The organism is Shewanella sp. Isolate13, from assembly GCF_022398325.1.
Lineage (GTDB): Bacteria > Pseudomonadota > Gammaproteobacteria > Enterobacterales > Shewanellaceae > Shewanella.
This window is the reverse complement of the sequence record NZ_JAKEVD010000004.1, coordinates 57,672-115,342: the sequence shown is the minus strand read 5'-3', so window position 1 is coordinate 115,342 and position 57,671 is coordinate 57,672. Positions and strand designations below refer to the sequence as shown.

The following is a 57,671-nucleotide window of genomic DNA, read 5'->3' as shown; positions in this document are numbered from 1 at the left end:
GATCACCGGCCAGCGAGATTGTCGTGCCGATAACGTAGAAGAGTTTGGTTGCAGTAACTATGGCAACCAGATGGCGGGCTACGATATCCGCTTTAGCGACACTTGGTACAATGTACCATTCGGCGTTTATTACGAGAGAACCTGTGAAGATGCTAAGAGCTCGGCGCCATGGGATATCGTGGATTGTGGCTCGATGTTTGGTGCCGATACCCGTTTTAACCTAGATGGTCAGCAGTATAAGGTGTTCCTCGAGTACACAGACACTATGGTGTTCTGCGGCGAAAACGAGAACTATTTTAACTGTTTCTATGAGCACTCGACCTACCGCAGTGGTTCCCGTTACTACGGTCGCGCCTTAGGCAGCACCTATGACAGTGACGCCAATGTGTATGTGCTTGGCTTGATTGGCCAGTTTGCTAACAGTAAAGGTTTTACCTCCTTGCTGCGCTACGCACAGCTTAATAAAGACGGTAAAAGTCCGACCCATGGCTGGGCACCTCAGCCTGTTAAAGAAGATCTGTTGATGTTGGAGCTGAGCTATCGTATGCCAATTTGGAAGGGCATGATAAGTGTTGGCGGAACCGTATCTCAATCTGAATTTGAGGTGCAAGAAAACGAGACCAATGCCACGGTGTTTGGCACTTATGAGTACAAGTTTTAAGAGAGCTTTATAAGATAGCCAACGCCTAAGAAGCGTTGGCTTTTTTATTTCGGTAGATTTTGGGCTCGAGGATTGCGACTTAAGCAAGTCTAGAACTCAATTCACGCCCATTGACTAAAAATAACATAATCATGGGCTAAGTTAAGTTAGTGTTTTTTTATATTTTTATCTTTGTTTATCTGTACGTTACAGCAGAAGTGTGAGTCGTTCTGTATTAAGAGAGTTGATGGTGTAAATTAGAGGAAAGCCTGAACTTCCCTGTATCCATCGACAACGAATTTATCTCTTTGTAATGGATTCAGTCAAAGATTGCACAGGGTCGAACTTCGGCTCTAACAACTTTTTTGGAGTAAGTATTTTGATTTCAGTCGTAATCCCAGCAAAAGACGAGCAAGCTAATATTGGTCCTTTAGTGGAAGAGATCCATCGAGCGCTAAAAGATAAGACGCCCTTCGAAGTGATCGTTGTGGATGATGGCAGCAACGACGATACCTTCGGTGAGTTGCTGCGCACGGGTGAACGACTCGGTTGCTCGACTAAGGCGATTCGCCATGAAAAAAGTACCGGACAAAGTACCGCGCTGCATACCGGTGTTCAACATGCTAGCGGTGATATTATCGCGACACTCGATGCCGATGGTCAAAATGATCCGGCAGATATTCCAGCCATGCTAGATCTTATTCCAACCATGACCCATAGCGACTTTTGCATCGCGGGCTATCGTAAAAACCGTAAAGATACTGCCTGGAAGCGTTTCCAGTCTCGTGTGGCCAATAAGGTGCGCGATGGCCTACTCGGCGATGGCGTACCCGATACTGGCTGTGGCTTAAAGGTGTTCCCGAAGGCCAGCTTCTTGAAGCTACCCTATTTCGATCATATGCATCGCTATATTCCTGCACTGATTCGTCGTCTCGGTGGAGAGGTTAAGGTCTCAATCGTTAACCATAGAGATCGCATGGAAGGTGAGTCTAAGTACACCGCTTGGAACCGCGTCTGGGTAGGGATTGTCGATATCCTAGGGGTGATGTGGCTAAACCGTAGAACTCGTTTACCCAATGTGGTTAAGACCGAGACTACACAGGTTCAATAGCTATGAAACGCTTAGCTAAAACATTATTGGTCATCACAGTACTGCTACTGTTGATGTTTGCAGTCCAGCAAGGTCTATTTGAGCACCTGACCGATAGCAACTGGGTAGGCAACTACGTCGAAAAGAACGGTAACAGTGCCTTAGTGGTGCTATTTCTTATGGGGGCGGCATTTACCAGTGTTGGTGGACCTCGCCAAGTTATCGCCGTTGTTTTTGGTTTCGCCTTAGGTGGCGTCTACGGGGCATTACTGGGCACTGCATCGGCACTGCTTGGCTGTGCGGTCACCTTTTACTTTGCCAGACTGACCTTCAGAAGCAGTCTTAAAAAGCGTTTTAAAGATAAGCTATTTCGTTTTGAGAGACTGATAATTCATCGTACTTTTTTAAAGGTATTGATGATCCGGTTACTGCCAATTGGTAGTAACGCCTTAACTAACTTATTCGCAGGCTCTACTCATGTGAGTGCGTGGAAGTTTTTTTTAGGCAGCGGAGTAGGTTACATCCCGCAGATGCTTATCTTTAGCTTTGCTGGTGCAGGCATTGGCTTGTCGGATCACAACAGCTTGATCATCAGCATAGTGCTGTTTATTTTCTCATCTCTGATTGGCGCTTACCTGTATAAGACTCGGTTGCGTAAACAGGTGGGCGAGATAGTTACCGATGAATAATAAGGTTAATTAAAAAATGATATTGAAATCGATGCAACAACGATTCAATAGCGATGACTATTATCAAGTGTTGAGTATGTTGCTGCTATTTGCGGCAGTCATTTTGCTGGTGGGAATAGGTTGGCGTTCGCCTTGGCCTGCCGATGAGCCGCGTTTCGCCGAAGTCGCCAGAGAGATGGTGGACTCGGGGCAGTGGTTCTTCCCTCAGCGTGGTGGTGAGTTCTATCCCGATAAGCCGCCAGTATTCATGTGGGCCATCGCACTGTTTTATGGATTGACCGGCAGTTTAAAGGTGGCCTTTTTACTGCCTAATGCCTTAGCGGGCTTCTTAACGCTCTTTCTGGTTTATGATCTAGGCTCAAGGCTGTGGAATGTGCGTGTTGGCCGCAATGCCGCACTGCTGTTGATGTTAGCGCCTCAGTTCTTAATTCAGAGTAAGAACGCCCAAATTGATGCCATGGTGATGTGTTGGATCACCCTTGGCTGTTACGGTTTACTGCGTCACTTTATGACGGGGCCTCACTGGCGCTGGTACTTTGCTGGCTGGGCATTTATGGGGCTTGGGGTGATCACCAAGGGGGTGGGCTTCCTGCCTCTGTTGATGCTGATTCCGATCATTGGTTATGCCCTGATCCAAAAAGATCTGTTTAAGGGGCGCCTACAGTGGTGGTGCCTTGCGGGGCCTCTGGCGATGTTAGCCGTGATCGCCTGCTGGTTGGTGCCTATGGTGTTGATAGTGCAGAGCCAAGGCACACCAGAGCTTATTCAATATCAAAATAATATCTTGTTTAAACAGACGGGAGAGCGCTACGTCAACGCATGGCACCATATCAAGCCTTGGTACTATTTCTTAGTCAGTGTTGTGCCAGTGATGTGGTTCCCGTTGCCGCTATTGTTAATTGCGCATTGGCAACGAGTTATGGCTAAGGTCAAAGCCGAACCTGTGATTACGATACTGCTGATCTGGGTGGTATTGGTGCTGGTATTCTTCAGCATTAGCCCGGGCAAACGCGGGGTGTATATCCTGCCTGCTCTGCCTATGTTGGCCTTAGCACTGTCGGCAATTATTACGGGGGCCGATACCAAGCGTTGGTTTGAGTGGGGCCTCACGGCTCTGTTGTGGTTACTGGGTCTAGTGTTTACAACAGCAGGTGTATTGGCGCTGATTCATCACCCTGCTATCGTTAAGGCGATGGCAGATTATGCTGCAGATCTGACTCATATGGGCTACCTGTTGCTGACGGTGGGGCTTATCTGGTTTGCGATCTTGCTGACCCTGCGACATTCTCAAGCCATGGTGAGAATGGGAGTGAGTCTTGCACTAACTTGGGTTGTGATGGGCACTTGGGGCTACAGTATTTTAGAGCCTATGCGAACGCCACAGGCATTGATGGCAAATGCCGCAAAGGCGATAGGCCCGAATGGTCAACTTGGCCTCGTTAAATTCAAAGAGCAGTTTATCTTGTTTTCTCCGGTGGATATCACTCACTTTAGCTATCTCGCGCCCCTTGAGCAGCAAGAGCGTAATGCCTGGCAGTGGATGCATGAAGGAGATAACCGCTATATCTTAGTCGGCGATCATCAAAAGCTGAGCTGCTTTGACTTTACTGGCGCTAAAAGCATGGGCGTGGCACATCGCGATGATTGGGTATTGTTAACTAAAGCCAATATGCTGCCGACCTGCGCCGAGCCAGATAGACGTTATCAGTACTTCACCCCAACCCCAGGGCGCTGGATGGAGTGATTATTGAGAGAAGGCCCTAGGAAAAACAGGCCCTAGGAAGAGCTAAGGCGGTTAAAGCTGAGACGGAAAAGCAGGTCCTAGGCTCTAGGAAAAACAGCCCCTAGGAAGAGCAAAGACGGTACAAGCTAAGGCGGTTAAAGCTGAGACGGAAAAGCTGGTCCTAGGCCCTAGGAAAAGCAGGCCCTAGGAAGAGCAAAGACGGTACAAGCTAAGGCGGTTCAAGCTGAGACGGAAAAGCTGGTCCTAGGCTCTAGAAAAAACAGGCCCTAGGAAGAGCAAAGGCGGTTAAAGCTGAGACGGAAAAGCAGGTCCTAGGCTCTAGGAAAAACAGCCCCTAGGAAGAGCAAAGACGGTACAAGCTAAGGCGGTTAAAGCTGAGACGGAAAAGCTGGTCCTAGGCCCTAGGAAAAGCAGGCCCTAGGAAGAGCAAAGACGGTACAAGCTAAGGCGGTTAAAGCTGAGACGGAAAAGCTGGTCCTAGGCTCTAGAAAAAACAGGCCCTAGGAAGAGCAAAGGCGGTTAAAGCTTAGATGGAAAAGCAAATCAAGGACAAAGGTAGGTTTTTGGCATTTGCTTTTCCTAGCAGGACGTAGTCCGCCCTAGAACCTAGAGCCTAGGTCCTAGAAGTGAGCTCGCGAACGCCCTTGTACCTTCTTCTAAAGCTTTTGGCAGAGGCTACAGAACACCGTTGCCCGTTGACCCAGTTTTATCTCACTAAGTAGATGGCCGCAATGGCTGCAGGTCTCGCCGCCACGGCCATAGACATGCAGCTTCTGGGCAAAGTAGCCCGGCTTACCATCGGCATTGGTAAAGTCTTTTAGTGTGGTGCCGCCCTGCTTTATGGCGCCCGCTAAGATCTGTTTTACCTCAGCGACCAAAACCTCGATACGTTCGGCATCGACCTTGCCCGCTTCAGCTTGTGGATGAATACCCGCGGCGAACAGCGCCTCGTTGGCGTAAATATTCCCTACACCCACAACGATATGATTGTCCATCAAACATAGCTTTATCGCCTTCTTCTTGTTAGCTAAGCACTCGAGCAAGTAATCGGCATTAAAGGCGTCAGTGAGCGGCTCGGGGCCAAGTTTCGACAGTAACGGATGCGCCTGTTCGGGCAGCTCGCACCACAGCCAAGCGCCAAAGCGTCGTGGATCATTAAAGCGCAGAGCCTTACCGCTCGCGAGCACCAGATCGATATGGTCATGTTTCTCCGCAGGCGTAGAGGCAGGCAGAATCCGTAAGCTGCCAGACATCCCCAAGTGCACTATGCTGGTGCCCGCATCGGTATCGATAAGCAGGTACTTGGCGCGGCGACGTACGTTTCTAATTGTCTGACCGATAATCTGCTTGGCAATTTCGGGAACAGGCCATCGTAGCGATGGATTGCGGATGATTAAATCCGTCACTTGATTATCAATTAGATAGGGGGATACACCTTGTCTAGTGACTTCAACTTCGGGGAGTTCCGGCATTTATTCTCTCTCTTTTTTATCGTGTTATTTGACAGCCTATGACTCCTTTAGCCTGTCGCTAGCGCTCGTTTACCAGCCCCCGAACAATCGGTTTTAAGCTCTCTCGTAAGCTCGGTGGGATCTGATACCAATTTCCTGAAGGCGACTTAAGCAAACCTTGCTCACTAAACATAATCCACAGCTGCGCATCGATAAGATCATCCACTTGGATCACCAGTTCTATAGGCTCACCAGAAGTTTCAGGTTTATCTGTCAGGGCGGAGATATGCACCTGTTGCCACGCATTGGCCCACTCTAAACAGTTGAGTACCCGCGAGCTGCACTGCCAGCCAGACTGACGTTTTTGCAGCCAAAGCTCGCCATATTGCAGCTGTGATAGAGGCGCAGATTTGTCGAATAGCGCCTGAGTTTGCATCGGTGTTTGCTGGCTATTCCTTTCGATGACAGTCAGGACTGAGATCATCAAAATAGATGCGAGGATGATGATGGTATTCCACTTCTTGCGGGATAAAGCCATGATTGCTACTTCAGCTTTTTGTTTGATATTGGGTATTTAATAAGTGTATCTGTTAGGTGGTGATTTCACAAATTTGGCAACGGTTGGGTGACCGTTGAACGCTTTTTGATCAAACTTCGTTTGATAAATTTATCAGGCTACGCCTGACCAAAGTCGTAGGATTCCATCCCACACCCGGGCAAGGAAGACTGCTCGTACTTATTCGAAATAGTCTAACGCTTCCGATGGGGCATCTGATGTGAATGGATTCACAAATGCCGTGAAGGCATGGATGCCTAAGAACGGTCTGCCCCGCGAAAGCTATGCCCACGTCCGTGTGGGCATTACGACTATTTTTTTAACGTACTTCGGCAATTTCGATGGGGATTTGGTGTTTTCTGTAATCTCTGAGTAGATGTTGATTTAGCTCTTTCTATGACTAACGCTGAAAGCTGGGAATTGTGCTTTTCTAACCCAGTGCAGATGCGGCTGAGGCCGTCGAAAACATGGATGTTTTCGTTGAGCGGTCAGGGATGGCGAAAAGCGAGCCTCAGAAGTGTCTGCACATGCGCTGGCCGCAGGCCATTGGAACTACAGATGTAGGAAGGTACATCAACAGTTGCCTAAGCATTGATAAAGCAAAGGTTCACTGTTTTGGGTGAACTTTTAGGTTCTGCACATGCGCTGGCCGCAGGCCATTGGAACCACAGATGTAGGAAGGTACATCAACAGTTGCCTAAGCATTGATAAAGCAAAGGTTCACTGCTTTGGGTGAACTTCTAGGTTCTGCACATGCGCTGGCCGCAGGCCATTGGAACCACAGATGTAAGAAGATACATCAACAGTTGCCTAAGCATTGATGAAGCAAAAGTTCGCTGCTTTGAGGGAGCATAACCTCTGTACATACGCTGGCCGCAGGTCATTGGAACCACAGATGTTGGAAGATACATTAACGGCTGCCTAAGCATTGATGAAGCAAAGGTTCACCACCTAGGCTAAATCAAACCGCCAACAGCGATGATTTCTACGAGAGGGACTGTTCAAGTCGCAGTTATCCAGCTGTGGTTTGATGGCTCGTAGGAGCTGAGCTTGAGCGCCTAGAATCAAGAGGCTGATACTCTGCTGTTTATCAAAATAAAATGTGAAATATTGCGGATATTCACCTATACCTATTGAGTGCTTCATTTTTATACACCTTGTATACACCTAAGCTTTATATGGAGATAGATATGGTGTCCTTCAATAGAATAATTGCTCTTGTCTTTTTAAGTTTCGTATTAACAGCTTGCGGTGGGGATGATGGGGATGGCCCTGTTTGTCCTAACAATGTTCCCTGCGAGTTAATCAACGATAACGCCGCACCTACGGCGACTGTTACCTATGAGGTTTCTCTAAGCGTTACCGATGCCGAAGGCAATGAAATCTCATCTATCTCTTCGGTTAATCCAGGAAAGTTAGTGGCTAATGTCAGTGGCATCACTGAGCCCGTTATTGTCACCTTTGGCAGTACTCTGGGAGAGTTACCCATCACAACGGCAGTGACTGATGATGAGGGCAATGCCAGCGTGGTTATCTATGCGGGTAGTGAGCTAGGAGCTGGCTCGGTAACCGCGAGCCTAGTCTCGGGTGAGCAGGACACGGCGATTATCGTCATTGGTGCCACCAACTTAGAGATGGGTAGCGGTGACCCACTGCAGAGCGGTGTTGCCGAGGTGAGTACCGACTCGCTATCGGCGGGCGGCACCGCCAGTGTGTCGGTGATGATTGTCGATGAACAAGGGCAGCCTTTTATGGAGGCGATAGATGTTTTCTTTAGCTCTGGTTGCTCGTTACTGTCTACACCGTTAGCTGAGATGAGCTCGCCCGTGATGCTAGTCAAAGGCGTTGCTACCAGTACATATCTAGCAAAGGGCTGTGTTGGTGACGATACCATCAATATCAGTGCCAATGCCGGAGGAATAAACCTGTTCGCAACCGGAAGCATTAATGTTTTGGCCGCAGAAAAGGGCAGTATTGTATTCGTCTCGGCGACGCCGACTAATATTGGTATTTTAGGTTCGGGTAGGGATGAATCATCAACAGTGCTGTTTAAGGTGCTGGATACCAATGGTAACCCAGTCAGTAATGCGGCGGTGAACTTTGCTTTGAATACCGAAGTTGGTGGTCTAAAGATACAGCCTACGCAGGCGAGCACAAACGGCAGCGGTATCGTCCAAACGATAGTGACCTCTGGTACCGTGGCGACTCCGGTAAGGGTAACGGCAACTATCGACAGCAGCGATCCACTTCTATCCAGTCAATCTAGCACCTTAGTCGTATCCACCGGGATCCCTGATCAAAATAGTTTTTCACTTTCTGCAGAGATCTTGAATCCTGAGGGTTGGAGCTATGATGGTGAGCAGGTGAAGATCACTGCTCGACTAGCCGATGCATTTAATAACCTTGCACCCGATGGCACCGCAGTTTCATTTGTCACCGAAGGTGGGGCAATCGGCTCTTCCTGCTTCACTGAAAATGGTGAGTGTAGTGTGACTTGGACGAGTCAGCATCCACGTCCATTAAACGGTCGCGCAACGGTGACGGCAACAGCGATTGGTGAAGAGTCTTTCCCTGACTCTAATGGTAACGGTCGTTTCGATGCCGCCGAGATGACAGCCTTTTTGGCGCAAGATGTAGCGGGGCGCTCTAATGATATGGATGAGGCCTTTAACGACTACAATGAAGATGGCGTCTTCAATGAGGATGGGTTAGAGGAGTTGATAGACTTCAATGGTGACGGAGCGTTTACCGCACGGGACCAGCTTTATAACGGCGTCTTGTGTAGCGAGCCAGCCCATAGTGGCTGTGCTGACGGCATCTCTAACTCTAAGTCCATCAATGTGCGAGGTAGTCTAGTTTTGATCATGTCGGGAAGTACCGCATATGGAAGCGATATTATTGTAATAGACAGCTCAAGCGATAACGGCGATGGCGTATTGGACTTATATGGCAAAGAGACGGGGCAGGTTTCACTGACAATAAAAGATCTCAATGATCAGCAGATGCCAGCGGGAACCAAGGTGAATATAAGCGCAACGGCGGGGACGGTCGTGAGCAAGAGCAGCTTCGTTTGGCCTTCGACCAATGCTCCAGGTGGGCTAAGTTTCGGTATTCTGGTGAAAGGTGAAGATGCAGTTAATTCTGGTGCGTTACTCATCGAAGTGGAAACACCAAATGGGGTTGATACTTTAGTGGCCACTATTCCAATTAACACTCATTAGCCATTTCTCTTTTTCTCGATACCATAAAGGGTGCTTATAGCACCCTTTTTTATTGTGTTTTCAAGCAGCGTTTGGGCTTTAAGTTAGACTGCGTCTAACAATTAACATCGTGGCGCTTCGCCCACACCCGAGCCAAGGGGGAAAGCGCTTGTCCCCCTTAGCGAACCCTCTGCGCCCCAGACGAAGTTGTTGATCCTCTGTCATTTTCGAAAATCGCTATCGCCTCAGAATCGCCATCCATGGCTCTACTAAGGCTACCTCGGCATCCATGCCTCGCTCACGCGATTTACTTCAATGACCTCGGCAACTCCGATGGGGTAATAGGTGTTTTCTGTAATCTTTGAGTTGCTGTTGGTTTTGTTCTTTCTTTTTTTAGGAGAGCACTGAGTCTGAAAGGTCGTGCTTTTCTAACTCGGTGTAGATACGGCCGTGACCGTCCATGATCTGGTGAGAGATAACGGAGTTATCAAGCTCTCGAGCGAGAGGCTGGGATGCCGAACTGGCCTTTAAATAGGGATATTGTTTGTCATGGCCGAGCCTCCATGGATGGACTTGCAGCGTGTCACGGAAGTATCTGCACATACGCTGGCCGCAGGCCTTTAGTTGCATCAGGTGCAGCCAGTTACTAATGCAGATGTTAGCTACCGAAATCGCAACAGTTAAGATGCTCATGCTAAGTGGAGTGATACAAAAACAAAACCCGACATTACGTCGGGTTTTATGTATCTAGCGTACAGCTAACTAAAAGTACAAGCTAACAGTTAACCACTGTGGTGACAGAAAACACCAGACCACCAAAGCGAAAAGTAACTGTTCAAGCAACAGTTAACCACCAGTTGCATTCATAAAACGCAGGATCTGCGTTTCCCCATTTGGATCAAAATGGTGCTCCTTAGGCTTGTGCTTGATGCCTTCCAGAATCGCTGTCTTTAGCTTTTCGATGTCGCCGGGGAACTCGCGGACGATGGCTTTGAGATCCACCGAGTTTTCGTTGCCTAAACAGAGCAGCAATTTACCCTCTACGGTGACGCGGACGCGGTTACACTCATGACAGAAGTTATTGCTGTGAGGCGAGATAAAGCCCACATGAATGTCGCTGCCGGGCATGGTGTAGTAACGGGCTGGGCCGCCTGTGCGTCGATCTGACACGATAAGCGGATAACGCTGTTGGATGATCTCTTGGATCTCTTTGCTGCTGCAATGACGGCTGCGCTTACGCTCGTCGATAATGCCCAGTGGCATCTCTTCGATAAAGGCGATATCTAAGTCGCGCTCGCGGCAAAACTCGATAAGATCTAAGACTTCATCATCATTTTGTCCGCGCAGAATCACCGCATTGACCTTGATCTTCTTAAAGCCTGCGGCGATGGCGGCGTCGATACCAGCGATGACACGGTCGACTTTGCCGTTACGGGTCAGCTTAGTGAATAAGTCTGGCTTTAGGGTGTCGAGGCTGATGTTGAGTCGGTTTAGGCCTGACTCATGCATCTCTGCCGCGAAGCGGGTCAGGCGTGAGCCGTTGGTTGTCATCGACAACTCTTGCAGACCCGGTAGCTTGCCCAGTAGCTTCACTAACTGATCGCAGTCGGTGCGCACTAAGGGTTCACCACCAGTTAGGCGGATCTTCTTCACCCCAAGTTCGGTAAAGGCTTGAGCGACCCAGGCTAACTCTTCGAGGCTGAGTACGTGCTCACGCCCCAAGAAGCAGGGATCTTCACTCATGCAGTACACGCAGCGAAAGTCACAACGGTCAGTGACGGATAGTCGCAGGTACTCTACCGTGCGACCAAAAGTGTCAACGATTAAACTCATACTACTACCTACATGACCCTATAGGAGGTCGGCAAAAGGTTGAATGTAAACTGTGTCACCTGGATTTAACTGATCATCTTTCTCGCCAATCACGATGAGACAGTTTCCTTTTACCATAGAGCTAAGCATCCCTGAGCCCTGAGCACCGGTTGTGGTTACATGTAACTTGCCGTCGGCACCTAAGTGATAGATTCCGCGGGTAAACTCTGTGCGGCCTGTGCGGCTGCGCAGTGGCTTATCGGTAATGGCTGGCACCATGGTATGGCTCCAGTTCTGCTCACCTGCAAGCTTACGAATCGCAGGCTGTACAAACTGCAGGAAAGACACCATCACGGCAACGGGGTTACCTGGTAAGCCGAAGAACAGTGAGTCATCGATCTGACCGAAAGCCAGTGGACGCCCTGGGCGCATGTTAATACGCCAGAAGTTAATCTGCCCCACTTGCTCAAGTACCGTCTTAATATAATCGGCATCGCCGACTGATACACCGCCTGAGCTGATCACGATATCGGCCTGTGCTGCGCCATCTTTTAGCGCCTGCGCCAGTGCCGCTTCTGAATCTTGAATGATGCCTAAATCGATCACTTCACAGCCTAACTTCTTCGCCATCGACTTGATGGTATAGCGGTTAGAGTCGAAAATGCAGTTGGCTTTAAGTGGTTCACCTGGCTGACAAACTTCATCACCAGTGGAGAATACGGCGACCTTAGGGCGCTTAAATACCGGTAGCTCACCGAAACCTAATGATGCGAGTAAACCTTGCTCGGCGGCGTGTAAACGGCTGTTGGCGGCAAGGGCGGTTGCACCCTGTGCGATATCTTCGCCCGCTTGGCGGATATGTTGGCCTAGGCTCATTTCGCCTTCGAAGCGCACTTCACCGTCTTGCTCGTTAGCAAGCTCACGTAGCTGCACCGTATCGGCGCCGGCTGGCAATGGCGCGCCTGTCATGATACGCACCGCTTCTCCGGCAGCAATAGTGCCGTTATAGGCGTGGCCAGCCATGATTTCACCAACCATCTTATATGAGGCGTTTGGCTGATCACTGAGTTTAAAGGCGTAACCGTCCATCGCCGAGTTGGTATGCTGTGGCACATCAACAGGTGAGATAGCGTCGCTGGCTAATACGCGGTTCTCAAGCTCATCTAGCTCGACGGCTTCTGTCGCAGTGATAGGCTTAACGTAAGATAAAATCTTATCGATACCTTGGCGTACCGATAGCGTGCTGCTGTTATCTAGCTCGCAACCGCAAGTGGGAGCCATCGGCAGATCGACAGGGCAAGGCTTCCAAGCGGCTATGTACTCACCAACATAGTCGGCGATTTGCTCGATATTGTTGATATCTAGACGGCGCAGCTCGCTTGGGAGTTCGGTATCATCGCAGCAGGCGATAGCTTGGATATTATCATCATGGGTATGGATGAAGGGCTTGCCGTGAGCGGCGCGGTGCAGTTCTATCTTAGGAAGTTCGAGCTTTTTAAAACCTTCGACGAGGACGATGTCGACCTTGTCGGCTTCAATCTGTTTTAGCAAATGTGGTAGTTCAGGATCGCCATCTTTGGCGTCTTCTGTCATCAATGCCCAGCGTACATGGGAGGCGACTAACATCTGCTTGGCACCGGCCTTACGCATTTCGTAGCTGTCTTTACCGGGAATATCGACATCGAAGTTGTGATGAGCATGCTTAATGACTGCGAGTCGCACACCGCGGCGATTAAGTTCAGGGATTAATTGCTTCAATAATGTGGTCTTGCCTGTGCCACTGTAGGCACAGAATCCGAGTACAGGAATAGGTAACGGATTAGTAAAAGGTATGCTCATTTACACCTCTAGTGATTTTTTTCATTAGCTATGGCTTCGCCAAGCTGCTGTTTTTGTTCTGGTGTGTTTACGTTTACAAACGCATTTGGCTGATCAGAAAACTCAGCGACGACATAGTGATGCTTGGCATACCAAAAATCGATTTTGCGTTCACCGGCATCTAAGAATGCCTTCATGGATGCGCGTAAACTCGGCTTAAGTAACATGACCACAGGTTGCTCTCGCTTGCCATCGCTAGCCACCGCAAGCTCTGCGTCTTCAGCCGTTAACTTCGCTAGCATTCTAGCGACTAAATCTGTCGGTAACAGTGGGCAATCGCAAGGAACGACTAATAAGTAATCCGCTTGGGTGTTGCTCATCGCGGTGATCATGCCAGCTAAAGGGCCCAAATAGCCGGAATCTTGGTCGCTGATCACTTTAAAACCAAACTCAGAATAACGGTTTTGGTTTCGATTTGCGTTGATCAGGATCTCCTTAACTTGAGGTCGTATCCTATCGATTGCATGTTCAATCATGGGGCGATTTTCGAGTTCGACTAAACCTTTATCGTTTCCACCCATGCGTCTGGCCATGCCGCCAGCAAGAATTACTGCATCAACTTGTGCTGCCATCACTGTTATCCTATTGTTTATTGCAGTTTTTTAGTCGCTAATGAATTTACCCAATCGACACATTGAGTCTGGTTGAGACGTCTATGTGAGCATTAGTCATATCTTGATTGGCACTGATATTACCGCTTGTAATTGTCTTATCGCAAATTAGCCAGGCATGATCGCATACTTTGGTTAGCATGCAAGTCTGATGGCTACTAATTAGCATGCCTGTGCCTTGCTGTTTGAGATCGACAATCATCTGCAATACTAGCTGTTGCGAATGTTTATCCATATTGGAGGTCGGTTCATCTAGCATCAATAGCTTAGGTTGGATAATCCAGGCTCTGGCGATTGCTAAACGCTGTTTCTCACCACCGGATAAACTCGAGGCGGCCTGAGTCAGCAAGTGACGTAGTTGCGCCTTATCTATCGCTTGCTCGGTGCGGGCCTTGAGAAGCTCTTTATCCCCATTTAAAAATCTTAATGGATAGGTGAGGTTATACATCACACTGCCTTCGAAAAGATAAGGGTGTTGATGCAGATAGATAGCCTTGCCGGTAATCGAGTTGCTGCGCCACCAAGGGGCTATAGAGAAACCTTGTGCTTGAATCGTTCCCGCCGTTGGCGAGATAAAGCCTGCGAGTAGCTTCATCAAGGTGGTCTTACCGCAGCCGTTATCACCTTGCAGGTGGATCACGCGGTTTTGTTCAAAAACCAACTCTTCTGCACTAAACAGTTGCTTGTTTTCGAAACGCATCTCGAGATTCTTGGCGATGATTTTTGCTTTGGCTCTTGTATCAGTCGTGGTATTGAACGTTGGCATCTGTCTTAATGACTCCTCGGCTCGGCTTTGCCTCTTAATGTACCGAGAGCAAAGTTTAAAATCAGTGCTAAGACGAGTAGCACCAGTCCCAGTGCAATCGCTTGGGCGAAGTCACCCTTACTGGTTTCTAAGGCGATAGCGGTTGGAATGTTACGTGTCACTCCCGCTATGTTGCCTCCGACCATCATTGAACAGCCAATTTCCGTCAAGATACGGCTAAACGCGGCAACAATAGCTAATAATAGTGGAACTTTAAGCTCTCTGCAGACAGCCCATATGGCACTTAATGCGGGAGCGCCTAAGGTTCGGGAAGTTTCCCATGCTCTGCGGTCAACACTGGTAAAGGCGGCTTGGCTCATGGCAACAAGCACCGGGGCGCAGATAAGCATCTGGCCGAGAATCATACCTTGCTGAGTAAAAAGCCATTTCAAATCCCCTAAGGGCCCCATTCGGGTTAGCAACAGATAAACCAGCAGGCCTATCACAACCGTTGGAATGGATTGTAGGGTTTGAATAAGATTGGTGACTAACCAGCGGCCAGGAAAGCGAGTAAAGGCCAACAGAAAGCCCAGCACCATGGAAGGCAGCAGCGTGATCGCTAAAGCCGCAAATGATACTGAAAAAGAGACGGAGATAATGGACCACACTTCGGGGTCCAATGAAAACAGCAGGCTCAATGCCTGCTGTATTAGGGCTAACCAGCCTTCATTCATTCGCTATATGTTGCCTTGAACAATTGTTCTCCCTGAACCTTATAGTTATTGATCATGCCTTGCGCTTCAGCGCCGATCAGCCAGTCGCTCAATGCTTGAGCACCCTTGTGGTTTAGCGTTGGGTACTTGCTTTCACTGATAAGTATGATTTGATAAGGGTTAGCCAGTGCTTTACCGCCATCAAAATCTACTGCTAGATCTATTTTACCTGAATAAGCAACGAAAGTGCCACGGTCAGATAGCGTATAAGCTTCTAATTCGCTAGCCATTAGTAGGGTTTTGCCCATACCTTGACCAACAGCTGTATAGCCTTTGAAATCTGGAGTAATTTTAGCGTTTTTCCAGATGAGAAGTTCTTTCATGTTGGTGCCTGAGTTGTCACCGCGAGAAATGAAAGGTACGCCAGATTTTTCGATTTTAGCAAACGCTTCTTCAGCCGTTTTGCTTGAACGGATTTTTGCCGGGTCGTTCTTTGGGCCTAGAATAACGAAATCATTTTCCATGATGCCGCGAGGTAGACGGCCGTAACCTTCTTCAACAAACTTAGCTTCAGCACCTGGAGCGTGAGTCATGACCACATCAACGTCACCCTGGCGAGCTAGCTTAAGTGCCTTACCAGTACCGGTCGCGATAACTTGTACCTGATAGCCTGTTTCTGCTTCGAACTTTGGTAGTAGGTTCTTTAATAGACCAGAGTTTTCTGTACTTGTAGTTGTCGCAAGTTTGATAATTTCGTTAGCTTGGGCTGGCATACCAACAACTAGCGCTGCGGTAACCGCAAGACCAATAACGCGTTTAAGGTTTAGCATTTTTACTCCTTGGAAAAATAAAATAGGCCACTCGATACCTGAGCGCCTGTTCAAAAATCGAATTCAGTGCTCATGAAAAGCAAGTTTGATGCCATGCTTAAATTAGGTTATTTCAGTTCACATTTGTAACACTAGTGTGATCTTAGTCCCATGAATAATAAAAAAAGCGCAGACATTATGTCCCAAGGTCGCGATTACATGGTTCATAGTGACCTATTTAGACTAGTTCGATGATAGACTTGTCTCATAATGAGTCAAAATGTCCCTGAATCAGACAAGGTGGGACAGAGAGTGAATAATATGAAGCCACTTCCTTCTGCTGTATCTGTATTGATCGTCGATGATGAGCCGGGCATGCGCAGCTTTTTAAAGAAAGCGTTAGCGAAGAAATTTGCCTTAGTTGAAACCGCCTCGAGTGTTGAAGATGCGGAGCAGCTGCGTTCACGTTGTCATTTCGATCTGCTAATTGTCGATATTCGTCTGCCTGGTCGCTCTGGAATAGAGTGGCATGAGGCGCTGAACGATCAAGAGAGACGTTCAGATATCATCTTTATGACTGGCTATGCCGATATGGATGTGGCGATAAAGGCGCTGCGTGCAGGCGCGTCTGATTTTATTATGAAGCCGTTCCATCTCGAACAGATGATGAAGGCGGTTGACCGCTGTATCGAGCGTCGCCTATTGAAGCGCGAGAACTTAATGTTACGCCGTGAAGTCTCCTTCAATCAGTCCTCGACCATTATTGGTCAGAGTGACGCCATGACTGAGGTAAAGCATGTCATCGAGCGTGTGGCGCCGACCAATGCTGTGGTCTTGATTGAGGGCGAATCAGGCACAGGTAAAGAGCTGGTGGCCAGACAGCTACATATTCTCAGTGGTCGTCAAGGGCCGTTTGTGCCAGTGAACTGTGGTGCGATTGCGCCTGAATTATTAGAGAGTGAACTCTTCGGTCATTCGGCTGGTTCATTCACTGGCGCCAAGGGTAACCGAGAAGGGCTATTTAGTTTCGCCTCCGGCGGTACCATCTTCCTCGATGAGATTGGTGAGATGCCGCTGAAGATGCAAACCGCACTACTGCGTGTGCTCGAGCAGCGCACCATTCGTCCAGTGGGCAGCGAGAAAGAGATCAATATCGATGTGCGCGTATTAGCGGCGACGAATCGTAAGCTATCGGAAGAGGTTGAAGCGGGTAACTTTAGACGTGACCTCTATTATCGCCTCAATGTGCTCGATATCGTGATCCCGCCTCTGCGTGAGCGTCCTGAAGATATTGTAGAGCTAACTCATCACTTTACCTGCCAGTTGGCGGCAGAACTTGGCGTAAAAGAGGTCGTTTGGAGCCATGAAGATCTATTAAAGCTGCAACAACACGAATGGCCAGGTAATATTCGTGAGCTGCGAAATATGATTGAACGCTGTATCCTACTGGGTAAACCACCTGCCGAGTATTGGAAGGTGCAGCCAAAGAGTGAAGCGGCCGGTGAGTCTGGCTATCCACTACAGTGGGCGCTGAAAGATGTTGAGCGTGACCATGTGACTCGCGTCGTTGATGTACACGGTGGTAATAAATCTGCGGCAGCAAGGGATCTTGGTGTATCACGTAAGACCCTAGATCGTAAGTATAAAGAGTGGTTTGGTAACGAAGCCGATAAAGAAGAATAAAAATACTGAGGCTGGGATAAGTAAAATTGAGCCATTGGTTTTGATGGTGATTGGGCTTATCCCATGCTCTGGTTAAATAGATGAGGCGAGATCACTCTAGGGGGAGTATAGGTGTCTTTTTTTTCCAATATGTTTGGTGTTAGTTGGCAGCAGATGCAGGCGAAGGTGCGCTATCGCATCTTGATTTTAACCTTGTTGCCTATCTTACTAACGCTTGTGAGTTTGGTTTTTATTACCATCTATTGGAATATAAGCTATACAGGTAAGCAGCTGTTTATGAAGGTTAAGGCCGACTTGACCGTGGCAAACAGTACCCTAGTGACCGTTCAAACTAACCAAGAAAACCAGCTAGAGTTGGTGATGGAGTCTTGGCAGTTCCAGAATGACTTTAGACAAATAGGCCGCGACTTTGTTGCCCAGCGTGACAATCTACAAAAAGTGCTAGACCAAGCGAAGAAAGATCTTAATTTAGATTTTTTACGCTTAGTTAGCGTCTCCGAGGCCGCAGCCGATCCCGATCTTAGGCAGATGCTGCCGCATATCGAAGGGCTTGAACCATTTTCTGGACTGATGGTGCTTGAGCCAAGTCGTCTGTCCCGCATCGATTCTGCGCTCGCCGAACGAGCCAAGGTGAGCGTGATAAAGACCATGCGAGCACAGGAGCCAAGTAAAGGCGAAGAGAAGCGTGGACTATTAAGTCGTAGCCTATTTCCGATTGCCGATGTGAATGGCAATGTTGCTTGGTACTTAGATGGCGGCATCATGCTTAACCGCGATACCCGTATCGTCGACCATATTCGCGATCTGGTGTATGACAAGGGAACGCTACCTGAGCGTTCAATCGGTACGGTGACCATCTTTCTCGATAATATTCGTATCAGCACTAACGTACCGCTGCACTTCTTCCCTCAGGGAGGTGATCAGCAAGGTCGTGCACTCGGTAGCTTAGTATCATCTGAGGTGCGAGAGAAGGTACTAAATCAAGGGCTATTATGGGTCGATAGAGCCTTTGTTTTTAACGACTGGTTTATTTCGGCTTACTCACCACTTGAAGATATTAATGGTAAGCGCATCGGTATGATCTATACCGGTTTTTCTGAGTCTCCCTTTATCCATAACTACCTACTCAATATCATCGAGCTGGGCACTATCTTGATGCTGGTGCTGCTGGTATCGGGTTGGTTGGTATATCGTGGTGCCTATAGCCTCTTGCAGCCGATTGAGCGCATTCATCATGTGGTAAAGGCGGTGCAATCTGGGCGTAACTTACGCATAGGTTCATTAGGATTAGATAGCGACAATGAGCTTTCTAACCTTGCCGAGCAGTTTGATCGCATGCTGGATCTGTTGCAGCGCCGAAATACTCAGATCCAAGCTGCAGCAGAACAGCTAGAGGTTAAGGTTGAGGAGCGAACTCGCAGCCTGCAGGAGAAGACCGAAGAACTGCAAGCTAACGTCGCGCTGCTTAATGAGACCAGACAGCAGTTGGTGATCAACGAGAAGCTAACCGCGCTGGGTGAACTGACAGCCGGTATCGCTCATGAGATCAATAATCCAACGGCGGTGATTTTGGGCAACATGGAGCTGCTTAAATACGAGCTGGGCGATAGAGCCTATGATGTTGAAGAGGAGATCGAGCTGGTTATTCAGCAGGTGGGGCGGATCAGCACCATTATTCGTAGCCTTCTACAGTACAGCCGTCCGGGGGAATTTAATGCGCCACTCGAGATGCACCAGATCACGCCGATTATCGAAGAGATGTTGGTACTAGTAAGGCACTCGATTCAAAAGCAACAGGTGGTGCTCAACCAAGAGCTTAACGCTAGCTATCCTATTCAAGTTAATCGTCCGCAACTACTGCAGGTGTTGATTAATCTCGTGGTAAACGCGGCTCATGCGATGGATGGCAAAGGGCAGATCTGGATCCGCACCTATGATTGGGTGCAACATGGCGAGCCGATCGGGGTTAAGATTGAGGTTGAAGATGAGGGGAAAGGGATCCCTGAAGAGGAACTTAATCGCATTTTCGATCCGTTTTTCACCACTCGTAAGGACGGTACTGGCCTAGGGCTATCATTGAGCTACGGTATTATTAAACGTATCGGTGGCACCATTGAGGTGAATTCTAAGGTAGGTAAGGGCAGCTTGTTTACTATCGGCTTGTACCATAAGGCTATCGAAGATCAGACTAATACGCCTTACGAGGGGTTGCAGTTTAGCGGTAAGCATAACGATAAGACACCGCTGTAAGAGATTCAGTAAGCGCTGAGTCGAGAGCCATCTCGGCTTTAGCAAGGCCTGTACTCGCAGTCTATTTGCAGACTTCAAATTCCTACTCTGCTGAGTTTTAGACAAAAAATAGCCGAGATAATATCTCGGCCAAAAGAGTGTGTGAGCAATGTCGTGCTTTACATAAAACAGACTCTAACTTGCGGGAGATGAGATGCCTTTAAGTTATTTACGAGTCCTGAAACGCGTGTAAATAATAATCATTATCATTTGGTCTTGCAAGTATAATCGATAACGAAAATTGCACCTTTTTGCGTCTTTGATTAATAATCCAAATAAAACAATTTGTTAGCATTTAATCTTTACATTGTGAATGACGCTTTTTATTCATATCCAATATTGTCTGTCATGAATGACAGACAAAAAAAAGCCAGGATAATATCCTGGCCACTTAAGAGTGTGTGAGCAATGTCGTGCTGTAAAAACTCATTTAACAAATCGAGATGATGAGAACTTTATTTGTTAACCCGAGTTCTGGAACGCAAGTTAATAATAATCATTCTCATTTGTGTTTGCAAGTTTTATTATCGGGTTTCAGCTAATTCACTCACCTTTTTGAATTTCACACAGAGCCAGTGTTAGAACTGTTTCTGTAAGTGCAGCTTATTTTGGCTGTGATTCTGCGCATCGCTAATCATTGCAGTGATCTGGTACTGGGAGCTGATTAACATCTTCAGCATTGCAGGGAAGCAGTTACGGGTCTTAACTTCGATGCGTTGGTAGCCTTGTTCGGTCGCCCAGCGTTCTTGATATTCGAGTAGGCTCTTAGCTAAACCTAGACCACGGAAATCCGGCGCAACACCACCTAACCAGCTGTAAAACACCTGAGCATCAGTCTGATAGCCCAACTTAAAGCCTGCTATCTCACCTTCTACTCTGGCAATAAGCAATAGTGCAGGGCCTGCGAGTAAGCGCTGAGCGATCTCTTGGCTGGCATAACCTTGCTCAAATTCTGGGATGATAGAGTAGGTGGTTTGGATCAGTTCGAGGACTTCGGGAGTGAACTCGGTAACAGCTTCAATTTCAATGGTGTACATTTACAAACTCTCAATAATTTCGCCAGTTCACCCGGTAAAACAGCCAAACCTATAGGCTGAAAGGTGAACGAATTGGCGAAATTATAACAGGTCAGTCCAGTTGTTGTTAAGCGTTAAATCGCCGCTTTCCGTGTACTGCTGTGTAAGATCTTATCTTGTAAGAACTTTAATAGCAGGCCATAGGCTGGTAAAAACAAACCTAAGCTCACAATCAATTTGAAACCGTAGTCAACGGTGGCGATTTCAGGCCAGTGTGTTGCCATAAAGGTGTCGGTAGAGGCGTAGAAGGCTAGGCCGAAGAACACGATAGTGTCTATTAGGTTACCGACGATAGTTGATGCCGAAGGGGCAACCCACCAAGACTTAGTCTCTCTGAGTTTGGCAAATACAAAGATATCCATCAGCTGGCCGACGAGATAGGCGGCGAAGCTAGCGAAAGCGATGCGGAATACAAAGCTGTTGAACTCAAGTAATGCTACAGCGCCTTGGAAGCTACCCTGATGGAAGATAACGCCCATCAAATAGGAGATAACAAGTGCCGGTAACATTGCGAGGAAGATAATTTTTCTTGCCGCTTGTTGGCCGAATATTCGAACCGTTAGATCTGTGGCTAGATAGACAAATGGAAAACTAAAAGCGCCCCATGTGGTATGGAAGCCAAATATCTGAAAGGGAAGTTGTACAAGGTAGTTGCTCGCACAAATAATAACAATATGAAAGCTTGCTAAAAGCAGTAATGCACGGCGAAGCTGTGCAGGGGATAACATCAACATCTTGTGGCCTTTTTAAGTAAATCGGGCGGGGTGAGGGAACCCGCAATAGCGAACATCGCTATAATTTTACAATTTTTTGGTTAAACATAATGGTTCGTTCCCTACTTAATATGTAGGGGGCGCAAATTATAGAGCAGATTTTTATTTGAGCAAGTGTAAATGTCAGCACGTAGAATAATTTCTGCGTGCTGAGCTTAATGGAATATAGAGGAAGTGTTATAGCTCAGTCAAAATGGACAAAATCGTAGTGAGTTTGTTTTCTAACTCGGTCCACTCTTTGTCGGCCTCAGAGCCTGCGACTATGCCCGCACCGGCAAACAGATTGATACGACCGGGTTCAATCAGCGCGCTACGAATAGCGACGGCGAATTCACTCTCATACTTGTTGAAATATCCACAAGCACCAGCATACCAGCCTCTAGCATAGCCTTCCTGCTGACGGATAAAGTTCATTGCCGACTCTTTTGGCAGGCCACCAACCGCTGGGGTCGGGTGCAGCGCCTGAATAACTTGAAAGTCACTCACGCCAGCTTTTAGTTCGGCACGAATAGAGCGGTGCAGATGTTGAATATGGCTTAGTTTAAATACTGTTGGTGTCTCATCGGCGCCAACATAGTTGCTAAGGGGATTGAGCACATCGACAATATGCTGCCTTACCAACTGATTTTCATGGCTATTTTTTGAGTCGTCCAACAGTGCTTGCGCCAGTGCTTTATCTTCTTCTTGGTTGAGTCCACGAACCGTTGTGCCGGCGAGGGCCTCGGTAAACAGCTCCCTCTGGCGGCGACGATATAAACGTTCCGGCGTGCAGGAGATAAAGGTGCTTTCAGGGCTAAACTGAAAACCAAATTGAAAGCTGTTTGGATTACGTCCCTGCCAGCAGGCAAGTAACATCCATGGGTCCACCTCTTCATTGATCTCGAGCTGAGTCAGTCGAGATAGCACAACCTTAGGGGTGTCTTCGATAAACTTTGGATGGGTCACCCGATTGACCAACTCGCTCCAGCGGTATTTATCGGGTCTATCGCTACGGGCCATCAATGCCACCTTGTTAGGTGGGGTGAGTGGCTTAGGTGAATCTAATTTCTGTAGGGCTAGCAGAGCATTATCAATCTCTTCGGCGAAGGCGTTCTCGCTAAAGTTGAGATTGACGAGTAATCTATACTCATTGCCACTGCGGCGCAGTTCTATGCGTGGTAGCACAAAATGAGCCTTGCCGAACTCTGGCCAGCCTTCATTCTTACGATCGAAGGCAACGCCACCGTAATAGCGGATCTCTTGATTGCTGGTAAGTGCACGCTGCTTTTGATATTCGGCCGCCAGCTCGATGTCATCGACATCTTCCCCAAAGAAAAAATCTTTACAGCAGCCGATGGCGGCGACCTCTTCTTCGGTATCGCGTCCCTTCCAATAGACTCTCGGGTAGGTTGTTTGCGCCGCCAACCAGGCAATCACTGGGATCGGCGAAACCACCACTGACAGCTGTGCAATTGGGTCGCTGTTTGGCTGGAGAGTAAAGGATTTGATTTTGTCGGTTAAAGACTTAATAGCTTGAGGCAGCAAGGGGATGGTCAATAAATACTCCACACAAATATCATAAGGGCTTGCTTAGAGGAAGCCGCCTCTAACCGGGATACACCCAACGCACTATTGGTAATAAGAATCTTTACCACAAAGTAATAGTCTGAACATACAGTGTCAAGTCGATTGCTCTGCCTGTGTGAACTGTCACTGACTATTTTATCGACATGCTTCAGATTTGCTCAGAAAGCCAATCAATTTCAGTCGAGTAAATAGCAGTTTGTTGAAATCAAAGCTCTTTAAATATGTGACATCTATGCCCCCTTTTGTCCCTTAAGTGTAAAAGGTGGGTCAATATGTCTGGCTCAGGTCATCATTCTTTTCCTGAATGTTCAAATTAGTCGATCTAAGTTTGTTTTATGATCTTATTTGCTTGAGTGATAAGCGGTGGTTTTTGAAAATACTGCAAATTATATCGTTAGGATGATGAGATTCGATGAAAAAACAACAAAAAGTGCTGAAAGTATCCACATTAGCATTGGCAATGACTCTGGCCTACCAAGCTCAAGCAGATGAGCTAGAAAGAGACCCTATTCTCAACGTATCGGAAGTGATCGTGGTACATGGTGAGCGAGCCTCTGTGACTGAAGCGGCAACCACTCACTGGAGCCTAGATGAAGAAGAGATCAAGGCTTCGGGTGCTCAGAGTCTAGATCAAATCCTTAAGAATGTGCCAGGGATCTACGTTAGAACGGGCGGTCAAGGCACACCACGAGTCGACATCCGTGGCTTTAAGGCTCGCCATGTGATTTACCTGATCAACGGTGTACCCGCAAATGATGCCGAAGATGGCCAGTTTGACCCAAGCCTAATTCCAACAGCACAAGTTGCCTCTATCGAAGTTTCTGTCGGCCCATCATCGGTACTCTATGGTCCAGGCGGTGCGGGTGGTGTGATTAATATTATCACTAAGCAGGGCGATAACGCGCCAGCTATCTCTGGTCGTTTAGAAGCGGCCCAGGATAACACCTTTAACGGTGACATTAGCGCCGCAGGCAGCGGTGATAACTGGCAAGGCTTAGTGAACTACTCGCGTCAACAGACCGATGGCTGGCCTATGTCTAGTGATTACAAAGACACCGAATATCAACAAGGGGACGTGCGTGAAAATGCCGATAAGACCCTGAATAACTTCTACGCCCAAGGTAGCTATCTCATTAACGACAATACTCAGCTAATGGCTAACATGAGTTTCCGTGATGGTGAATGGGGCAAGCCAAGCCGTGATGGACGTGGTACTGGCAGCGTTAAGTTTGAGCGTGTCGATGACTACCAAGCAAAAACCTTTCAATTAGGTGTTGCCCATAAATTCAATGAGATGTTCACCTTACGTGGTTTTGGTTATCACAACCAAAGTGATGTATTAGAGAGTCAGTATAAAGATAAGACCTATCAAGCCATTAAGGCTCAACAAGACGGTCGCTCTATCGTTCAGGGCGGTAACTTGCAGTTTATCTCTAACTTCGATGATGCCGGGCTATTGACCACTGCGGTGATCGCCGAGAAGCAAAGCTGGGAATCTCATTCCGTAACGCCAAATGCAGCTGCGGCTTATAGCGGCGGAACTGGCGGTGGAACCGGTGGCGGTAGCGGAGGTGGTTCTGGTGGTGGCAACGGCGGTGGTACTGGTGGCGGTACTGGTGGCGGTAATGGCGGTGATACTGGTGGCGAAAGCGGCGGTGGTTCAGGTGGTGGCAATGGTGGCGGAACCGGTGGTGGTAACGGCGATGCTAGCTTCGACGATTCCTCTTGGCTATACACTGCTGCTTTGGAATACCAATATCAAGGCAATAACTATGGTGTGACTCTAGGCGGTGCTTTCCATGATCAAGATCGTCTCAATGAGTCTGAAAACGACTATTCGGGTCAACTATCGGGTTACTGGCAGGCGCTAGAAGATACGCGCATTAACATGGGTGTAGCACGTAAAGTACGTTTCCCATCTATGCGTAATCTATATGCGCAATCTTCGGGTAACGCCGAGCTGCAGGCTGAGACATCTCAGCACTATGAGCTAGGGCTACAGCAACAGCTTGGTCACGCTACCGAGTTGAATGTCGCGGGTTACTACACAGATGCCGAAGACTATATCGCTAAAGATCTCGATGGTGTTTACCAGAATATGGGACGCTACGGCTTTAAAGGCGTCGATATTCAGTTAGAAAACAACAGCTTTGATAACCTCTCGATGATGGTGTCTTATAGTTTCTTAGACACCGAAGATAAGAGCGCAGAAGAGGCGATGCAGACCTTGGAATACCGTCCTAAGCATCAGGTACGCTTCCAGGCTGAATATGTATTGCCATTTGAGATGCGAGTTAATTTAAATGTTGAGCGCATCATGGATCAGGTGTACTACGCGCAGCAGAAAGTCGATGGTAACAAGGTCTTAGTTGAGCAGTCGCTAGAGGACTACACCTTGGTCGATGTTAACTTAGTGCAGCCGCTAATGGGCGATAAGCTAGAGCTATATCTACGCGCGACTAACCTACTTGACGAAAACTACGACCAGAGCGAAGCCCTACCACAGGCTGGCCGTCAGGTGTTTGTCGGCATTAACTGGCAGATCTAGTTTCGTCGGGGGATATTATGAAACTCATAGCGCTAGAAGGGATTCATTTTGGCTATGGATCGAACCAAAGCGAGATCTTGGATGATCTCACTTTGTTGGTTAATTCGGGTGAATGCCACTGCATTAACGGTCCAACGGGTTGTGGTAAATCGAGCCTGTTACATCTACTGGCAGGTGAGCTGTCTCGGCCTTATGAGGGGGACGTATACCGGAGTCCCTCATTGTTGGTCGGTTTAGTCATGCAAGATCCCAATGTACAGATTTTACGTCAAACTGTCGGTGCTGAAATTGCTTTTGCCCTTGAGAACTTAGGTATTGCTGCGGATCTCATGATTGAGAAGGTGCAGCAGTCATTGAGGCGAGTCGGGCTATTTATCAGCCTAGATACCCCAGTTGAGGTGTTGTCACTGGGACAAAAATATCGCTTGATGATGGCGGCACAGTTGGTGTTCAAACCGACACTGTTACTACTGGATGAACCCTGGGCACAGCTCGATGATAACGGCGTGCGGGAATTGCAGAGTGTTTTGGCATCCCTGCTTGATGACGGTGTCGCTATCGTCATGGTCGAGCATAATCCGCGTGCTTTTGCAGGCTTAGTCAACTATCTATGGCAGTTAGAAGAGGGCAGGTTACAAGTCGGCTCAGATGAGCTGCTAAAGACCGCCGATGATAAACAGCGCCTTATCAGGATTAAGGCCGAGGCTCGTATTCATGGCGGCGAGAGCCTAGTCAGGATTCAACCGCTGCATTTCCGCTTTATCGAGCAGGAACGGCTATTCGATTGTGTTGAGCCCTTATCTCTTTATAGCGGGGAGATTGTGGCCTTGGTGGGCGATAACGGCACCGGTAAGAGTAGCCTATTGAAAACCCTTGCGGGGATCCAAGCCAATATCCCAAGCTTTCCTATCTCGGTATTGGGTAAGCGCCCACGACTCGGGGTTTACGGCGCCGATCTGGGCTTGCTGATGCAGCGGCCTAATCGTCAGCTATTTGAGCAAAGCGTGCTGGCGGAACTGCAGTTTAGTCTGAAGCGCTTCAAACAACCGCTATCTCGGGCAGAGCAGATCCTGCAAAAGCTGGAAATGACCCATTTAGCTCAGTGTTCACCACACAAGTTATCCTATGGTCAGCAGCATACCATCGCCCTAGCATCGCTAGTTTGTCTGCAACCTAGGGTCTTACTGCTCGATGATCCGTTTGCCGGGTTGGATAAACTGCATGTGGCAAAGGTGGTGCAATTGCTGCAGCAGTTAAGCGCTCAAGGCTGCGCTATCTTAATGACCAGTCACCGAGAGCTGCCGTTTTTGGAAGTGGATCGCTACTGGTTAATAGAGTCTGGTCAGTTAAGGGATGCTGCCAGCGTGATAGAGCAATCGAATGTGGGCTAAACGTAGCGCAGATCGTGGCGTCAACAAACACTCAGGCTCACTCTTGAGTGCGACTCAATATTGCGCCTTGGCCTTGTTGCTGAGTCTAGTGTTATCCAGTAGTGCCTTCTTTCTACCAGCCAGTGGCCTAGGCGCGCTGATCATCATCGACCTGTTATTGGTCATTCATGGCTTATACCTAAAGAACAAGATCACCGCTTTACTCAAGGTGGCGGCAGCGCAGCTAGCTCTGACTCTGCCGCTCTACTATCTGTTACACGGCGAAGCCCAGTTGTTTGATGGAGTGATTGTGGTGCTGCGAGTGTTTCTCGCCATGCTACCGGGCTGGTGGTTGTCTAGCACACAAAGTCCCGAGCGGCTTGGCGAGGTATTGAGTTGGGGGCTGCCAGCAAAGTGGGCCTTCGTTATCGCAGCATCCATCGGCTTATTGCCCTATATGCTGCAGGAAACCAAAGAGATCTATGCCATTCAGTGCCTGCGTGGTGCCAATATCACGCCTAAGGCACTGAGAAACCCGAAGAACTGGCCAGAACTTGTCTATTGCGTGTTGCTACCTGTGTTGATCCAGCTGCTAAAGCTATCGAAACAGATGGCAAAGGCGGCCAAGTTACGTCACTTCGGTAAAGTTAATAAGCCAACCCATTGGCCTTCACCAAGAGAGGATAAATGAAATCTCCATTCGATTTGCAAGACGCTCTATTTATTGGTTTTTGCGCCACCTTGCTGGTGGTTTTAAAAAGCATGATGCGTCTCAAGCTTGGCCTCAGTGGTCACTCCATGTTCCTGATGACCTTCTTCTATCTGGTGTGTTACGGCGCGGTTGGTCGAGTCGGTGCCATCACCGCCTGTGGTTTCTTGTCAGGACTCGTCGCCATGATGCTCAGCGTCGGTAAAGGCGGGCCACTGATTCTATTGAAGTTTGGTTTGCCAGCCTTGGCGATGGATATCGCGCTGTTAGTAATGGCCGGATTATTTAGTCTACGTTGGCAGTGCATTGTTTTGGGCTTAGTTGGCTGCTTCGCTTGGGCAGCTAAGGGCTGGATTGGTAACTTGTTGGCGGGGATGAGTGCTCAGGTGGCAGTCGTGCAGTTCGGCATCAGTTTTCTTCAAGGCGCGGCGTTTGCTACCGCGGCTGCGCTGTTAGTGCCGAGTGTGCTGCGGCGACTACATGCCCATGACCTGCTGCATCGAAGTCAGCTAGATAACGATAAATAGATTTGAATAACAAAATAAAACGAACGACAGATTAAGGGTGATAGATGAAAGCTTGGTTGATATGCATTGATGATACAGATGATATTGGTACTAAGGGAACGGGGGAGATCGCCGAGGAGATTGCAGCAAAACTCACCCTAGCTTCAACGGCAGGGCTCGATAGCTGCCCACGGTTCGTGACTCGTCACCAGCTGTTTGTGCATCCTGACATTCCTTATACCTCTCACAACAGCGCCATGTGCTTTAGAGTTGAAACGGCGTTGAGTTTCGATGAGATCAAGGCTATCAGTGTTGCTCACCTTAAGCAGGAGTCGGCGGCGGCCTCGGATCCGGGTCTCGCCATCTTAGATCTCAACTCAGATTGCGATATTAAGCGCCTAATCGCCTTCGGCCAACAAGCTAAAGTAGAGGTGAAAACGAAGGCGCAGGCTTACGAACTTGCTCAAGAGCTGGCGATTGACCTCAGTGAGCATGGAGGCACGGGGCAAGGGGTCATTGGTGCATTAGCTGGCTTAGGTTTACGTCTAAGCGGTCAAGATGGTCGGGTAAAAGGTCAATTTAAACTTGCCGAGCAGCAGAGCGAATCAGACGAAGTACAGCTGTCAGTGACACAAGTGTTGGCGCGTACTGGTTTGCAGGCGGTGATTAGCCTCGATGGCGAGACGCTCGCGGACGATCTGCTGCTGACTCTTAGGGGTAAGATAAAGGCGGTCTATATTCAGCATCAGTTTGCTCTGTTGGTGAGTCAAGAAGATGGCCGCTGGCTGAATGCGACTAAGCAGCAGTTAAAACCGTACTAGTTTTTACAGGATAAGGGATATAGGAGAGGGTATGCAGCAGTGGTTTACTCAGGTAGATGGGCTATGGCAGTTCAAGTTTGGCGTTGAAGACCATCCCTTCGCTCGCGAGGCTGCGGCAAGTTGCCAGGTATTTTTGAGTGATGATGAAGACGAACATACGGATAATGTTCTACGCTCTTGCTATAACTGTATGTACCGTCGTTGGCAGCCGAGCAGCTTCCAGTGTTATAAAACTCGCATCAAACCTTAGGGCTAAGCGCGTTAACCATTTGTGGTTTTTATTAGCGTTTGCAGCGAGTTTGTTGTGCATTAGCAAGGATTAATTAACTTTGTCTATGGTGATTTAACACCGCTCGGAATAGAATAGCCAACTTCTCACAAAATATAAAAGTGGCTCGGTGTAAACTGAGTCACAGCATAAAAGCACTGTGAAGAGTACAGTTGAATATTGTCACTGTAATTTAGGCTAATCATCCGGGGACCTAAGAGATAATGGGTGGTTCAATTGAATCAAGCAACTTAATAAAAATACCTGTCGCCAAATTGAAGGTGGGTATGTTTGTTGAGGCCATCGACAAGAATAAGAGCTTAGTCAACATCGCCAGCGCTGGCCAAATTCGTAGTGCCGAGGCGATACTTAGGCTGCATAAGAGTAATGTGACCCATGTGTGGGTCAATGGCGAACGCTCGTTGCCGGAGTTAGGTTTGGGCAGAGCCGCATCTGCACCTAAACCTGTGATAAGAAAAGTCAGTGTTGAACGTGCCACGACGCAGAAGCAGGCAAAAGAGCTGATTGTTGAGGCTAAAGATCTTATTCAAAAAGTGCTCACCGAAACATTTGAAGGTAAGGCTGTAGAGGTTGAGCCGTTCGAGGCGTTAGCAGACAGCATGATTGAGTCTGTTATGCTCGATGCCGATGCCCTCAAATGTGTTTCCGCTTTACGTTCTAAAGACGCCTACCTGCTTGAGCACTCGATCAATGTTGCCTTCTTGCTGGTGACTTTTGGCCGTTATCTGAACTTCGATGCCGATATGCTACGGCAGATCGCTATTGGTGGTATTTTACACGATATCGGTAAGATCAAGGTCGACAGTAAGGTTTTGAATAAACCTGGTAAGTTAACCCCTGAAGAGTTTGAGCATGTTAAATTGCATCAGACTTATGCGGTTGAGATCATGGGCCAAACTAAAGGCCTATCTCAGATCAGTAAAGATATCAGCCTGATGCATCATGAAAAGCTAGACGGTAAAGGCTATCCACTCGGTCTTAAGGGCGAAGAGATCCCCGTTCATGGGCGTATGAGTTGTATTGTCGATATCTTCGATGCCTTAACGGCAACTCGCTGCTACAAAGAGGCGATGAGTCCAGCATCGGCATTTAAGATCTTACTGGGCATGACTCCAACCCATTTAGACCAAGGGCTCGTCTACGAGTTTATTCGCTGTATTGGCGTCTATCCGGTTGGTTCGTTAGTACAGCTTTCCGATGGTCGTATCGGTATTGTCTGGGAAGCTAAGGGTCGAGATGTGCTGCATCCTAAGGTGAAGTGTTTCTATTCTGTGAAGCATAAATGCTATACCAAAGTGGAGATTGTCGATCTGCTCAGATCGCCACTGAATATCGAGAAGGGCGTATCGCCAAGTAGCCTAGAGATCGATCCTACACCTTTTTATTAAATCTTATCTATTGATATGCCAAGCGCTGAGTCCAACTCGGCGCTTTTTTGTATCGCTATATTCGAGGTAAAGCAAAGAAGTTCTGCGGCGCTGGTTTTATGCTTTTCCTAGCAGCCAACCTGTTGGCGTCCTCGTAGGTACGCAGTACCGTTCTAGAAGCGAACTTGAGAGCGCTCTATATGTAGAGGAATATATCTCTCATTTATCCTCAAAGCTTGAGCCTGCTCTATTTTTGATGAACGGATGCTGCTTTAGCTTAATTATCATTGAATTAATCTTTTTTTCCATAGACTAATCCCGCACAAGATATTGAGATTGATGGGGAACAAATAGTGCAACGTAGACAGTTTATCAAAGGGGCTTCGCTGATGCTGGCCGCAGGTGTTACCGCGCCGACTCTACAGGCTAAAACAAGCTCGCAGTCATTAGCAACAGCAACACCGTTTACAGAAGGGAAATACCGCATACTTGCGCTGGTGTTTGATGATTACGAAACCTTAGATCTACATGGTCCGGTAGAGATGTTAGGCCATATGCCCAATGCGGAGATCAAGCTGGTGGCCGCTAAGGAGATAATCAAAAGCTACCAAGGGCCACGTGTGGTCGCCGATTGCTTAACAACGGACACGTATGATTGCGATCTGTTGTTAATCCCTGGTGGGTTAGGCACTCGTACATTAGTGAGCGATACAGGAATGCGCCAATGGCTGATTAAGCAGATAGCGTGTAGCCAAAATGTGTTTACCGTGTGCACTGGTACCGCACTGCTAGCGATGACCTCAGTCCTTAACGGGCGCAAAGCTACCACTAATAAAATGGCTTTTGAGTGGGTGACATCCCTTAACGATAATCCACAGTGGCAGCCTAGAGCTCGCTGGGTATACGATGGTAAGTTCTTAACTTCATCGGGAGTGTCTGCCGGCACAGATGCGGCGCTATTTTGGGTTAAACACTTGCATGGTGAGCAGGAAGCGCGGCGGATTGAAACTTTAACCGAGTACAACTGGAATCAAGATGCTAATAACGATCCCTATGCGGTGGTTCATAAATAGCAGTTTTTACTCGCTGTAGTAAAAGAGTTATAAGCAAATCATCTAGCCTTATCTAATTAAGCTATTAATTAGTAATAAAGGATCTTGGCAGCTTTTAGCTTAAGCATCAATAATAGCCCTAAATTCAGTCTGCCGAAGAGGAGAGATGACATTGAATAACTGGCTAATATTATTGTGTTGTGCAGTGTTAATTGCCGCCTCTTTACTGACCTGCGGGCTCACCCGCGCCTTAATCGATTTAGCTGCCTTTAGTTGTTTATTGGGCTTATTGTTTTGGCGAAACAATGATAAAAAACAGCGCTCATAGGCGCTGTTTTCATAGAGTTGCTATCGTTAAATGAGGGGGCAGCTAGTTAATAGCTAGTTCAACAACAGAATATACGCCAGTGAACTACTTCCAATCGCAATCCAAAGCAGCACACCTAAAATCAGTGGCTTAGGGCCAGTTGCTCTCATCTTCTGAATGGTAATGCCTGCACCAATCAAGAACAGACACACGACTAATATGCGCTTCGATACCTCAAATATCGCCCCATAAACCAATTCACCAGCGGGTAACCAGTGTGCAATCGCGATGGCTAAGCAGTAGAAGCCGATAAAGTAGGGGATCGCAATTTTCTTGTTGTCGCCCTTAAACAGCATGGCGCTAACAAGCGCGATAGGAATAATCCACAGTGCACGGGCTAACTTAATGGTGGTTGCCGTGGTCAGCGCTTCATTACCATAGGCTGACGCGGCGCCCACTACCGATGAGGTATCGTGGATGGCTATCGCGCTCCAGACGCCAAAATCATGCTGACTTATAGACAGGGCATGGCCGATGGCTGGGAACAGGAACAGCGCCACCGAATTAAGAATAAATATCGTGGCCAGTGCGATAGCCGTTTGCTCGCTATTGGCTTTAATTGCAGGTGATACAGCGGCGATGGCGCTACCACCACAAATTGCCGTGCCTGAGGCGATAAGATGGCCGGTTTTATGATCTAGTTTTAGCAATCGGGTCAGGCCAAAACCCAAAATCAGAGTGAAAATGATTGAGCCAAGGATCAGTGGCAGATTCTCTAGACTGATACTTAGGGCTGCGTCTAATTGAATACCAAACCCAAGGCCAACAATAGAGTAGGCGAGTAGCTTTTTAGTTAAAGCGCCGAGATAGACTTGGCTGGGCGCCCAGCCAATGCTAGCAAGGGTAAAGCCCAAGATCAGCGCGATGGGTGATGAAACCATAGGTAACAGGCAGATGAGGCCTGCGATAATAAAGATCACTAGCTGAGTTTTATTTTGGGACTGGTTCTGGGATTGAGGGGTCATCAATTATGGCTGCAAAAAATAGCGGGTCAGCCCTAAAGTATAGCGTCTGCGCCTGTTTTGATAAATTAAATACTACTTATTAATAGGGTAAGAAAAATTGAATGTAAAAGGTTGAAAGATAGGTCATAGGAAGAGCTGAGATGAGGACGGGCTTCGCCCTGCGAGGGCGAGACAAAGCTAAGAAAGGTATGAGGTTCTAGGTCCTAGGTAAAGCTAAGACGATAAAGCTAAGACGGTAAAGCTAAGACGATAAAGCTAAGACGATAAAGCTAAGACGGTAAAGCTAAGACGGTAAAGCTAAGACGGTAAAGCTAAGACGATAAAGCTAAGACGATAAAGCTAAGACGGTAAAGCTAAGACGATAAAGCTAAGACGATAAAGCTAAGACGGTAAAGCTAAGGCGGTAAAGCTAAGACGTTCTGCGGGGCAGCTTTTGATGTGCTGTTATGCTTTTCCTAGCAGCCAACTTGTTGGCGCCTAGTAGGTGCGTAGCACCGTTCTAGAAGCGAGCGCTGTGAGCGCTCTATCTTTAACCTAGGACCTATTTTTTAAAAACAAAAAAGCCACTATGTAAGTGGCTTTTGTTCTCTAAATTCGCAGAGACTTATTTAGCAGTGCTGTGCATGCCTTCCCAAACGATTTGACGGTAACGGTCTGGGTTAGTGTCACCTTCAGTGCTGAACAGCATGATAACGGAGTCTTGGTCTAAGCCAAGCTGAGCACGGTACTCGCTGTACTCTTCACGGCTAGCTAGCATGTATAGTAGGCCTAGGTTTAGTGCACCTGACTCACCGCTAACAACCTTAGTGTCGCCCGCTAATGGGTTACCAAGAATACGCATACCCGTTGCAGTCACTTGATCTTCAACCGATGCGAAGAAGCTGCTGCACTGCTTTAGGATAGGCCAAGTGACTGGGTTTGGCTCACCACATGCAAGACCTGCCATGATAGAGTTTAGCTCGCCAGTAACGGCAACCATCTTGCCTTTGATACCTGAGTTGTAGATACAATCTGCTTTTGCAGGCTCAGCAATAATAGTCTTGAAGTTGTTTGCGCCAACTTTGTCAGCGAAGTAACCCAAGATCCCGCCAGCCATAGCGCCAACACCCGCTTGAAGCATTAGGTGAGTCGGCTTCAGACCCATAGCTTCAACTTGCTCTTGCGCTTCAACAGCCATAGTCATATAGCCTTGAGAGATCCAAGTAGGGATCTTATCGTAGCCTTCCCATGCAGTATCTTGTACTAGCATCCAACCGTTTTCAGTGGCAGTTTGGTTAGCAATACGTACTGTGTCATCGTAGTTGCAATCAGTGACAATACACTCAGCACCTAGGTTTTGAATGCGGGTTACACTTGCTTGAGAAGAACCTTTTGGCATGTAAACAACAGCTTTTTGGCCCATTTCACGTGCAGCCCAAGCGACACCAGTACCGTGGTTACCAGCAGTTGCAGTAGCGAAAACCAATGGTGCGCTTAGTTTAGCGGCAACGGTTTTCATATCAATTTCACTGATATCTACATTTAGGTGCTCAGCCAGTTGCTTACCTAATGCGTAAGAACCACCAAGTACTTTGAAAGCATTTAGACCGAAACGGTACGATTCGTCTTTCACCAGAATCGCTTTAACGCCTAAGCGCGCCGCTAGCTGCTCTAAAGAGACCAGCGGTGTTGGCTGGTAAGCTTCGATCTGCTGGTGGAATTGACGAGTTTTTTCAGCAACTTCAGCTGTGAAAAGGTCAGAAGTCTCGCCGTTAAAGAAATCATTTTGAGTCAGCTTTAGCATAGTAACCACTATATATTTTGAACTGGGGGAGCTGCTGTCCATTTACGCATAATTGATAAATGGACAGGCAGATTGACTTAAATAGGTCGTTAATAACCCAAATTTAAGTTATTTGATGAAAGCGATCGCTTCCACTTCAACTAGTGCGTCTTTTGGTAGACGAGCAGCTTGTACACATGAACGAGCTGGAGCTGCTTCAGTACCGAATACTTCTGTGTACACTTCGTTGAAAGCAACGAAGTCTTCCATATCAGCTAGGAAACAAGTTGTTTTTAGTACAGTGTCAACACCTGCGCCTGCTTGCTCTAGCACTGCTTTTAGGTTGCTTAGAGATTGGAAAGCTTGCTCTTTAATACCACCTTCTACGAAAGCCATAGTTGCTGGGTCTAGCGGTAGCTGACCTGAGGTAAATACTAGCTTGTCGAAAGCAAGAGCTTGAGAGTATGGACCAATTGCAGCTGGAGCGTTTTCAGTATGGATTACAGTTTTCATAGCTTAGTTATCTCTGATAATTAGGATTTAAATTCACGGATGTACTTGTACACCGCATGCTTGGTAATACTTAAATGGTTAGCAACTATGTTAGTTGCTTCTTTTAATTCAAAGATGCCGTTATCAAACAACACCTTAGTAATAGCTTTATTGCGACCTTTTAGGTTGACGCTGTCATCAGCTTCAACTTCGGCTATCGCGTGGGTAAGCGCTTGCTCAACCACATCTCCAGCTGATGCGCTGAAGTTTTCTGTCATATCAAAACTGTGATGCTGTGATGTATCAGGCATCAAGGTCTTGATGATCTCTGGGAACGGGTATGACAAGTTCATATTGACGCAGAACATGCCAATCGGTCTGCCTTTCTCGCCCTGCAAAATGCAGGTGCTCGATTTCAGCATTTCGCCACCTTTGTTATTACTGAAATAACTTTTTGGGGTGACTTCGCCCGTTTGCTCATACTGACGCAGCATCTTTAAGCCTAAATCAGTGATCGGTGAGCCCACCTTACGTCCGGTATGGTGACCGTTAACGATTTTGACAACCGACTGTTCAAAGCTCTCTAATGAATGGATCACGACTTCACAGTGAGGACCAATTAAATCGGCCATGCTATCAGCTAGATGGAAATAGCTTTGCAGTAACTCACGATCTCTAGGTGTAAATTCCGTTTTGTATGCCTGTTCTGCCGCTTTGATCATTTCAGATTACTTTTGTGAACTATAGATGCCGTTATTGTCAACTTTTTGGGTTAGTAATTCAAGTCTTGAATCAACTTTATGTAACTATGTGACGTTTTTTTACGGTTTTAAGCAAGTTAAATTTAACTATGGTTTAAAATATTTGACTTTGGTCATGATTTTTTTGTTTGCCGACATATCTTGAGTTAACAGATTTTGACTATGAGATATGTGTCACATTTTTAAATTCAGCAAACAGTATGATGCGCATCAAGTTAACGATAGTTGACTAAAACAGTTTTCCGGTCACTTTAGTGACCTTTTGGCAACTAGGCCAGTTTGTGGGATGTGGAGAAAGAAATGAAAAGCATATTGCAGCGTGGATTTACAACAGCTGAATTTGAAATGCGTGCAACTAAAGCTCAGCAAAAGATGCGCGAGCTAGAAGTCGACGCCATTATATTAACGACCGAGCCTAACGTACGTTACTTCTCTGGCTTCCACACTCAGTTCTGGCACAGCCCAACTCGTCCATGGTTCCTAATCCTGCCTGCAGAAGGCAAGCCAATCGCAGTTATTCCTGAGATCGGTGCAAGCGGCATGGCGGGTACTTGGGTTGAAGACATCCACACTTGGGCTTCACCACGTCCAGAAGACGACGGTATCAGCATCGTTGCTAGCGTGCTTAACAGCCTACCTTCACGCTTTGGCCGTGTCGGTGCAACCCTAGGTATTGAGTCACACCTACGTATGCCAGTTGCTAACTACCTACAGTTAACAACATTAGTAAGCAAAGAGTTCGTTGACGTATCACTGGCTATTCATGAGCTTCGCCAAGTCAAGTCTGAAGCTGAAATCGAAAAAGTACGTGAAATCTGTCGCATCACTAACGTGGGCTTCGACAAGATCCCTGGTTACGCCAAAGCCGGTATGACAGAGCGTGAAATCTGTAAGCAGTTCGGTATCGACATGCTGATGGAAGGCGCAGATGAATGTCCATACATCATCGCTGGTTCAGGCCAAGACGGTTACGACAGCATCATCATGGGTCCAACTGACCGTGTGATCGAAGATGGCGACGTATTGATCATCGACACAGGCGCGGTACGTGACGGTTACTTCTCTGACTTCGACCGTAACTGGGCATTCGGCCACGCGAGTGAGCAAACTAAAGCTGCTTACCGCGCAACTTATGACGCAACTACGGCAGGTTTTGAAGCTGCGCGTCCGGGCAACACCACTTCTGACATCTACAACGCAATGTGGAAAGTACTAGAAGCTAACGGTGCACTAGGTAACGACGTAGGTCGTCTAGGTCATGGTCTAGGTATGGAGCTAACTGAGCGTCCATCTAACACAGCGACTGACAACACATTATTAGTACCAGGCATGGTAATGACACTAGAGCCAGGCATGGTTTACGCACCAGGTAAGTCTATGGTTCACGAAGAAAACATCGTGATCACCGAGAACGGTGCAGAGTGGTTAAGCAAGCGTGCTGAGCCAGAACTACTGATTATCAAATAATTTTAATAGCCATTGATTTCCCTGGAGGGGACTGGGGAAATCATCACTGAAGAGCATCTCATTATGATGAGTTTTGAAGCCTTTACATCGTTTGAACAGCCGCTTGAGCACAAGCAGGCACCAAGAATTAATCGCGTACACATTGGTTTAGTGCAATTAAGTACTGACCACAGTCTAGAAATGGACTGGGCAAAGTTACTCGGTACCCAAGCTGGCGTATTTAGCTCACGCGTATATTACTCAAGCGAAATGACACCTGAAGCACTCGATCAAATCGCTAACGGCATCGTTGAAGCGTCTGATTTGATTGCAACGGGTCTGCCAATGGATGTGATGGCATTTGGTTGCACATCAGCTTCAATCATTATCGGCGAAGAAAAAGTTGCCGGTCTACTGACTCAAAACCGTGGTGACATCCCTGCGACTAACCCATGGACAGCGGCAAAAGCGGCATTCAAACACATGAATGCGAAAAAGATCGCCGTGTTTTCTCCATACCCAACCAGCGTTAACTACCCACTGTATCAACAGCTAACCGATGCAGATTTCGATGTAGTAACCCTAGGTTCATTAGGTATCGAACGCGATACCGACATCACTCTAGTGGCTAAAGAATCTATGTTCGCAGCACTTGAGCAGATGCTTAAAGATTCAGACGCTGAGTTAGTGTTTATGTCATGCACCAACTTACGTGTACTCGATTATATCGAAGAGATCGAAGCGAAATTCGGCATTCCAGTGGTGTGCAGCAACTCTGCCATGTTCTGGCATGCAATGCACCTGACTGGCAACGTGGCAATGTGCCCAGGCTACGGCAAACTACTTAATAATCAAACAGCTTAAGCTGTTGACGACCGATTAAATATCGTTGGAAATATAATAATGACTAATACACAAAAAGGTTGGTTGGCTGCTATTTTCGTAGGTCTATTGTGGGGTATCCCGTGGATCGTAGGTACGCCAATTCTTGAGGTGATGGATCCTCAAGTACTTGTTTGGTTACGTTATACTGTTGCATTTATTACTCTTGGTTTGATCTTCAACATCGGTCTTGCCACTGGCAAGATGACTAAGAAAGCTGATTTCAAGCTTAACTGGGCAAACCGTAAGGACATCTTCTGGGCTGCATGTTGCGGTATCATTGGTCAAGGTGCGTTCAGTTTCTTGTCTTTCCTATCTTTGGACTACATTACCGCTTCTGAAAACGGCGTTATCCAAGGTTTGATCCCAATCCTTATCTTGAGTGTGGGCTTCCTACGCCACGGTGAGCGTTTCACTCCGATGCAGATGCTATGTGCGCTAGGTGCATTCATTGGTGTGGCGATTCTAGTTATGGACCCACAGTCTGAAACTAACGGTTTCAACATTGGTCACCTGATCTGTTTAGGCTCAGCAGCAAGCTTTGCAACTATGGCTTACGCTCGTGCCAAACTAGCAGACAAGTACGGTTCAGTTGCGACTATGTTCCACCAGTTCGTGTTCGCTTCACTTGGTTTTGGTCTGTACCTGTTCGTTGTTGGCGCTGACTTTAGCTCTGCATTGAACGTATTTAGCTCGCCACTACGCATTCTTTGTATCGTTATCTTAGGTGTGTGTATCTCTGGTATGAGCTACCTAGTTTACATCTACGGTATGGAGCGTGTAGGTGTTGACGGTACCGGTATGGCGCTAAACCTAATGCCACTGTCTTCATTCATTCTAGCGGTATTTGCTCTAGGTGAGCAGGTAACACCAATGCGCTTGATTGCAATCGCTGTGGTTATTGCTTCGATGGTTGCCTTCATGAAGCTTGGTAACAAGAACAAGGCAAAAGTGGAAGAGGTTGAAGCAGAACTGCCAATCGCACCTAAGCCATGTCGTAGCCAATAACTGAGCCACTCAGTTAGCGAATAAAGTCAATTTTTATCACCGGTGACCTAGTCACCGGTTTGTTGTTATAAGAGAAAAGTATATGAATATCGAGCAGAAAGTTATTGAATGGCGTCACCACATTCACCAGCATCCAGAGTTTGGTACCGAAGAGCATGAAACAGCAGCTTTTGTTGCTAGCAAACTAGAAGAGTTTGGTATTGAAGTGCACACTGGCATCGGCGGCACTGGTGTTGTGGGTATCTTAAAGTGTGGCGATAGCGACCGTTCAATTGGTCTACGTGCTGACATGGACGCACTGCATATTCATGAAGAAAACACTTTCGATTACGCATCAGTAAACGAAGGCGCAATGCACGCTTGTGGTCACGACGGTCACACGGCTATGCTACTTGCTGCAGCTCATGAGCTAGCACAAACCAAGAACTTCGATGGTACGGTTTACTTCATCTTCCAACCAGATGAAGAGCGCGGCACAGGTGCTAAGGCGATGATCGCTGACGGCTTGTTTACTCGTTGGAAAATCGACGCAGTGTACGCAATGCACAACCTACCGGGTATTGAAGCCGGTCACTTCGTGACTCGCCCACACTCAGTAATGGCAAGCGAAAGTAGCTTCGAAATCGAAGTGCTAGCAACGGGTGGCCACGCGGCAATGCCACACATGGGTACCGACCCAATCGTCGTTGGCGCGCAAATCGTTACAGCGATTCAAACTATCGTTTCGCGTAACCTAAGCGCGATTGACGAAACTGCGGTTATCTCGGTAACTGAGTTTGCCACTAACGGTACAGTTAACGTTATCCCAACTAAAGTGACTATCACTGGTGATACTCGTAGCTTTACCGATGGTGCACTACACAAGATTGAAAAAGCGATCGAACGTGTTGTAGCGGGTCAGTGTATGTCTGCAGGTGTGGATTACACTTATAAGTTTAACAACAGCTTCTTATCGACTATCAACACCCCAGCTGAAACGGCTTTCGCGATTCGCGCTGCGCAAACAGTTGTTGGCGAAGATAAAGTTAACGGTAGCTGTCAGCCATTCACTATCAGTGAAGATTTCTCGTTCATGCTACGTGAAACACCAGGTTGTTACATCCTAGTGGGTAACGGCGCAGGTTGTGGTTGTGGTAGCGTAGCGCTACACAAGCCAACTTATGACTTCAATGACAATATCTTGGTTCCAGGTATGAAATACTGGCAGACGCTTGTTGAACAGTGTTTGGCTAAATAGTTCGTTTTAAACTATTTGCTATAAATAGCAGTGTTTAGATTAAGGCTATGAGCTTAGGTTCATAGCCTTTTTTGTTGCTTGGTTTTTGCGGCAAGCGGTCGCGAGGTGGGGTTAAACTTCGTCTAACGATTAAAGCAATCAAACTTCGTTTGATAATTCTATCAGGCTGCGCCTGAATTTAATGAAATCAAGCTGTGCTTGATAAAGGTCGTGAGCTTCCAGCTCACATTCGGGCAAAAGGGGGACAACAGCTTCCCCCTCTTGCATCACCCGAGCCGCCCCGACGAAGTTGTTGATCCTCAGTCATTTTCGAAAATCGCTATCGCCTCAGAATCGCCATCCATGGCTCTACTAAGGCTACCTTGTCATCCATGACTCGCTCACACGATTTGTCCTTAATGACTTCGGCAACTCCGATGGGAATTGGCGTTTTCTGTGAGTAAAAAATATGATTTAGCTTACTGATTCTCTTGAAAATCTCTAAGTGAGTCCGCATGTAGTTTTTATCCGTTATCTCGCGATCGGATTGTGAAAAATAGTTTGGGCTTTTCTTTTATTATCTTTTTAAGAGAGTAATGAAATGAGAAGACGTCATAAAACTATTAAAAAATATGTAGCTAAAGTAATAGCGATTTGGAAGGTGGTTGATAGGCTATCCCCATTTATAGAAGATACATTCTATTATGGAGATTTCTACTTATTAGCTGTTTATTTCGCTTATGTTGGCTATCGAATATGGAGGATGTTATCGAAGAAATCAAAAGCTAATAGTAAAAAACAAAATTGATTTTCATCAATACGTAACGTGAAACCTAAACAGGTTAAACACGTAATTTGTAAACATATATACACAAAAGGGTATGATTACGTTGAAATTCTTTTCTAAGTAATCTGTTTTTCACTGAGAAGGCTCAGACCTTCTACTAAAGGGTAAGTATCTTGAGTAAGACTGATATATTTGCTCTAGCGAGGATCATTGAACAATAAGCTAACCGTCACCAATCGTAATGGTCGTTCTATGGATATTGACCTGAGTAGGCTTCATTCGATGCTAATTGAAGCTAGTACTTCGCTTATGTCCAAAAGCCGAAAAGTAGGCTACGTGAACGGTAGTTCGATTGAGCCTAAATTAGCCCTGTTTCATAGAGCTAACTTAGCTATAGTTGAAAATGCTATTCGCGAATTAAAACAGTTTGATGGTTTAATGAATTGGCGTTTTGCGGCTATTTGTCCTTTAGAAATAGTAAAAACTATAATTTCTAGGCACATATGGTTAGAAAAGCTGACTGGGTTAAATGTCAGTATTTTAGGCTTGCTAAAACAGATAATTTGGCGATATCTGTTCACCGTAAGTTATTGCTTGTTAGTTCTTGAAAGCCAGTCTTACTTTGTACGCCCTAAAAGTCGAAGCCCGCCAGAGGGGGGAGTATTTTTTATAGTCGTAACTCTCCTCAATTACTCTCCCAACTTAAAACACACCCCATAAGTTCGTTTTTTATTGAAAGATATCTATCTTTATATATCGAGCCTACCTTAGTCTCAATCCAGTAATCTAAGCTGACTCTTACCGTATTCTGTGGCAAACGGCATAGCCTCTTGGGGGCTGAGGGTGAACTCGTTTTCGCAGCCGCTGCCGTTGGGTGTTTCCCAAAGCTCGATGCCTTTTGGGCTGAGGGTGAGATAGAAATAGCCTGAGCCGTCTGAGTTGTCACAGTCCTCATACACTTGCATATCGGTAAATAGCTTTTCGCGCAGAGCATCTGGTAGCTGATGACGCATTTGATCAAGGGGGGCGTCGCTTCTAAACCATTGCCATGGATTGAATGCTTGACCATCTTTGAGATTAAAGCTGGTATAGGTGCGGCTTATGCCGCCGGCGCCATAACCTGCTGCCCAGCGGTAAAATCGTACGCTTAGCCAATGTTGGTTAATGAAATCGATTTCAGCTCCGGTTTCATCTGCGATTGGCTGGCCGACTCGCGCTAGCATTCTGCGGCGGGTTTCAATAGTCTCGGCAAATTGTTGTTCGCTAGTCAGCTTTTGCTTGAGCCACTGGTTAATTGCTGGGATACCTGTTTGCTCACCTTTAAGTTCGAGGCCGAGCTCTGCACCATATGTTAGTTGGCGGTAGCTTAGTGGGCTGGCTTGCTCTGCGTCAGTATTGTCAAAAGGCTGCCATTTGCCACGGCGAACAGTTGGCTTGGTTTCTAGCGGCAGGTTATAAGCATCGCTGCTGCAATCATCGATGCCATCGGGGCTGATTTGGCGTTCAAGCTTAATGGTTAACGATTTAGCTGACTGATTTTGAGTTAGCTCAGTCTTAAACGATTCTTTATTAGACCAGAGCCCTGTAAGTTCTTGTTCACTGACACTTTCAAACTGCCAGAAGCCAGTTTGTTTGTCTTCTTGCCAGTGGTTATCGACCTGCTCGAGTCTGATTGGCGTTAAATAGCGCTGATAGTAATAACTGCCTGTGCCGTATTCATTAAAGCAGACGCGGATTTTGCTCTTACCTAAGGTGCCTTGCCAGACGCCGCCTAAGTCATTACTGGCGAATGCGGGTAAAACCACAGTAGAAATCAGTGAAACGAAAATACAAGGAAGTATTCGAGTGTACATAGGGCTGTCTCTAAAAGTGACGGTAAAATGCGTCATTTAGGCTGAGTAATAGGTCTAAATTTCAAGCGGAACAATAGCGGGTTAGTGATTTAAAATCAAAGTGTTCTGGTGATAATTTGGGTGTTGTTGGTCTGCGGCTTTATATCCTAGGTTTCACAGCATATAACGAATGTTTAAAAACTGAATCTAGCTTAAGGAATTTCTTATATTTTGCGCGTAGGATCCTGCGCCTGCTGTTTTTGTTGCTTGCTAATTCTGTTAGCGAGTACGGAATAAGATTTTAAGAGGAATCCACTTGAGCACTTTGTTTTCACCTAGCCGTATTGGCAACATGACACTGAAAAACCGTTTTGTACGCAGCGCGACTTGGGAAAATATGGCGACTGAAACAGGCCATATGACCGACAAGCTTTACGCTGTGTATGAAGAGCTGGCGAAAGGTGAGGTGGGTCTGATTGTCACTGGCTACGCCAACATTGTTGCCGAAGAAAAGCCTAATGCGGGCATGATGGGTATGTATGACGACTCGTTTATCGCCGAGTATCAAAAGCTGACTGAGCTGGTACATGGCTATGATTCGAAAATCGTCATGCAGCTGGCTTATGGTGGAACTAAGACCACTTACAATGTGGGCGAGCGCGTGATTTTCGCACCGAGTGCAATCGCCGAGCGTGGTACCCAGACCATGGGTAAGGCGATGACCAAAGCCGAGATCGATTACATTGTTAAGGCGTTTGCCGCGGCGAGCCTCCGCGCTAAAGAGTCTGGATTTGATGGTGTTGAGATCCATGCCGCACACACTTATCTGATTAATCAGTTTTTGAGTCCTTATTACAACCAGCGTGAAGATGAGTACGGCGGCAGCCTTGAGAATCGTATGCGCTTGTTGCTGGAAATCTATACTGAGATCCGCCAGCTGGTGGGCGATGATTACCCAATCTTAGTCAAGTTAACGGCCTCTGAGTTTTTCGACGGCGGCTTAACTTTTGTCGAAACCCGCAGCATCTGTAAGCAGCTGGAATCCGTTGGCGTCGATGCGATTATTATTTCTGGTAACATTCACGGTAATGCTAATACCTTAGTCGGCGAGTCATTTGATGGTTATACCATTCAAAGTGAAGGTTACTTCCGTGAATACGGCGCGGTGATCAGCCAAGAGGTGAAGCTGCCAGTTATTACCGTTGGCGGTCTTGCTGATATTTGCGCTATCGAAGAGCTTGCCGATACCACCAATATTCAGTTTTTTGCGTTATCACGGCCGTTACTGGCTGAGCCACACTTGGTTCGGCGTTGGTCTGCAGGTCGCAGAGCGGAAGTCGATTGTGAACGTTGCTCTAAGTGTCGCACTAAGCGCGGTAATTTTTGCGTGGTATATAAAAAGCGTAACGCTGCTTAGGCTTTTTTTCGCTACGGTTGGCACGATTGCTATTGTGCCAACATCTACAGCTTTGCTCTCATTTTGCCTTTAATCACTGCCATCGATATCTATGAACTCCCCCAAAAACCGCAAGGTTAAATAGCCGATATTTAGTGCAAACTCATTTATGGACAAAATGGCCCACAATCGCCGCCAGCAAGGCGTTTAGCCTATTTATACAGCATTAAAAAATCACAAATAAGTATCACCTAAATCTCGGTGAGACTTGTATCACAATATTGAACGATTCGAGAGATAAGTTTGTCGACAGTAAGCTCGGTTAACATTATTTTATCCTAAGTCCATATTAATCGTAATCTGGGCAACTTTCGGGTGTTATTAGCTCTACAAAAAAAACCGTTCACACACAATATTCATACTCTTCTACTTAGTATTAACCCCATCTGTTCTTTTGCGCAGACGGGCTCTTGTGGCGTGCACTTAATCAAATCTGTATTTAGTTGTTGCGGACAAAAAAAATGAAAAAGCACTTCGAGCTTATTGATAAGCCCACATTTATCGGCGCACTAGTATTGCTCCTTTCAGTGGTGATCCCACTATTGATGTTTCCAACAGAAGGAGCTGAGTGGATTGCTGTAGCTAAAACTTTTATGACAGATAAGTTAGGTTTTGCTTATTTGGGGCTTGGTTTAGCTGCATTCTTCTTCATGATCTATATCGTTTTCTCTGATATTGGTCAGATTAAACTCGGTGATCCTGATGAAAAGCCAGAGTTTGCACTTGCGTCTTGGGCCGCGATGTTATTCTGTGGTGGTATCGGTGCCAGTATCTTGTATTGGGGTACCATTGAATGGGCCTATTATTATCAAAACCCACCTTTCCAGTTAGAACCTGGTAGCGAAGAAGCCGTACGCTGGGCGGCGACTTATGGCCTGTTCCACTGGGGGCCTATCGCCTGGTGTATCTATATGATCCCTGCGATCCCAATTGCTTACTTCTTCTATGTTCGTAAGCAGCCAGTGCTTAAGGTTTCTGCGGCGTTGATGCCCGTTATCGGTGAAGCAAACAGCTTTGGTAAGCTAGGTAAGTTTATCGATATTCTGTTTATCTTCGGTTTATTGGGCGGCGCGGCAACGACCTTAGGTTTAGCGGCTCCGTTGATCAACGAAGGTATCAGTTACCTATTCGATATCCCTACCACGACCGGCAGCCAAATTGGCGTGTTGATGCTATGTACAGCAATCTTTGCTTATTCTGCTTATATGGGCATGGATAAAGGCATTAAGATTTTAAGTAACATCAACTTCTGGGGTGCCTTAGGTTTACTGCTATTTGTGCTTGTTTGTGGTCCAACGATCTTCATGTTGGAAACAGGTCTAGACTCAATTGGTCGTATGCTATCTAACTTCTTTGTGATGGCGACTTGGGCAGAACCTTTTGGTGGCTTAGGCACTTTTGCCGATACTCACTTCCCACAAGACTGGACGATTTTCTACTGGGCTTGGTGGTTAGTGTTTGCACCTAGCATGGGGCTGTTCGTTGCACGTATCTCTCGTGGTAGAACGATCAAGCAGATGGTGTCTGGTGCGGTATTCTTCGGCTCGCTTGGCTGTTCGATGTACTTCATCATTTTAGGTAACTATGGTCTTTCTCTACAGCTATCTGGTCAGTTAGATGTGGTGAATATTCTTAATACTGAAGGTGCGACTCGTGCTATTTTTGCAACGTTAGAGCAGTTGCCTTTTAGTACAGTGATCATTGCACTATTTACCTTGTTATGTGTGATTTTCACCGCCACGACCTTCGACTCAATCTCATATATTTTGGCATCGGTTGTACAAACTAATGTGACCGAAGATCCAATGCGTTGGAACCGTCTATTCTGGGCGTTTGCGTTATCGTTTATGCCATCGGCATTGATGTTTATGGGAGGTTTAGCCACATTGCAAACCGCGGCAATTGTTGGTGGATTGCCACTATTGATTATTGCTGTGATGCTGATGATATCTGGGGTTAAAGCCGCGACGTTAGACTTAAGCCATCAAGATAACTATGTGGATCCTGTTATCAACATTTCTGATCTGCCAGATGTCGATCCTTGGAGCAAAGAGGGCCAAGCGTTGGCACGTTTTGAGCTATTGCGCGATAACGCTATTCAAGCGGCAGATTTAGAGCGTGAAGCGAACGATGCAATTTGGGAGCTGAAAAAGCAACTACGTAGAGAAGCTTTGACTCGTGGAGAGTCGAGCGTTGAGCTAGGTGATGCACCAGATGAGATCATCGAAAAGTTACGCCAGTTAACCGATGATTCAATGAAAGCTAGAGAGTCTAAGTTAGAGGCGTCTGCGCTTGCGCAAGAAGCACGAGCTGCCTTTGATACGCTTATGCGTGAGAAGCTTGAAGAAGAAGCTTTATTGGCGCAAGAAGAGGTGAAGCTGGCGATTCAAGCGAGACTGAATACGCCTAACTAATCATTAGAATATAGATTAATGCTTGGGAATGGATTTTCAGGCATTAAGCGCTAAACATAAAAAAGCCGCTTATTCAGCGGCTTTTTTATTGCTAATCATTTGATTAGTTATGCTTAACGCATGGTAACAAACTCTTCAGCACCGGTTGGGTGGATAGCCACAACCGCATCGAAATCGGCCTTAGTGGCGCCCATCTTCATTGCGACACCGAAGCCCTGCAGAATTTCATCCATGCCAAAACCGATACCGTGAATACCCACGACTTTCTGGTTGTCGCCAGCGCAGATAAGTTTCATTTTACAAGCCTGACGGTGCGCGGTTACTGCGGTGTACATAGAGGTGAAACCTGAGGTGTATACCGTCACGTTCTCTTCACCGTACTCAGCCTTAGCTTCTGGCTCGGTTAAACCCATGGTGCCGATAGCTGGGTGGCTAAAGACTACGGTTGGAATGCAGCTGTAATCCATCTTGGCATCTGTCATGCCGTTGAATAGTCGCTCCGATAGCAGGCGCCCAGCTTTAACGGCTACAGGCGTGAGTTCTACGCCGCCCGCCATGATATCGCCGACACAGTAGATCCCTTGGTCAGTGGTGTTTTGTTGCTCATCGGTGATCACATAGCCCTTGGCATCTAGCTCAACCTTGGTATTTTCAAGGCCGATATTTGCCGTTGATGGTTGGCGACCAATCGCCCAGATCAGGCTGTCAACTTCGTAGCTTTCGCCGTTTTCAATTTTAAGGGTTAAACTGCCATCATCATTTTTGGTGACCGACTCAGGGATGCTATGGGTGTGCAGTGTTGGGCCTTCTGTCGCCATTGACTCCATCAGCGCTTCACTCAGCATTGGGTCGAAGTTGCGCAGTGGTGCATGCTTACGAACAAATAGGTGAGTATCGCTACCTAATGCATGCAGTACACCGGCGACTTCGACGGCGATATAGCCTGCACCGATCACCGCTACGCGCTTAGGTTGCTCGGCGAGCGAGAAGAAGCCATCTGAGTCGATACCGTACTCGGCACCAGGAATGTTCGGGATCGTGGCGGCGCCGCCAGTGGCGATCAAGATGTTATCAGCCGTATAGTGCTCGCCGTTTACTTCTATGGTGCGGCTATCGACGAAGCGACCGTAGCCGCGTACCAGGGTGACTCCGTTGCTTTCTAGGCCACGGTCGTAAGAGCCATGGATACGGCCGATATAGGCTTCACGGCTAGCTACAAGCGTGCTCCAGTCAAACTTATTAACAGTGACATCGAAACCATAATCTTTAGCGTAAAGGTGCATGGCTTCAGCTACTTGCGCACCGTACCACATCACTTTTTTCGGTACACAACCTACGTTAACACAGGTGCCGCCTAGCTCTTTCGCTTCGATAAGTAGTACTTTGGCGCCACGCATGGCCGCTCTATTAGCCGATGCAATACCGCCGCTACCCGCACCAAGACAGATATAATCAAAATGTTGAGCCATGTGTATCTCCAATAAAGTTGCGAACTGTTGGCCAAAAGCTGATGGATAGAGGGCTTCTGGGCCTGTAATTATGATTAACCCGTTTATTGTTTAAATAAGCTAAACAGCTAATGACGAATTAATTTATTGGCTTTGCGCCAGTTCAAGAACAAGCCATTGTAGAGGGAAAAATTTGATCCAGCTAGCCCCATAAATTATGAGCTAGAACACTTTAATGATTAACCATAAACCACAGACTTAGGTCGATGGCTATTGTCACTAGGCTGGCGTTAGCGTCGGTATTGGCAGGCGGCATGGTCACTCTGCTCGGGGCCTTCTGCCCCGCATTTCATACACTCCCATTCACCCTGTCGAATCTTGAGCTCTTGCTGGTAGTGGCGATTGCGTGAGTTTACCCCGGCACTAAGGTGGCGCTCTAGACTGTTCATGCGACTGTTAAGCCAGCGACAACCAGGATCGTTGGCCACACTGCTGCGGCTGGCGAGCCTTTGCTTGCGACTCTTAGCCTTAGCTTTCTTAGACGAACTCTTCTTTGTCACGTGGCTTTGTGTTGAGGAGTGCTTGGAGTCTTCAATGGGGGGCGGTGAGTAATTAAAGTTGCTCTTAGGCTTGTCGGGGAGCTCGATCGGTTGTCCCTTATCGTTTAGTACGCTACCTAAGGCCAGTGTTGGGCTATCTGGGTCGTTGCCAAAGCTGAGCGGGCTATAAACGATGATGAGCGTGACTAAAATTAAGCGCGATAGAAGTAACATTCCCTGTTCCTCTTACTCAAGATTACTATCCGTGTAATCTGTTGTGTATCTTCAGATGTTGTATGCGCTCTTGCTAAAATCTGCATTATCAAGCAAGAGCGAAGACAGTTAGCTATGAGTTGTTAGTATAGCTAACTGTAATGAAGTAGAAACGATGAGTTAGAAATTGCTAGAAGTTCCAGCTAAGATGAAGGCCTGCATAGGTTTCATCTAAACTGCTTGTGATCCCCTCATTGCGAGCCTCAAGTTTAATATCTTCCTGAGCGATAGTGTGGCTGAGGTGGCCAGAGACGACAAAGTTATTCGGTAATAGATACTCAGCCTCTACACCAAACTGAAAGTGGTTGGCGCCATCATGTTCTTCAGTAGCATATTGGAAATCAAAGCCTTGGGTGACATAGGGGCTAACGGTGAAGCCTTGAGCCAATTCCCAATTGCTGTGAAGGCTTACTTCAACGAAGTAACCCGCCGCTTCGGTGGAGTAGGTATAGCTAACCGATGGCACTAACCAGTCTACCGCTGTGTATTCGAGAGAGCTGAATAGCTCATTGTCATGGGCACGCTCATCGCCGTAAAACTCTAGACGCTGATAGCCAACGCTACCGCTTAAGTTTTCACTCAGGTCAAAGCCATATTCAATACCAAAATTCCACTCGGTATAATGCTGGCTGTCACCACGCCCCACGGTGGCATAAACCGTCAGATTGTCTTTTTGTACTGCGGCCGTAGCCCAATAGATGCCGCCTTTTTCTAGATTGTTGCGTCCTTCTGAGATGTATTTTGAGTCCCAACCCAGATCGACAAGTCCCTGAACTTGTCCGTTATCATCTGCTGACAGCTGCTCAATGACCTGAGTGGCGTGAGAGTCATCGATGCTTACTGCGTCTTCGGCAAAGACAACCGGACTGATTGATAGTGTTACTAATACTGTGTACAGACTGGCTTTTTTCATTGTTAGGCTCGAAATATTGGCGAAAGAATTGACGCTTTGCATACTAAAGCCATACCTATGAATGTAAATGATAATAGATCGTATTTGCGACATGGTTTGCAATACCAATCTTGTATAAACTTTGCTCTGAAAAAATTTGATACAGATCCTAGAAGAAGTGGTTTTTTGTTGTTAGGAGCTATTTAGTTTACAAACAATTGTGCTCCATAGATTGAATCTTGCCTTATTCGCCCTTATCTCTATAGCTATCAACTTAGAATCTTAAGGAATCATCGATGAGCAATCCTTTGTTAAACAGCAACAAGCTTCCCCCTTTTTCAAGTATTCAACCTGAACATATTCAGCCTGCTGTTGAGCAAGGTATCGCTAATTGTCGCCAAAAAATCGAAGAGGTGCTTAAGCACCAAGGTGAGTTCACATGGGATAACCTTGTGGCACCACTAGAGGAGGCGGATGATCAGCTAGGTAAGATCTGGTCGCCTATTTCACATATGAATTCGGTTGTTAGCAGCGAAGAGTGGCGCAAGGCTCATGATGCTTGCTTACCTTTACTATCTGAATATGGCACTTTTGTCGGTCAGCATCAAGGGCTGTATGAAGCCTATAAGTCGCTGGCTGAATCTGATGAGTTTGCTCACTACTCACAAGCGCAGAAGAAGTTGATTGAGAACAGCCTACGTGACTTCGAGCTGTCGGGCATTGGCCTAAGCGACAGTGGTAAGCAGCGTTACGGTGAGCTGGTTAAGCGTATGTCTGAGTTAACCAGCAGTTTCTCAAATCAGTTATTGGATGCCACACAGGCTTGGACAAAATTGATCACCGATGAAGCCGATCTTAAAGGTCTGCCTGAGTCGGCGATTGTTGCGGCTAAGGCTATGGCCGAGGCTAAAGAGTTAGACGGCTGGTTGTTTACCCTAGATTTTCCATCATATCTGCCTGTAATGATGTACAGCGAAAATCGTCAGTTACGTGAAGAGTGCTACCGTGCCTTTGTTACTCGTGCATCAGACCAAGGCCCGAATGCTGGCGAGTTCGATAATGGTCCTTTGATGGATGAAATCATCGCATTGCGTCATGAGCTTGCGAACCTGTTAGGCTTCGAAAGTTTTGCCCATAAATCACTAGCCACCAAGATGGCAGAGTCGCCGGAACAGGTGCTCGATTTCTTAACAGAACTGGCGGCTCGCTCTAAGTCTCAAGGTGAAACTGAGCTTGCTGAACTCACCGAGTTTGCCGAAAAAGAGTGTGGTGTAACAGAGCTTGAGCCTTGGGATCTAAGTTTCTACGCTGAAAAACTCAAGCATCATAGATACGAGATCTCCCAGGAGCTGTTGCGTCCATACTTCCCCGAAGATAAGGTGTTATCGGGTCTGTTCTACACCGTATCGCGCCTATTTGGCCTCAAGGTGGAAGAGCAAAAAGAGTTCGACAGTTATCATAAAGATGTACGTTTCTTCCATATTACCGATGCTAACAATGAGCATCGCGGCAGTTTCTATCTCGATCTCTATGCCCGTGAAGGCAAGCGTGGCGGGGCGTGGATGGACGATTGCCGTGCGCGCCGGATGACAGAAAATGGCTTACAGGATCCTGTGGCCTATCTAACCTGTAACTTCAATGCACCTGTGGCGGGTAAGCCTGCGCTGTTTACCCATGAAGAGGTGACAACCCTGTTCCATGAGTTTGGTCATGGTATTCACCATATGCTGACTAAAATCGATGTGGGCGGCGTGTCTGGTATTAGCGGTGTACCTTGGGATGCGGTTGAGCTACCGAGTCAGTTTATGGAGAACTGGTGTTATGAGGAAGAGGCACTCGCCGAGATCTCTGGCCATTACGAAACCGGTGAGCCGTTACCTAAAGCCATGCTAGACAAGATGTTAGCGGCGAAGAACTTCCAGTCGGGCATGATGATGTTGCGTCAGCTAGAATTCTCACTGTTTGATTTCAAGTTACACCTAGAGTTTGAACCAGCCAAAGGTGCCGAGATCCAGCAGAAACTTGATGAGGTGCGTGACCAAGTTGCTGTGATTAAGGCGGCGGACTTCAACCGTTTCCAGCATAGTTTTGCCCATATCTTTGCAGGCGGCTATGCAGCGGGTTATTACAGCTATAAGTGGGCCGAAGTGCTCTCTGCCGATGCGTTCTCACTGTTTGAAGAGCAGGGGATCTTCAATGCAGAAACTGGACAGCGTTTCCTTGAGAACATTCTAGAGATGGGGGGCAGCGAGGAGCCGATGGAGCTGTTTAAGCGTTTCCGTGGTCGTGAGCCGCAAACCGATGCTCTATTAAGACACAGTGGCATTAACGGCTAAAATTAGCCTTTAAATCCGATAAAAAGGCGCTTCGAGCGCCTTTTTTATTGCTCTCGCGCACGCTTGTTATCAGGTATGACCTCTGCTAGCCTTGCGCTTTATATTTATTAGGATGCAAGCTGAGTCATCAATGAATCTCTATTTTAGGCTTATTTGGTTATTTCTCTGGCGTAATCGCCACTGCAACAAGATCGGCTTCTTAGACACTAGCCGCTTGGCATATCGTGCACTGCCGACAGATTGTGACATCAACTTTCACCTGACTAATTCCCGTTACCCTGCGTTTATGGATCTCGCTCGTACCTATATGATGGCCGAGATGGGCTTCTTGAAGCGGTTCTTAAAGTTGGGCTGGATGCCTATAGTGAATGCTGCTGAATTTACCTATATCCGCGATATTAAGCCGTTCGCCAAGTTTGAGATAGAAACTAAGTTGGTGGGCTGGGATGAAAAGTATTTTTACATTGAACAGCGCTTCGTCAGTGAGCGCGGCCTGCACTGCATCGCCCATGTTCGTGGAGTGTTTGTCTGCAAAGGTAAACAGGTTGCTATCGAGACCATGCTCGCTGAAGTCGGTTTTAATGATCCCGCCCCGCAATTGCCGCCAGAGGTGATTAAATGGAAGAGCTTTTTACTGCTTAAGAAGGAGTGCAACCTTCCAAGTTCTGTGGGCGAGCCGATGGAGTTTAGAGCGGCGAGCTAAGTATGCATAAGTTGCTCACTTTGGCCCAATGTGGCTTTAGTGAGCTCCATTTCTTCGAATACTTGGCTCACTGAACCGCGTAATTTAGCCTGGATCCAGTAGCGACCTATGTGTTCGTAATCTAACAGTTGCAATCGGCTCTCTAGGGTTTTTAAGCAGGGGATGAATGCGCAGTCGGCGAGGGAAAAGCTTTCGCCACAAACCCAGTGGTTACTGGCTAGGCGCTGATCAAAGAGTGCCAAGCTGGCTAGCATCGCCCTCTCTAATCGCTTGATGTGGATCTGGTTACAGCTAGTGCTAATCGCCTCCTGCCAGGCTTCAATTTCTTTATCTAGTTGATTGTCGCTTAATCTATCATAAAGCCTGACATATAAGGCTTGAGTCTTGTCTATTGGGATAAGCTGGGTGCCGGAGCTGATATAGTTATCTATATATTCGATAATAATGCTGGCATCGTTAAAAAACTCTTTTGCTCGAACGTGTAATAGTGGCAACTTGGACGCAGCATTAAGTTGTTGAAAACTGCGTCTGCTAAAGGCATCGCTGAGATCTATGATATGTGGGCTGAAGCTTGCCTGTTTCTCATAGAGGGCAATCAGTGTTTTTTGTGACTGGCGTGCCAGTGGATGGTAATACAGATCCATAGCCGATGTGGGTTCGTTATATAAGGGTTACTATTAACTCTAGTCGTAAACAGTAGGACTCTCAATGTTGTACACAAGAGGTTCAATGGACTGGATTCTGGCATTAATAATTAAAGAGATGTTACTTCAAACGGTTAGTCATATAAGATGAAGCTTAATTGCTTAGGGTTTAATTTTTAATCACGAGAGCGAGTATGAGTCAGATTGAAAAGTTTGCTGCTATCTATGCCAGAGCATCGCAGCGAAAAGGTGGGGATGCCAGTCTCGAAAGTCTATTACCGACAGGACTGACGAATAAAGAGTTGATGCAATATAGCGATGCACAGCTTTTATCTGAGATCAGCAAGAAAGTGTTTCAAAGCGGCTTTGTCTGGCGAATTGTTGAGGCCAAGTGGCCTGAGTATGAGAAAGCCTTCTTTGGCTTTGAGCCGTTTAAAGTGCTGATGCTGTCGCCGGAACAGTTACAGGATCGTGCTAGTGATCCTAAGCTTATTCGTCACCTGAAAAAGACCATGGCGATCTATGACAATGCCCATATGGTTAACGATCTTGCGGCTAAACACGGCAGTTTTGCTAAGTTCATTGCTGACTGGCCGAGTGAAGACATCACTGGGCTCTGGTCTGTGCTTAAACGTAAAGGTTGCCGACTCGGTGGTAATACCGGCCCTTACTTTTTACGCTCCATGGGCAAAGACACCTTTCTGTTAACCACTGATGTGCAAGGTTATTTGAAGGGGCACGGCCTTGTTGATTATGGCTTTAGTTCTAAGGCGGGTTTGCAACAGGTACAGAGTGTATTTAACCACTGGCAACAGGAATCGGGGCGTAGCCTCGCAGATATCAGTAGAGTGTTGGCCTGTAGTGTGGGTGACAATCGAGTATAAACTCTCAGCAGTAGTTTTTTAGGGCGAGTCAGTTGACATAAAATCCTTTTAAATTAGCGATAATACTTGGTTAATGTTAATGCATTAGCGACTCGCTACACTTGAATGAACGCTGAATTAACAAGCTGTGCTTATACATTCATTTATTAACAATTGTTAAACATATGCAGCTGATTTTATGCAAAAATTTTCATTATCTTACAATTTAAACTGGGAGTTTTCCTTGTTGACTAATGGACATTGTGAGATAAAGGTGCGTTAAATTTTCGACAAAAAATTATGCTTCCAAAGGTGGGTTTGACGGCACTTTCTGCTTTCAAAATAGATTACCGAGTAGATGGCTTTTATTAGGAGTTCTCATGCGGCAAATAGTGAAAATTGCCTCTGTTTTAAGTGTGGCGTTATGGATAAGTGGCTGTGAGCAAAAACCTGAACAGGGGCCTCAGCAGCGTGGACCTATGGAAGTGGGAGTCATTACTGTTGCAGCTAAGCCTCAATCAATAATGGTTGAATTACCGGGCCGTAGTAAAGCTTATTTGGAGGCCGAAGTTCGTCCGCAGGTTAGTGGTATTGTGCTAGCTCGTAGTTTTAATGAGGGTGGTGAAGTACAAAAAGGCCAGTCTCTGTATCAAATCGATGCATCGCAGTATGAAGCTGCACTGGTTAGTGCTAAGGCTGAGCTAGAGCGCGCACAGGCTGCTGAGAAGTCGACTAAAGCAACGGCTGAGCGTTTCAGTTCGTTGATTAAAAGCAAATCAATTAGTCAGCAAGATTTCGATACCGCAGAGGCTAACTACCTAGAAGCTAAAGCCAGTGTTGCTGTCGCTAAAGCGGCGATTAACACTGCTGAAATCAACCTTGCCTACACTAAAGTTGAAGCGCCAATTTCAGGCCGTATTGGTAAGTCAAATGTCACAGCGGGTGCCCTAGTCGGTGCTGGTCAGGCACAGGCATTAGCTAATATCTCTCAGCTAGATCCGATTAACATCGATATCGTACAGTCGAGCACTCAAATGCTGCGCCTGAAACAGCATATCGCCAGCGGTCAATTGTTGCATGATGATACCGCTCCGGTAGCCTTATTCTTAGAAGATGGCACGGCTTATAGTCATAAGGGTAAGTTGCAGTTCGCTGAAGTCACCGTTGATGAAAACACCGGTGCTGTGGTACTACGCGCTGAGTTCCCAAATCCTGAAGGCCTGTTACTGCCAGGCATGTTTGTGCGCACTGTACTGACAGTGGGTACCGATCCTAAAGCGATTTTAGTGCCTCAAAGAGCGATTACCCGCAACACCAAGGGACAAGCGGTTGCTATGGTTATTGAAGATGGCAAGGTTGCTGCACGAATCGTAACAACTGCCGAAGTGATTGATAATCAATGGCGTATTACTAGCGGCCTTAAAGCTGGTGATCAGCTAATCGTTGAAGGCTTGCAGAAAATTCGTCCAGGTGCCCCAGTTAAAGCGGGGCCTTTGGCCGCTGATAAGAAACCTGAAACACAACAGAAATAGGGCAGAGTTATGGCACGTTTCTTTATCGATCGCCCTATTTTTGCGTGGGTGATCGCTATTATTGTGATGCTGGCAGGTGTGCTCTCGATTGTGGGCCTTCCGGTATCTCAGTACCCGAGTATTGCACCTCCATCTGTGGTGATCAGTGCTGTTTATCCTGGAGCATCGGCTAAGACGATGGAAGACTCGGTAACTCAGGTTATTGAGCAGCGAATGACAGGTCTTGACCACCTGCGTTACATTTCATCGACCAGTGATAGCTTTGGTAATGCGCAAATTACCCTAACCTTCAATGCCGAGGCCGATCCTGATATCGCTCAGGTACAGGTGCAGAACAAGCTACAGCTTGCAATGCCACTGCTACCGCAAGAAGTTCAGGCGCAAGGCGTTAACGTAAGTAAATCTAGCGCAGGCTTCTTGATGGTTGCCGCATTTGTATCTGAAGATGGCTCGCTAGGTAAAAATGATATCGCCGATTATGTGGGCTCTAACATTCAGGATCCACTAAGTCGTGTTCCAGGTGTGGGTACCATCGAGCTATTTGGTGCGCAATATGCGATGCGTATATGGTTAGATCCATTAAAGCTGACGCAATATAGCCTGACTAGCCAAGATATTATTGCTTCGATAAGAGAGCAGAATGCTCAGGTTTCTGCGGGTCAATTAGGTGGTGCGCCATCACTTGCAGGCCAAGAGCTTAACGCCACTGTATCGGCTCAGAGCCGACTACAAACCGCAGAACAGTTCAAGAAGATCATCATTAAAGCTGACACATCAGGCGCGAAAGTGTTCCTAGAAGATGTGGCGCGTGTAGAGCTTGGCGCCGAAAGTTATTCGGTAGAGTCTTTCTACAACGGTAAGCCTGCTGCTGGTATCGGTATTCAGCTAGCAACGGGTGCTAACGCATTGGCTACGGCCGAAGGTGTGCGTGCAAAGATTGATGAGATGAGACCATTCTTCCCTCAAGGGATGGAAGTGGTTTATCCCTATGACACCACTCCATTCGTTGAGAAGTCGATTGAAGGTGTTGTACATACTCTGCTTGAAGCCGTGGTCTTGGTATTCT

General features: G+C 47.0%; 48 protein-coding genes (2 of these 48 cut by a window edge). 27 read left to right on the top strand and 21 right to left on the bottom strand.

Annotated features, from left to right (window positions below; genetic code table 11):
• The 4 genes from L1D44_RS04035 to L1D44_RS04020 form a co-directional block, all read left to right on the top strand.
• On the top strand, positions 1-661 hold the 3' end of the coding sequence (locus L1D44_RS04035) for a capsule assembly Wzi family protein (RefSeq protein ID WP_239888925.1). The gene continues 839 nt to the left of window position 1, outside the view; only the last 661 of its 1,500 coding nucleotides appear in the window; its start codon lies off the left edge, out of view; the stop codon is at positions 659-661.
• Between the two features lie 358 nt (positions 662-1,019).
• Positions 1,020-1,751 (top strand): glycosyltransferase family 2 protein, encoded by a 732-nt coding sequence (locus L1D44_RS04030; protein WP_239888924.1) that lies wholly within the window; start codon positions 1,020-1,022, stop codon positions 1,749-1,751.
• Between the two features lie 2 nt (positions 1,752-1,753).
• The gene (locus L1D44_RS04025) at positions 1,754-2,419 is read left to right on the top strand and encodes a VTT domain-containing protein (RefSeq protein ID WP_220768959.1); all 666 of its coding nucleotides are present in this window, start codon (positions 1,754-1,756) and stop codon (positions 2,417-2,419) included.
• Positions 2,420-2,441: 22 nt separating this feature from the next.
• On the top strand, positions 2,442-4,163 hold the full coding sequence (locus L1D44_RS04020; protein ID WP_345773626.1) for a glycosyltransferase family 39 protein: 1,722 nt from the start codon (positions 2,442-2,444) through the stop codon (positions 4,161-4,163).
• Positions 4,164-4,819: 656 nt separating this feature from the next.
• On the opposite strand, the gene mutM is transcribed toward L1D44_RS04020, so the two are convergent.
• Together mutM and L1D44_RS04010 are read right to left on the bottom strand one after the other, a co-directional pair.
• On the bottom strand, positions 4,820-5,635 hold the full coding sequence (gene mutM / locus L1D44_RS04015; protein WP_239888922.1) for a bifunctional DNA-formamidopyrimidine glycosylase/DNA-(apurinic or apyrimidinic site) lyase: 816 nt from the start codon (positions 5,633-5,635) through the stop codon (positions 4,820-4,822).
• 58 nt (positions 5,636-5,693) lie between these two features.
• Positions 5,694-6,152 (bottom strand): hypothetical protein, encoded by a 459-nt coding sequence (locus tag L1D44_RS04010; RefSeq protein ID WP_239888921.1) that lies wholly within the window; start codon positions 6,150-6,152, stop codon positions 5,694-5,696.
• A gap of 1,208 nt (positions 6,153-7,360) precedes the next feature.
• Here L1D44_RS04010 and L1D44_RS04005 point away from each other — a divergent pair.
• Complete coding sequence (locus L1D44_RS04005; RefSeq protein WP_239888920.1) at positions 7,361-9,391, top strand: hypothetical protein; 2,031 nt, start codon at positions 7,361-7,363, stop codon at positions 9,389-9,391.
• Positions 9,392-9,763: 372 nt separating this feature from the next.
• Here the strand turns inward: L1D44_RS04005 and L1D44_RS04000 are convergent, their stop codons facing one another.
• The 7 genes from L1D44_RS04000 to L1D44_RS03970 all read right to left on the bottom strand — a co-directional run bounded on the left by L1D44_RS04000 (position 9,764) and on the right by L1D44_RS03970 (position 15,959).
• The gene (locus L1D44_RS04000) at positions 9,764-10,063 is read right to left on the bottom strand and encodes a hypothetical protein (protein WP_239888919.1); all 300 of its coding nucleotides are present in this window, start codon (positions 10,061-10,063) and stop codon (positions 9,764-9,766) included.
• A 153-nt stretch (positions 10,064-10,216) separates the two neighbouring features.
• The gene (gene moaA, locus L1D44_RS03995; protein ID WP_239888918.1) at positions 10,217-11,203 is read right to left on the bottom strand and encodes a GTP 3',8-cyclase MoaA; all 987 of its coding nucleotides are present in this window, start codon (positions 11,201-11,203) and stop codon (positions 10,217-10,219) included.
• An 18-nt stretch (positions 11,204-11,221) separates the two neighbouring features.
• Entirely contained in the window at positions 11,222-13,021 is a 1,800-nt protein-coding gene (locus L1D44_RS03990; RefSeq protein ID WP_239888917.1) for a bifunctional molybdopterin-guanine dinucleotide biosynthesis adaptor protein MobB/molybdopterin molybdotransferase MoeA, read from the bottom strand.
• Between the two features lie 8 nt (positions 13,022-13,029).
• Positions 13,030-13,632: a molybdenum cofactor guanylyltransferase MobA gene (gene mobA, locus L1D44_RS03985; RefSeq protein WP_239888916.1), complete on the bottom strand. Its 603-nt coding sequence runs from the start codon at positions 13,630-13,632 to the stop codon at positions 13,030-13,032.
• A gap of 46 nt (positions 13,633-13,678) precedes the next feature.
• On the bottom strand, positions 13,679-14,437 hold the full coding sequence (locus L1D44_RS03980; RefSeq protein ID WP_239888915.1) for an energy-coupling factor ABC transporter ATP-binding protein: 759 nt from the start codon (positions 14,435-14,437) through the stop codon (positions 13,679-13,681).
• Between the two features lie 5 nt (positions 14,438-14,442).
• Complete coding sequence (locus tag L1D44_RS03975) at positions 14,443-15,150, bottom strand: ABC transporter permease (protein WP_220768969.1); 708 nt, start codon at positions 15,148-15,150, stop codon at positions 14,443-14,445.
• Positions 15,147-15,959, bottom strand: a complete 813-nt coding sequence (locus L1D44_RS03970; RefSeq protein WP_239888914.1) for a substrate-binding domain-containing protein — start codon at positions 15,957-15,959, stop codon at positions 15,147-15,149. Before L1D44_RS03970 ends, L1D44_RS03975 begins: the two co-directional genes overlap by 4 nt.
• A 279-nt stretch (positions 15,960-16,238) precedes the next feature.
• Here L1D44_RS03970 and L1D44_RS03965 point away from each other — a divergent pair, with 279 nt between their 5' ends.
• Positions 16,239-17,621: a sigma-54 dependent transcriptional regulator gene (locus L1D44_RS03965; RefSeq protein ID WP_345773625.1), complete on the top strand. Its 1,383-nt coding sequence runs from the start codon at positions 16,239-16,241 to the stop codon at positions 17,619-17,621.
• A 111-nt stretch (positions 17,622-17,732) separates the two neighbouring features.
• The gene (locus L1D44_RS03960; RefSeq protein WP_239888912.1) at positions 17,733-19,871 is read left to right on the top strand and encodes a HAMP domain-containing sensor histidine kinase; all 2,139 of its coding nucleotides are present in this window, start codon (positions 17,733-17,735) and stop codon (positions 19,869-19,871) included.
• A gap of 617 nt (positions 19,872-20,488) precedes the next feature.
• On the opposite strand, the gene L1D44_RS03955 is transcribed toward L1D44_RS03960, so the two are convergent.
• From L1D44_RS03955 to L1D44_RS03945, 3 genes are all read right to left on the bottom strand, one after another.
• Positions 20,489-20,947, bottom strand: a complete 459-nt coding sequence (locus L1D44_RS03955) for a GNAT family N-acetyltransferase (protein WP_239888911.1) — start codon at positions 20,945-20,947, stop codon at positions 20,489-20,491.
• Positions 20,948-21,060: 113 nt separating this feature from the next.
• A complete protein-coding gene (locus L1D44_RS03950; RefSeq protein WP_239888910.1) occupies positions 21,061-21,720 on the bottom strand; it encodes a 7-cyano-7-deazaguanine/7-aminomethyl-7-deazaguanine transporter in 660 nt (219 codons plus the stop codon).
• Positions 21,721-21,936: 216 nt separating this feature from the next.
• Positions 21,937-23,295, bottom strand: a complete 1,359-nt coding sequence (locus L1D44_RS03945) for an isochorismate synthase (RefSeq protein ID WP_239888909.1) — start codon at positions 23,293-23,295, stop codon at positions 21,937-21,939.
• Between the two features lie 442 nt (positions 23,296-23,737).
• Here L1D44_RS03945 and L1D44_RS03940 point away from each other — a divergent pair, with 442 nt between their 5' ends.
• From L1D44_RS03940 to L1D44_RS03905, 8 genes are all read left to right on the top strand, one after another.
• Complete coding sequence (locus L1D44_RS03940; RefSeq protein ID WP_239888908.1) at positions 23,738-25,873, top strand: TonB-dependent receptor plug domain-containing protein; 2,136 nt, start codon at positions 23,738-23,740, stop codon at positions 25,871-25,873.
• 17 nt (positions 25,874-25,890) lie between these two features.
• Positions 25,891-27,264 (top strand): ATP-binding cassette domain-containing protein, encoded by a 1,374-nt coding sequence (locus L1D44_RS03935; protein ID WP_239888907.1) that lies wholly within the window; start codon positions 25,891-25,893, stop codon positions 27,262-27,264.
• Positions 27,254-27,934, top strand: coding sequence for an energy-coupling factor transporter transmembrane component T (locus L1D44_RS03930; RefSeq protein ID WP_239888906.1), 681 nt, complete (start codon positions 27,254-27,256; stop codon positions 27,932-27,934). Before L1D44_RS03935 ends, L1D44_RS03930 begins: the two co-directional genes overlap by 11 nt.
• Positions 27,931-28,479 (top strand): core component of ECF transporter, encoded by a 549-nt coding sequence (locus L1D44_RS03925; RefSeq protein ID WP_239888905.1) that lies wholly within the window; start codon positions 27,931-27,933, stop codon positions 28,477-28,479. The genes L1D44_RS03930 and L1D44_RS03925 overlap by 4 nt, the downstream gene beginning before the upstream one ends.
• 44 nt (positions 28,480-28,523) lie before the next feature.
• Positions 28,524-29,279, top strand: a complete 756-nt coding sequence (locus tag L1D44_RS03920) for a DNA-binding protein (protein ID WP_239888904.1) — start codon at positions 28,524-28,526, stop codon at positions 29,277-29,279.
• Between the two features lie 31 nt (positions 29,280-29,310).
• The gene (locus L1D44_RS03915; protein ID WP_239888903.1) at positions 29,311-29,529 is read left to right on the top strand and encodes a hypothetical protein; all 219 of its coding nucleotides are present in this window, start codon (positions 29,311-29,313) and stop codon (positions 29,527-29,529) included.
• A gap of 242 nt (positions 29,530-29,771) precedes the next feature.
• Positions 29,772-30,956, top strand: a complete 1,185-nt coding sequence (locus L1D44_RS03910; protein WP_239888902.1) for an HD-GYP domain-containing protein — start codon at positions 29,772-29,774, stop codon at positions 30,954-30,956.
• A gap of 332 nt (positions 30,957-31,288) precedes the next feature.
• A complete protein-coding gene (locus tag L1D44_RS03905) occupies positions 31,289-32,008 on the top strand; it encodes a DJ-1/PfpI family protein (RefSeq protein ID WP_239888901.1) in 720 nt (239 codons plus the stop codon).
• A 360-nt stretch (positions 32,009-32,368) separates the two neighbouring features.
• Here the strand turns inward: L1D44_RS03905 and L1D44_RS03900 are convergent, their stop codons facing one another.
• The 4 genes from L1D44_RS03900 to L1D44_RS03885 form a co-directional block, all read right to left on the bottom strand.
• The gene (locus tag L1D44_RS03900; protein ID WP_239888900.1) at positions 32,369-33,319 is read right to left on the bottom strand and encodes a putative sulfate exporter family transporter; all 951 of its coding nucleotides are present in this window, start codon (positions 33,317-33,319) and stop codon (positions 32,369-32,371) included.
• Positions 33,320-33,923: 604 nt separating this feature from the next.
• Entirely contained in the window at positions 33,924-35,102 is a 1,179-nt protein-coding gene (locus L1D44_RS03895; RefSeq protein WP_239888899.1) for a diaminopropionate ammonia-lyase, read from the bottom strand.
• Positions 35,103-35,210: 108 nt separating this feature from the next.
• Complete coding sequence (locus L1D44_RS03890; RefSeq protein ID WP_028766767.1) at positions 35,211-35,594, bottom strand: RidA family protein; 384 nt, start codon at positions 35,592-35,594, stop codon at positions 35,211-35,213.
• 20 nt (positions 35,595-35,614) lie between these two features.
• Positions 35,615-36,295 (bottom strand): PAS domain-containing protein, encoded by a 681-nt coding sequence (locus L1D44_RS03885; RefSeq protein WP_239888898.1) that lies wholly within the window; start codon positions 36,293-36,295, stop codon positions 35,615-35,617.
• A 339-nt stretch (positions 36,296-36,634) separates the two neighbouring features.
• Between L1D44_RS03885 and L1D44_RS03880 the strand changes: the two genes are divergently transcribed.
• From L1D44_RS03880 to L1D44_RS03860, 5 genes are all read left to right on the top strand, one after another.
• Positions 36,635-37,801, top strand: a complete 1,167-nt coding sequence (locus L1D44_RS03880) for a Xaa-Pro peptidase family protein (protein ID WP_028766769.1) — start codon at positions 36,635-36,637, stop codon at positions 37,799-37,801.
• Between the two features lie 63 nt (positions 37,802-37,864).
• Positions 37,865-38,644 carry an aspartate/glutamate racemase family protein gene (locus tag L1D44_RS03875; protein ID WP_239888897.1) on the top strand — a complete coding sequence of 260 codons (780 nt, stop codon included), beginning with the start codon at positions 37,865-37,867 and terminating at the stop codon, positions 38,642-38,644.
• Between the two features lie 39 nt (positions 38,645-38,683).
• The gene (locus L1D44_RS03870; RefSeq protein ID WP_239888896.1) at positions 38,684-39,670 is read left to right on the top strand and encodes a DMT family transporter; all 987 of its coding nucleotides are present in this window, start codon (positions 38,684-38,686) and stop codon (positions 39,668-39,670) included.
• Positions 39,671-39,752: 82 nt separating this feature from the next.
• The gene (locus L1D44_RS03865; RefSeq protein WP_239888895.1) at positions 39,753-40,907 is read left to right on the top strand and encodes a M20 aminoacylase family protein; all 1,155 of its coding nucleotides are present in this window, start codon (positions 39,753-39,755) and stop codon (positions 40,905-40,907) included.
• A 976-nt stretch (positions 40,908-41,883) separates the two neighbouring features.
• Entirely contained in the window at positions 41,884-42,393 is a 510-nt protein-coding gene (locus tag L1D44_RS03860; protein ID WP_239888894.1) for a hypothetical protein, read from the top strand.
• 53 nt (positions 42,394-42,446) lie between these two features.
• Here the strand turns inward: L1D44_RS03860 and L1D44_RS03855 are convergent, their stop codons facing one another.
• Positions 42,447-43,526: a hypothetical protein gene (locus L1D44_RS03855; protein WP_239888893.1), complete on the bottom strand. Its 1,080-nt coding sequence runs from the start codon at positions 43,524-43,526 to the stop codon at positions 42,447-42,449.
• Between the two features lie 295 nt (positions 43,527-43,821).
• Between L1D44_RS03855 and L1D44_RS03850 the strand changes: the two genes are divergently transcribed.
• Positions 43,822-44,922 (top strand): NADH:flavin oxidoreductase, encoded by a 1,101-nt coding sequence (locus L1D44_RS03850; protein ID WP_239888892.1) that lies wholly within the window; start codon positions 43,822-43,824, stop codon positions 44,920-44,922.
• A 500-nt stretch (positions 44,923-45,422) separates the two neighbouring features.
• Positions 45,423-47,375 (top strand): BCCT family transporter, encoded by a 1,953-nt coding sequence (locus L1D44_RS03845; RefSeq protein WP_239888891.1) that lies wholly within the window; start codon positions 45,423-45,425, stop codon positions 47,373-47,375.
• Between the two features lie 113 nt (positions 47,376-47,488).
• On the opposite strand, the gene gorA is transcribed toward L1D44_RS03845, so the two are convergent.
• The 3 genes from gorA to L1D44_RS03830 form a co-directional block, all read right to left on the bottom strand.
• The gene (gene gorA, locus L1D44_RS03840; protein WP_239888890.1) at positions 47,489-48,844 is read right to left on the bottom strand and encodes a glutathione-disulfide reductase; all 1,356 of its coding nucleotides are present in this window, start codon (positions 48,842-48,844) and stop codon (positions 47,489-47,491) included.
• Positions 48,845-49,113: 269 nt separating this feature from the next.
• Positions 49,114-49,596: a hypothetical protein gene (locus L1D44_RS03835; RefSeq protein WP_239888889.1), complete on the bottom strand. Its 483-nt coding sequence runs from the start codon at positions 49,594-49,596 to the stop codon at positions 49,114-49,116.
• A gap of 169 nt (positions 49,597-49,765) precedes the next feature.
• Positions 49,766-50,590, bottom strand: coding sequence for a hypothetical protein (locus tag L1D44_RS03830; RefSeq protein WP_239888888.1), 825 nt, complete (start codon positions 50,588-50,590; stop codon positions 49,766-49,768).
• 233 nt (positions 50,591-50,823) lie between these two features.
• Between L1D44_RS03830 and prlC the strand changes: the two genes are divergently transcribed.
• Together prlC and L1D44_RS03820 are read left to right on the top strand one after the other, a co-directional pair.
• Complete coding sequence (prlC, locus tag L1D44_RS03825; protein ID WP_239888887.1) at positions 50,824-52,863, top strand: oligopeptidase A; 2,040 nt, start codon at positions 50,824-50,826, stop codon at positions 52,861-52,863.
• A 130-nt stretch (positions 52,864-52,993) separates the two neighbouring features.
• The gene (locus L1D44_RS03820) at positions 52,994-53,566 is read left to right on the top strand and encodes a thioesterase family protein (protein WP_239888886.1); all 573 of its coding nucleotides are present in this window, start codon (positions 52,994-52,996) and stop codon (positions 53,564-53,566) included.
• On the opposite strand, the gene L1D44_RS03815 is transcribed toward L1D44_RS03820, so the two are convergent.
• On the bottom strand, positions 53,563-54,210 hold the full coding sequence (locus tag L1D44_RS03815) for a glutathione S-transferase family protein (RefSeq protein ID WP_239888885.1): 648 nt from the start codon (positions 54,208-54,210) through the stop codon (positions 53,563-53,565). The two genes, L1D44_RS03820 and L1D44_RS03815, sit on opposite strands and share 4 nt — an antisense overlap.
• Before the next feature lie 194 nt (positions 54,211-54,404).
• On the opposite strand from L1D44_RS03815, the gene L1D44_RS03810 reads away from it, so the two are divergent.
• The 3 genes from L1D44_RS03810 to L1D44_RS03800 all read left to right on the top strand — a co-directional run.
• Positions 54,405-55,094, top strand: a complete 690-nt coding sequence (locus L1D44_RS03810) for a DNA-3-methyladenine glycosylase I (protein ID WP_239888884.1) — start codon at positions 54,405-54,407, stop codon at positions 55,092-55,094.
• A gap of 359 nt (positions 55,095-55,453) precedes the next feature.
• Positions 55,454-56,605 (top strand): efflux RND transporter periplasmic adaptor subunit, encoded by a 1,152-nt coding sequence (locus L1D44_RS03805; RefSeq protein ID WP_239888883.1) that lies wholly within the window; start codon positions 55,454-55,456, stop codon positions 56,603-56,605.
• Between the two features lie 9 nt (positions 56,606-56,614).
• A protein-coding gene (locus L1D44_RS03800; RefSeq protein WP_239888882.1) for an efflux RND transporter permease subunit crosses the window boundary here: on the top strand, positions 56,615-57,671 show its 5' end (the start). Its footprint extends 2,102 nt past the window's final position; the window shows 1,057 of its 3,159 coding nt (coding positions 1-1,057); it begins with the start codon at positions 56,615-56,617; its stop codon lies off the right edge, out of view.

Excerpts from the sequence above, each read along its gene's own strand:
- L1D44_RS04025 (WP_220768959.1), top strand. The coding sequence starts at position 1,754 with ATGAAACGCTTAGCTAAAACATTATTGGTCATCACAGTACTGCTACTG.
- mutM (WP_239888922.1), bottom strand. The coding sequence starts at position 5,635 with ATGCCGGAACTCCCCGAAGTTGAAGTCACTAGACAAGGTGTATCCCCC.
- L1D44_RS04010 (WP_239888921.1), bottom strand. The coding sequence starts at position 6,152 with ATGGCTTTATCCCGCAAGAAGTGGAATACCATCATCATCCTCGCATCT.
- L1D44_RS04005 (WP_239888920.1), top strand. The coding sequence starts at position 7,361 with ATGGTGTCCTTCAATAGAATAATTGCTCTTGTCTTTTTAAGTTTCGTA.
- L1D44_RS04000 (WP_239888919.1), bottom strand. The coding sequence starts at position 10,063 with ATGAGCATCTTAACTGTTGCGATTTCGGTAGCTAACATCTGCATTAGT.
- moaA (WP_239888918.1), bottom strand. The coding sequence starts at position 11,203 with ATGAGTTTAATCGTTGACACTTTTGGTCGCACGGTAGAGTACCTGCGA.
- L1D44_RS03990 (WP_239888917.1), bottom strand. The coding sequence starts at position 13,021 with ATGAGCATACCTTTTACTAATCCGTTACCTATTCCTGTACTCGGATTC.
- mobA (WP_239888916.1), bottom strand. The coding sequence starts at position 13,632 with ATGGCAGCACAAGTTGATGCAGTAATTCTTGCTGGCGGCATGGCCAGA.
- L1D44_RS03980 (WP_239888915.1), bottom strand. The coding sequence starts at position 14,437 with ATGCCAACGTTCAATACCACGACTGATACAAGAGCCAAAGCAAAAATC.
- L1D44_RS03975 (WP_220768969.1), bottom strand. The coding sequence starts at position 15,150 with ATGAATGAAGGCTGGTTAGCCCTAATACAGCAGGCATTGAGCCTGCTG.
- L1D44_RS03970 (WP_239888914.1), bottom strand. The coding sequence starts at position 15,959 with ATGCTAAACCTTAAACGCGTTATTGGTCTTGCGGTTACCGCAGCGCTA.
- L1D44_RS03955 (WP_239888911.1), bottom strand. The coding sequence starts at position 20,947 with ATGTACACCATTGAAATTGAAGCTGTTACCGAGTTCACTCCCGAAGTC.
- L1D44_RS03950 (WP_239888910.1), bottom strand. The coding sequence starts at position 21,720 with ATGTTGATGTTATCCCCTGCACAGCTTCGCCGTGCATTACTGCTTTTA.
- L1D44_RS03940 (WP_239888908.1), top strand. The coding sequence starts at position 23,738 with ATGAAAAAACAACAAAAAGTGCTGAAAGTATCCACATTAGCATTGGCA.
- L1D44_RS03935 (WP_239888907.1), top strand. The coding sequence starts at position 25,891 with ATGAAACTCATAGCGCTAGAAGGGATTCATTTTGGCTATGGATCGAAC.
- L1D44_RS03930 (WP_239888906.1), top strand. The coding sequence starts at position 27,254 with ATGTGGGCTAAACGTAGCGCAGATCGTGGCGTCAACAAACACTCAGGC.
- L1D44_RS03925 (WP_239888905.1), top strand. The coding sequence starts at position 27,931 with ATGAAATCTCCATTCGATTTGCAAGACGCTCTATTTATTGGTTTTTGC.
- L1D44_RS03920 (WP_239888904.1), top strand. The coding sequence starts at position 28,524 with ATGAAAGCTTGGTTGATATGCATTGATGATACAGATGATATTGGTACT.
- L1D44_RS03915 (WP_239888903.1), top strand. The coding sequence starts at position 29,311 with ATGCAGCAGTGGTTTACTCAGGTAGATGGGCTATGGCAGTTCAAGTTT.
- L1D44_RS03910 (WP_239888902.1), top strand. The coding sequence starts at position 29,772 with ATGGGTGGTTCAATTGAATCAAGCAACTTAATAAAAATACCTGTCGCC.
- L1D44_RS03900 (WP_239888900.1), bottom strand. The coding sequence starts at position 33,319 with ATGACCCCTCAATCCCAGAACCAGTCCCAAAATAAAACTCAGCTAGTG.
- L1D44_RS03895 (WP_239888899.1), bottom strand. The coding sequence starts at position 35,102 with ATGCTAAAGCTGACTCAAAATGATTTCTTTAACGGCGAGACTTCTGAC.
- L1D44_RS03890 (WP_028766767.1), bottom strand. The coding sequence starts at position 35,594 with ATGAAAACTGTAATCCATACTGAAAACGCTCCAGCTGCAATTGGTCCA.
- L1D44_RS03885 (WP_239888898.1), bottom strand. The coding sequence starts at position 36,295 with ATGATCAAAGCGGCAGAACAGGCATACAAAACGGAATTTACACCTAGA.
- L1D44_RS03880 (WP_028766769.1), top strand. The coding sequence starts at position 36,635 with ATGAAAAGCATATTGCAGCGTGGATTTACAACAGCTGAATTTGAAATG.
- L1D44_RS03875 (WP_239888897.1), top strand. The coding sequence starts at position 37,865 with ATGATGAGTTTTGAAGCCTTTACATCGTTTGAACAGCCGCTTGAGCAC.
- L1D44_RS03870 (WP_239888896.1), top strand. The coding sequence starts at position 38,684 with ATGACTAATACACAAAAAGGTTGGTTGGCTGCTATTTTCGTAGGTCTA.
- L1D44_RS03865 (WP_239888895.1), top strand. The coding sequence starts at position 39,753 with ATGAATATCGAGCAGAAAGTTATTGAATGGCGTCACCACATTCACCAG.
- L1D44_RS03855 (WP_239888893.1), bottom strand. The coding sequence starts at position 43,526 with ATGTACACTCGAATACTTCCTTGTATTTTCGTTTCACTGATTTCTACT.
- L1D44_RS03845 (WP_239888891.1), top strand. The coding sequence starts at position 45,423 with ATGAAAAAGCACTTCGAGCTTATTGATAAGCCCACATTTATCGGCGCA.
- gorA (WP_239888890.1), bottom strand. The coding sequence starts at position 48,844 with ATGGCTCAACATTTTGATTATATCTGTCTTGGTGCGGGTAGCGGCGGT.
- L1D44_RS03835 (WP_239888889.1), bottom strand. The coding sequence starts at position 49,596 with ATGTTACTTCTATCGCGCTTAATTTTAGTCACGCTCATCATCGTTTAT.
- L1D44_RS03830 (WP_239888888.1), bottom strand. The coding sequence starts at position 50,590 with ATGCAAAGCGTCAATTCTTTCGCCAATATTTCGAGCCTAACAATGAAA.
- prlC (WP_239888887.1), top strand. The coding sequence starts at position 50,824 with ATGAGCAATCCTTTGTTAAACAGCAACAAGCTTCCCCCTTTTTCAAGT.
- L1D44_RS03820 (WP_239888886.1), top strand. The coding sequence starts at position 52,994 with ATGAATCTCTATTTTAGGCTTATTTGGTTATTTCTCTGGCGTAATCGC.
- L1D44_RS03815 (WP_239888885.1), bottom strand. The coding sequence starts at position 54,210 with ATGGATCTGTATTACCATCCACTGGCACGCCAGTCACAAAAAACACTG.
- L1D44_RS03810 (WP_239888884.1), top strand. The coding sequence starts at position 54,405 with ATGAGTCAGATTGAAAAGTTTGCTGCTATCTATGCCAGAGCATCGCAG.
- L1D44_RS03805 (WP_239888883.1), top strand. The coding sequence starts at position 55,454 with ATGCGGCAAATAGTGAAAATTGCCTCTGTTTTAAGTGTGGCGTTATGG.